This window comes from Pseudomonas syringae pv. tagetis (genome assembly GCF_022557255.1).
Taxonomy (GTDB): Bacteria; Pseudomonadota; Gammaproteobacteria; order Pseudomonadales; family Pseudomonadaceae; genus Aquipseudomonas; species Aquipseudomonas caricapapayae.
The window spans coordinates 3,270,798-3,328,468 of sequence record NZ_CP092923.1 but is presented as its reverse complement, the minus strand read 5'-3'; the positions used below and the strand labels follow the sequence as shown (position 1 = coordinate 3,328,468).

46 protein-coding genes, 1 tRNA gene and 7 pseudogenes (1 of these 54 only partly in view) are annotated in these 57,671 nt (G+C 58.5%); 37 read left to right on the top strand and 17 right to left on the bottom strand.

The window, feature by feature from the left end; genetic code table 11:
• The 8 genes and pseudogenes from MME58_RS14745 to MME58_RS14710 all read left to right on the top strand — a co-directional run.
• Positions 1-244, top strand: partial view of a sugar phosphate isomerase/epimerase family protein gene (locus MME58_RS14745; protein WP_054987474.1) — the final stretch only. Its footprint begins 605 nt before the window's first position; 244 of the gene's 849 nt are visible here — the last part of the coding sequence; its start codon lies beyond the left edge, outside the window; its stop codon occupies positions 242-244.
• Between the two features lie 469 nt (positions 245-713).
• Positions 714-1,382: a DUF3313 domain-containing protein gene (locus MME58_RS14740; RefSeq protein WP_054987473.1), complete on the top strand. Its 669-nt coding sequence runs from the start codon at positions 714-716 to the stop codon at positions 1,380-1,382.
• A gap of 566 nt (positions 1,383-1,948) precedes the next feature.
• Positions 1,949-4,398, top strand: a pseudogene (locus tag MME58_RS14735) (TonB-dependent receptor plug domain-containing protein).
• 41 nt (positions 4,399-4,439) lie between these two features.
• On the top strand, positions 4,440-5,420 hold the full coding sequence (locus MME58_RS14730; RefSeq protein WP_054987471.1) for an amino acid ABC transporter permease: 981 nt from the start codon (positions 4,440-4,442) through the stop codon (positions 5,418-5,420).
• Positions 5,417-6,202: an amino acid ABC transporter ATP-binding protein gene (locus MME58_RS14725; RefSeq protein ID WP_055004981.1), complete on the top strand. Its 786-nt coding sequence runs from the start codon at positions 5,417-5,419 to the stop codon at positions 6,200-6,202. The genes MME58_RS14730 and MME58_RS14725 overlap by 4 nt, the downstream gene beginning before the upstream one ends.
• Before the next feature lie 28 nt (positions 6,203-6,230).
• Positions 6,231-7,160 (top strand): ABC transporter substrate-binding protein, encoded by a 930-nt coding sequence (locus MME58_RS14720; RefSeq protein ID WP_055004982.1) that lies wholly within the window; start codon positions 6,231-6,233, stop codon positions 7,158-7,160.
• A 23-nt stretch (positions 7,161-7,183) separates the two neighbouring features.
• Entirely contained in the window at positions 7,184-8,764 is a 1,581-nt protein-coding gene (locus tag MME58_RS14715; protein WP_055004983.1) for a flavin monoamine oxidase family protein, read from the top strand.
• A 44-nt stretch (positions 8,765-8,808) separates the two neighbouring features.
• Entirely contained in the window at positions 8,809-9,243 is a 435-nt protein-coding gene (locus tag MME58_RS14710) for a RidA family protein (protein ID WP_054987467.1), read from the top strand.
• Positions 9,244-9,286: 43 nt separating this feature from the next.
• On the opposite strand, the gene MME58_RS14705 is transcribed toward MME58_RS14710, so the two are convergent.
• From MME58_RS14705 to xylA, 6 genes are all read right to left on the bottom strand, one after another.
• Positions 9,287-9,994, bottom strand: a complete 708-nt coding sequence (locus tag MME58_RS14705) for a type III effector (protein ID WP_233591019.1) — start codon at positions 9,992-9,994, stop codon at positions 9,287-9,289.
• Positions 9,995-10,554: 560 nt separating this feature from the next.
• Positions 10,555-10,947, bottom strand: coding sequence for a CesT family type III secretion system chaperone (locus tag MME58_RS14700; RefSeq protein ID WP_233591020.1), 393 nt, complete (start codon positions 10,945-10,947; stop codon positions 10,555-10,557).
• Between the two features lie 120 nt (positions 10,948-11,067).
• Positions 11,068-12,204 (bottom strand): sugar ABC transporter permease, encoded by a 1,137-nt coding sequence (locus MME58_RS14695; RefSeq protein WP_054987465.1) that lies wholly within the window; start codon positions 12,202-12,204, stop codon positions 11,068-11,070.
• The gene (gene xylG / locus MME58_RS14690) at positions 12,205-13,761 is read right to left on the bottom strand and encodes a D-xylose ABC transporter ATP-binding protein (RefSeq protein ID WP_055004984.1); all 1,557 of its coding nucleotides are present in this window, start codon (positions 13,759-13,761) and stop codon (positions 12,205-12,207) included.
• Positions 13,762-13,870: 109 nt separating this feature from the next.
• The gene (xylF, locus tag MME58_RS14685; protein ID WP_055004985.1) at positions 13,871-14,872 is read right to left on the bottom strand and encodes a D-xylose ABC transporter substrate-binding protein; all 1,002 of its coding nucleotides are present in this window, start codon (positions 14,870-14,872) and stop codon (positions 13,871-13,873) included.
• 135 nt (positions 14,873-15,007) lie between these two features.
• Entirely contained in the window at positions 15,008-16,324 is a 1,317-nt protein-coding gene (gene xylA, locus MME58_RS14680; RefSeq protein WP_054987463.1) for a xylose isomerase, read from the bottom strand.
• 181 nt (positions 16,325-16,505) lie between these two features.
• On the opposite strand from xylA, the gene MME58_RS14675 reads away from it, so the two are divergent.
• A complete protein-coding gene (locus MME58_RS14675; protein WP_054987462.1) occupies positions 16,506-17,708 on the top strand; it encodes a XylR family transcriptional regulator in 1,203 nt (400 codons plus the stop codon).
• Positions 17,709-17,710: 2 nt separating this feature from the next.
• On the opposite strand, the gene MME58_RS14670 is transcribed toward MME58_RS14675, so the two are convergent.
• Positions 17,711-18,478, bottom strand: coding sequence for a C1 family peptidase (locus MME58_RS14670; RefSeq protein ID WP_055004986.1), 768 nt, complete (start codon positions 18,476-18,478; stop codon positions 17,711-17,713).
• Positions 18,479-18,870: 392 nt separating this feature from the next.
• On the opposite strand from MME58_RS14670, the gene MME58_RS14665 reads away from it, so the two are divergent.
• Positions 18,871-19,335 (top strand): DUF3237 family protein, encoded by a 465-nt coding sequence (locus MME58_RS14665; protein WP_054987460.1) that lies wholly within the window; start codon positions 18,871-18,873, stop codon positions 19,333-19,335.
• 167 nt (positions 19,336-19,502) lie between these two features.
• Here the strand turns inward: MME58_RS14665 and MME58_RS14660 are convergent, their stop codons facing one another.
• Positions 19,503-19,931 (bottom strand): VirK family protein, encoded by a 429-nt coding sequence (locus MME58_RS14660; RefSeq protein ID WP_054987459.1) that lies wholly within the window; start codon positions 19,929-19,931, stop codon positions 19,503-19,505.
• Between the two features lie 163 nt (positions 19,932-20,094).
• On the opposite strand from MME58_RS14660, the pseudogene MME58_RS27825 reads away from it, so the two are divergent.
• From MME58_RS27825 to MME58_RS14635, 6 genes and pseudogenes are all read left to right on the top strand, one after another.
• Positions 20,095-20,619 (top strand): annotated as a pseudogene (locus MME58_RS27825) (MCP four helix bundle domain-containing protein); the annotation flags it as partial.
• Entirely contained in the window at positions 20,599-21,768 is a 1,170-nt protein-coding gene (locus tag MME58_RS14655; protein ID WP_371913034.1) for a methyl-accepting chemotaxis protein, read from the top strand. The pseudogene MME58_RS27825 and the gene MME58_RS14655, both read left to right, overlap by 21 nt.
• Positions 21,769-21,994: 226 nt before the next feature.
• Positions 21,995-23,005 carry a sugar ABC transporter substrate-binding protein gene (locus MME58_RS14650; protein WP_054987457.1) on the top strand — a complete coding sequence of 337 codons (1,011 nt, stop codon included), beginning with the start codon at positions 21,995-21,997 and terminating at the stop codon, positions 23,003-23,005.
• A gap of 15 nt (positions 23,006-23,020) precedes the next feature.
• A complete protein-coding gene (locus tag MME58_RS14645) occupies positions 23,021-24,589 on the top strand; it encodes a sugar ABC transporter ATP-binding protein (protein ID WP_054987456.1) in 1,569 nt (522 codons plus the stop codon).
• Positions 24,576-25,580 (top strand): ABC transporter permease, encoded by a 1,005-nt coding sequence (locus MME58_RS14640; RefSeq protein ID WP_054987455.1) that lies wholly within the window; start codon positions 24,576-24,578, stop codon positions 25,578-25,580. The genes MME58_RS14645 and MME58_RS14640 overlap by 14 nt, the downstream gene beginning before the upstream one ends.
• A complete protein-coding gene (locus MME58_RS14635; protein WP_055004988.1) occupies positions 25,577-26,563 on the top strand; it encodes an ABC transporter permease in 987 nt (328 codons plus the stop codon). Before MME58_RS14640 ends, MME58_RS14635 begins: the two co-directional genes overlap by 4 nt.
• Before the next feature lie 9 nt (positions 26,564-26,572).
• Here MME58_RS14635 and MME58_RS14630 read toward each other — a convergent pair whose 3' ends face one another.
• Positions 26,573-27,811: an acyl-CoA dehydrogenase family protein gene (locus MME58_RS14630; protein ID WP_055004989.1), complete on the bottom strand. Its 1,239-nt coding sequence runs from the start codon at positions 27,809-27,811 to the stop codon at positions 26,573-26,575.
• A 282-nt stretch (positions 27,812-28,093) separates the two neighbouring features.
• On the opposite strand from MME58_RS14630, the pseudogene MME58_RS14625 reads away from it, so the two are divergent.
• The 9 genes and pseudogenes from MME58_RS14625 (at position 28,094) to MME58_RS14585 (ending at position 37,406) form a co-directional block, all read left to right on the top strand.
• Positions 28,094-29,194: pseudogene (locus MME58_RS14625) on the top strand (AMP-binding protein).
• A 5-nt stretch (positions 29,195-29,199) separates the two neighbouring features.
• The gene (locus tag MME58_RS14620; protein WP_054987547.1) at positions 29,200-29,994 is read left to right on the top strand and encodes an ABC transporter ATP-binding protein; all 795 of its coding nucleotides are present in this window, start codon (positions 29,200-29,202) and stop codon (positions 29,992-29,994) included.
• 3 nt (positions 29,995-29,997) lie between these two features.
• Positions 29,998-30,879 carry a branched-chain amino acid ABC transporter permease gene (locus MME58_RS14615; RefSeq protein ID WP_055004990.1) on the top strand — a complete coding sequence of 294 codons (882 nt, stop codon included), beginning with the start codon at positions 29,998-30,000 and terminating at the stop codon, positions 30,877-30,879.
• Between the two features lie 21 nt (positions 30,880-30,900).
• A complete protein-coding gene (locus MME58_RS14610) occupies positions 30,901-31,968 on the top strand; it encodes a branched-chain amino acid ABC transporter permease (protein ID WP_054987450.1) in 1,068 nt (355 codons plus the stop codon).
• A 48-nt stretch (positions 31,969-32,016) separates the two neighbouring features.
• Complete coding sequence (locus MME58_RS14605) at positions 32,017-33,348, top strand: ABC transporter substrate-binding protein (protein WP_055004991.1); 1,332 nt, start codon at positions 32,017-32,019, stop codon at positions 33,346-33,348.
• 4 nt (positions 33,349-33,352) lie between these two features.
• Complete coding sequence (locus tag MME58_RS14600) at positions 33,353-34,132, top strand: ABC transporter ATP-binding protein (RefSeq protein WP_054987448.1); 780 nt, start codon at positions 33,353-33,355, stop codon at positions 34,130-34,132.
• Positions 34,133-34,330: 198 nt separating this feature from the next.
• Positions 34,331-35,545 (top strand): SfnB family sulfur acquisition oxidoreductase, encoded by a 1,215-nt coding sequence (locus MME58_RS14595; protein WP_055004992.1) that lies wholly within the window; start codon positions 34,331-34,333, stop codon positions 35,543-35,545.
• A gap of 15 nt (positions 35,546-35,560) precedes the next feature.
• A complete protein-coding gene (locus MME58_RS14590) occupies positions 35,561-36,001 on the top strand; it encodes an acyl-CoA dehydrogenase (protein WP_055004993.1) in 441 nt (146 codons plus the stop codon).
• Between the two features lie 4 nt (positions 36,002-36,005).
• A complete protein-coding gene (locus MME58_RS14585) occupies positions 36,006-37,406 on the top strand; it encodes an LLM class flavin-dependent oxidoreductase (RefSeq protein ID WP_055004994.1) in 1,401 nt (466 codons plus the stop codon).
• A 206-nt stretch (positions 37,407-37,612) separates the two neighbouring features.
• Here MME58_RS14585 and MME58_RS14580 read toward each other — a convergent pair whose 3' ends face one another.
• On the bottom strand, positions 37,613-38,296 hold the full coding sequence (locus MME58_RS14580; protein WP_055004995.1) for a response regulator: 684 nt from the start codon (positions 38,294-38,296) through the stop codon (positions 37,613-37,615).
• Positions 38,293-39,679 (bottom strand): annotated as a pseudogene (locus tag MME58_RS14575) (ATP-binding protein). The gene MME58_RS14580 and the pseudogene MME58_RS14575 overlap by 4 nt, the downstream one beginning before the upstream one ends.
• A gap of 144 nt (positions 39,680-39,823) precedes the next feature.
• Between MME58_RS14575 and MME58_RS14570 the strand changes: the two are divergent.
• From MME58_RS14570 to MME58_RS14550, 5 genes are all read left to right on the top strand, one after another.
• Positions 39,824-41,026, top strand: a complete 1,203-nt coding sequence (locus MME58_RS14570; RefSeq protein WP_055004996.1) for an efflux RND transporter periplasmic adaptor subunit — start codon at positions 39,824-39,826, stop codon at positions 41,024-41,026.
• Between the two features lie 2 nt (positions 41,027-41,028).
• Entirely contained in the window at positions 41,029-44,175 is a 3,147-nt protein-coding gene (locus MME58_RS14565; RefSeq protein ID WP_055004997.1) for an efflux RND transporter permease subunit, read from the top strand.
• A complete protein-coding gene (locus MME58_RS14560) occupies positions 44,175-45,584 on the top strand; it encodes an efflux transporter outer membrane subunit (RefSeq protein WP_055004998.1) in 1,410 nt (469 codons plus the stop codon). The genes MME58_RS14565 and MME58_RS14560 overlap by 1 nt, the downstream gene beginning before the upstream one ends.
• A gap of 114 nt (positions 45,585-45,698) precedes the next feature.
• Positions 45,699-47,438 carry a tannase/feruloyl esterase family alpha/beta hydrolase gene (locus MME58_RS14555; RefSeq protein ID WP_054987439.1) on the top strand — a complete coding sequence of 580 codons (1,740 nt, stop codon included), beginning with the start codon at positions 45,699-45,701 and terminating at the stop codon, positions 47,436-47,438.
• Between the two features lie 198 nt (positions 47,439-47,636).
• Positions 47,637-47,710, top strand: a tRNA-Cys gene (locus tag MME58_RS14550).
• Between the two features lie 82 nt (positions 47,711-47,792).
• On the opposite strand, the gene MME58_RS14545 is transcribed toward MME58_RS14550, so the two are convergent.
• Positions 47,793-48,176: a YceK/YidQ family lipoprotein gene (locus MME58_RS14545; protein WP_055004999.1), complete on the bottom strand. Its 384-nt coding sequence runs from the start codon at positions 48,174-48,176 to the stop codon at positions 47,793-47,795.
• A gap of 166 nt (positions 48,177-48,342) precedes the next feature.
• Between MME58_RS14545 and MME58_RS14540 the strand changes: the two genes are divergently transcribed.
• The 4 genes from MME58_RS14540 to MME58_RS14525 all read left to right on the top strand — a co-directional run bounded on the left by MME58_RS14540 (position 48,343) and on the right by MME58_RS14525 (position 51,421).
• Entirely contained in the window at positions 48,343-48,981 is a 639-nt protein-coding gene (locus tag MME58_RS14540; RefSeq protein ID WP_055005000.1) for a cysteine hydrolase family protein, read from the top strand.
• Between the two features lie 227 nt (positions 48,982-49,208).
• On the top strand, positions 49,209-50,222 hold the full coding sequence (locus MME58_RS14535; protein ID WP_055005001.1) for an isopenicillin N synthase family dioxygenase: 1,014 nt from the start codon (positions 49,209-49,211) through the stop codon (positions 50,220-50,222).
• 1 nt (position 50,223) lies between these two features.
• On the top strand, positions 50,224-50,610 hold the full coding sequence (locus MME58_RS14530) for a VOC family protein (RefSeq protein WP_055005002.1): 387 nt from the start codon (positions 50,224-50,226) through the stop codon (positions 50,608-50,610).
• A gap of 172 nt (positions 50,611-50,782) precedes the next feature.
• Complete coding sequence (locus MME58_RS14525) at positions 50,783-51,421, top strand: lytic polysaccharide monooxygenase auxiliary activity family 9 protein (protein ID WP_055005082.1); 639 nt, start codon at positions 50,783-50,785, stop codon at positions 51,419-51,421.
• Between the two features lie 388 nt (positions 51,422-51,809).
• Here the strand turns inward: MME58_RS14525 and MME58_RS14520 are convergent.
• The 3 genes and pseudogenes from MME58_RS14520 to MME58_RS14510 form a co-directional block, all read right to left on the bottom strand.
• A pseudogene (locus tag MME58_RS14520) lies at positions 51,810-52,843 on the bottom strand (site-specific integrase).
• Entirely contained in the window at positions 52,844-53,056 is a 213-nt protein-coding gene (locus MME58_RS14515) for a DUF4224 domain-containing protein (protein WP_054987434.1), read from the bottom strand.
• 81 nt (positions 53,057-53,137) lie between these two features.
• Positions 53,138-53,344, bottom strand: a complete 207-nt coding sequence (locus tag MME58_RS14510) for a hypothetical protein (protein WP_371904885.1) — start codon at positions 53,342-53,344, stop codon at positions 53,138-53,140.
• A 347-nt stretch (positions 53,345-53,691) separates the two neighbouring features.
• Between MME58_RS14510 and MME58_RS14505 the strand changes: the two genes are divergently transcribed.
• Positions 53,692-54,312 carry a hypothetical protein gene (locus MME58_RS14505; protein ID WP_147470828.1) on the top strand — a complete coding sequence of 207 codons (621 nt, stop codon included), beginning with the start codon at positions 53,692-53,694 and terminating at the stop codon, positions 54,310-54,312.
• A 92-nt stretch (positions 54,313-54,404) separates the two neighbouring features.
• Here MME58_RS14505 and MME58_RS14500 read toward each other — a convergent pair.
• Positions 54,405-55,187 (bottom strand): annotated as a pseudogene (locus tag MME58_RS14500) (DUF2786 domain-containing protein).
• A 34-nt stretch (positions 55,188-55,221) separates the two neighbouring features.
• Between MME58_RS14500 and MME58_RS14495 the strand changes: the two are divergent.
• The gene (locus MME58_RS14495) at positions 55,222-55,947 is read left to right on the top strand and encodes a DUF2971 domain-containing protein (protein WP_158506041.1); all 726 of its coding nucleotides are present in this window, start codon (positions 55,222-55,224) and stop codon (positions 55,945-55,947) included.
• A 245-nt stretch (positions 55,948-56,192) separates the two neighbouring features.
• Positions 56,193-56,468, top strand: coding sequence for a hypothetical protein (locus MME58_RS14490; RefSeq protein ID WP_054987432.1), 276 nt, complete (start codon positions 56,193-56,195; stop codon positions 56,466-56,468).
• Positions 56,469-56,487: 19 nt separating this feature from the next.
• Here the strand turns inward: MME58_RS14490 and MME58_RS14485 are convergent.
• Positions 56,488-57,590, bottom strand: a pseudogene (locus MME58_RS14485) (DNA-methyltransferase).
• Between the last annotated feature and the right edge of the window lie 81 nt (positions 57,591-57,671).

The window sequence follows — 57,671 nt, the reverse complement described above, 5'->3', positions numbered from 1 at the left end:
CCGGCATCGACCCTGGCTTGAGCGGTTTTTGGGCTGGTGGCGTTATGGAGTCGAGGATTGGCTGGCCCGGCCTCATAAACCGGCAAGCCTGTCTTTCACTTGCGAATTGGGCCCACCCCCGTATGCAATAACAGGACGTGACGGACGCGATATTTCAGATCGCTGGAGCGAAGCACTGTGGCTCAAAGCACTGATTCGCGAGGTCTGGAATGATTGCCTGGAGAAGCATGAACATCGTGCATGACCCGTTCCAGAGCTTGAACACGCGTCCTCACAGCCTTTTACTTCCTTTAGGCCCGTCACTTGTCTGCTGATGAAGCAATGCACACGATTCGCGTCGCTGGCAGGTACCTCACCGGCTATCACTGCCAGAGGCTGACTACCCAAACCCTTCAAAAGTATGCCGGTGTGTACATTTTAGATTGACGAGCAGCCGACATCGGTCTAAAACTATACAAGCCGGTACAGTTATGCATTGCTGAATGCACTGCAGACAAATGCACAAAGCTGTTCGGCAGCGCCTTTCAGAGCAGTCTGCTGGTGAACCATTGAATGCCGTGCAATGCGGTATGGCCGGGCGTGCATCGCCCGCACCAGGAAAAAGAGAACGCCTTAATACAAACAATGCTGCTCAAGCGCGCTGCCTATAAGCGTGCCTGATGGATGGTGAGCGTTTGAAATGTCAATGACCGGATCGAGTGGGAGAATTCTGCATGCGCGACGTTAAACAGATGAAGTGGGCCGGGCTTTTGTTACTGGGTTTTCTGGTCACGGGGTGTGCCAGTCACGACCCTTCGCCTTATTCAGGCATTGAGTCCTCGCTTGAGATGCGCCCCAACGAGCAGGACAGCACAGGACGCATACCGTTTAAATACATCGCCGCACCCAACTGGAACAAATACGATCAGATCATGCTTGAACCCGTGGTGATTTACTCGGGGGCGGATGCTCAGTTTTCAGGTCTGGAACGCACAGACAGAATAACCCTGGCCAACGATATGACGGTCAAGTTCTCAGAGGCGTTAGGCAGGCACTTTCGATTCACGGCGACGCCCGGGCGTGGGACGTTGAGGATTCGTCTCACACTGACAGGTGCCGAAACCACGGTGGCCGGGCTGTCTACGTTCTCCAGATTCGACATCGGCATGGGTTCCTACAATCTGGTTCAGGCTGCCCGCGACCGAAAGGGTACGTTTACCGGGTCTGTCAGTTACGCCGTCGAGATCTACGATGCGTCCACCTCGCAACTGCTGGAGTCCTATGTCACCCGGCAGTATCCAAAAGTCTATGACATCAGCTCGACCTTCGGACGTCTGTCGGCGGCGCAGGCAGGTATCTCAAGAGGGGCGGATGAGCTGGTTGACGTGCTGCTTTCCAGATAGATCATAGTCGGGGCTTCAGACCTGCTGACCGGGGCTTCCGGTCAGCAGGACATGCGACGATTAAAAATAATATTTATGAATGATAATAAATATAAAGATCAGAAATAATAATATTAGCTTATGACCAAATAGAATTATATTTTAAAAATTGATTCCGTTATGTTTGGTTTCAACAGCCTACCCCTTACCTCGGATGGTACCAGTCTTGATCGAGATTCTGTGTCTCGTGCCGCCAGCCCGCGCAGCATGACAGGGGCCATGTAGCACTGAGCCCCAAAGCAGAATCGTTGGAAGGGAGTTCGACGTATGTTGCCTGTTCAATCCTGCCATTGGCTTCATCTCTTTCGCTCTGTCGTTGACAGGCGTGTCGCAATACCTCCGCGCTCGACCGTTTTCCACCCCATGCCCCGTCCTCGCCGCTGAGTGCCGAACCCGGTCCGCAGATTTCTCTGCGCGTCGGTAATCACTTTTAAAACGTGCAGGCCACGCCGTCACACCGACCGCCGGGATGCACGACTTCGCGATCTGGAGGGGTGGCTGGCATGACGGCCATTTCTGGAGTGGATATGAAACAAGCCTTACAACGTGTCCGAATCTCGACTGCTGTGCTGGGCTACTGCCCTTTGACGTTGGCGATAGGGGGCGTGTTGCTGTCAGGGACGATAAAGGCCGAGGAAAAAACAGCCGGGGATGACCCGCGTACCTTGTCCACCGTGGTAGTCACCGGTAATCGTGGTGCCGAGCAACGTACCGTGACCAGCAGTCCGGTGCCGATCGATGTGGTCAGCGCCAGACAATTACAGAGCACCGGCAAGCCCGGCCTGATGGAAGCATTGAGCGCAGTGATTCCATCGCTGAGCCTGCCGGAAAAGACTGGCTGGGACGCCAGCGGTATCGCCCGTGCGCCCAACCTGCGTGGCCTCAGCGCCGCCGAAGTGCTGGTGCTGGTCAACGGCAAGCGCCGGCATACCAGTGCCACCCTGAACATCAACGGCATCAACACTGGGGCTGCTCCGGCTGACCTGGACCTGATCCCCATAAGTGCCATCGACCATGTTGAAGTGCTGCGTGACGGTGCAGCGGCCCAATACGGCTCTGATGCCATCGCCGGGGTCATCAACGTCATCCTCAAGGCCGACATCAACGGCACGTCGGTGACCAACGCCGGGCTTGGTTATGACGGCAAGAAACAGACCGTGCAGCAAAGCCTCAACAAGGGTTTCGAGATCGGCGACGGGGCATAGTGCAACTGGCGCTGGACGCCCGCAGCCAGAACGACGACAACAAGGCCAGCGCCAACGGTTACAGTTATGAGCAGGCCTACGACCTGGCAGGCAAGTCCACGTATGGCGGCTACGGCACGCCGAAGACCAATCTCCTGACCCTGGGTTACAACGCCGAACTGCCGATTCACGACAGCTTCAGTCTGTATTCCTTCACCACGTACTCACGGCGCAAGGCTGAGCAGGGGCAGAATTTTCGCCTGCCGACCATCGCCAATACCATCACCACCGGACCTAATGGTTACCCGGCGGGGTACACGCCGACCTGGTACATCGACGAAGACGATTTTCAGGCTGCATTCGGCGGCAAAGGCACGCTTGGTGAGTGGGCCTGGGATCTGTCCAGCACCTATGGACGCAACGAGGCAGAGCAGGGCACCACGCACAATCAGAACCCGTCACTTGGTGAGGCCACGCCCAACAGCTTCACTTCCGGCACATGGATATCCACTGAGCTGACCACCAACCTGGACTTCAAGCGCAGCTTCGATGTAGGCCTGCAAAAGCCTCTCGATCTGTCCTACGGCTTCGAGCACCGGCGCGACACGTATGAGGTGCAGGCCGGTGACTACGAGTCCTATGCCAACGGTGGCTACTGCATTGCACCCGGCAATTGCGCCTCGTCAGGGGCGCAGGTCACCAACGGTATCTCGCCCGAGGAACAAAGCAGCGCCTCGCGTAACAGTGTCGCCAGTTATATCGACGCATGCTTCAACCCTGTGCCTGACTGGTATGTCGGCAGCGCATTTCGCTATGAACATTACAACCAGGGCGTAGGCGCAACGCGCAGCGGCAAGCTGACTACACGCTACGACTTCACGCCACAATTTGCCGTCCGTGCGACCGTCAGTAACGGCTTCCGTGCGCCTTCCCTTGCCAACAGCCTGTTCAGTGCGCGCTCGACCACCTACGGCGTGGTGGACGGCGTTTATCAGTCGATCAACTACGGCGTATTGCCAACCGGTTCCGGGGCTGCGAAAGCGTTGGGGGCCGAAAACCTCAAGCCGGAGCGCTCCACCAACTTCAGCCTCGGCTTCACGCTGACGCCTACCGATCGCCTGAGCCTGACGGCCGATGCCTATGTGATCAATCTGCGTGACCGTATCACCCTGACCGGCACCCTGCTGGGCGACGAGGTCACTCAGGTGCTGCTCAACAATGGTATCGATTCGACCTCTGGCGGCCAGTACTTCATCAACGGTGCTGACACCCGCACCAAGGGCCTGGACCTGGTCAGCCACTACAGCCAGGACCTGGGCCAGTATGGCTCGGTGAAGTGGACGGCAGCGTTCAACTGGAACCAGACAAAAATTCTCGGCTACAAGGAGTCCACCGCAATCCTCGGTACCTCCTATGAGTTGATGGACCGCGAGGCGCGCAACCTCATCACCGGCGTGCAGCCACGCACCAAGCTGATTCTGGGCGGCGACTGGAGTCTTGAGCGCTTCAACCTGAACCTGACGCTGACCCGTTACGGCTCTTACAAGGAGGTCAATGCCTCGGCCGATCGTGATCTGGATCGAGTCTACGCAGCCAAATGGATCACTGATCTGGACCTTGGCTACACCCTCAGCAAAAACCTCGACGTTGCCGTCGGGGCCAAGAACCTGTTCGACATCTATCCGAAAAAGCAGGGGGTTCCCAGCAGCACCATGGTCAGCAGTTACGGCACCTATTCGCCCTACGGGTTCACCGGTGGCTACTACTACACCCGGCTGACTTACGCCTTCTAAGGCCAGCACCTGACAACCCATATTGCCTGCGAGGAACAAACATGACCATTGTCGCCAAACCCTATGATTTCATTGATGAGGAGCGTCGTTATCCGCCGCGCCAGAGCCGGGCATCAACACCACCAATCAAGGCGTTGCAAGTGGTACCGGCCCGGCATCCCGGTCGCTGGATGGGGACGGTATTCGCTGCACTGGTGCTGATCGCCGTTGTGTATTCGCTGGCGACCAACCCCCGTTGGGAGTGGGGCGTCTTTGGCCAGTGGTTCTTCTCTCCATCGGTGCTGCGCGGGCTTGGGCAGACGCTGCTGTTGACGCTGCTGAGCACGGTGTTCAGCAGCGTTCTCGGCACGGCGCTGGCGTTGGCACGTCTGTCGGGCTCGCCGCTGCTGGCGGCGCTGGCCTGGGGTTACATCTGGTTTTTCCGCTCGATGCCGGCGCTGCTGGTGTTGATCATCCTCTACAACTTCGCCTACCTGTACGACCGTATCGTACTGGGGGTGCCGTTCACCCATCTGGTCTTCGCCGAATGGTCGACGGTAGATGTGCTCAGCCAATTTACGGTGGCGGTACTGGGCCTGAGCCTGATGCAGGCGGCGTATACCGCAGAAATCATTCGTGGCGGCCTGATCGGTGTCGACGCTGGCCAGCATGAAGCAGCCGCGGCCCTGGGCCTGCCTGCATCGCGACGGGTGTTCCGTATCATCCTGCCCCAGGCGCTGCGCTCGATTCTGCCTTCGGGATTCAACGAAATCATCGGTCTGGTCAAGGGTACGTCGATTGTTTACGTGCTGGCCTTGCCGGAGCTGTTCTACACCGTACAGGTCATCTACAACCGGACCCAGGCGGTGATTCCGTTGCTGATTGTTGCCACCGTCTGGTACCTGATCATCACCACGCTGCTGACCAGCGCGCAATACTACGTCGAGCGGTATTTTGCGCGCGGTACGGCGCGTGTCTTGCCGCCGACACCCCTGCAGCGAGTGCGCGGCTGGCTCAAGCCGGGGCAGGGGGACGCATCATGAGTGAAGTCTCGACTCCGGTTCGCGCAGGACGCATTCAGATCCAGGGCGTGGGCAAGCGCTTTGGCAGTCAGCAGGTGCTCAAGAACATTGACCTGACCATCGAGCCAGGCAAGGTCACGGTGATTCTCGGACCTTCCGGTTCCGGAAAATCCACATTGCTGCGCACCATCAACCATCTGGAAAAGATCGACAGCGGCTACATCACCATCGACGGTGACTACGTGGGTTATCGGCGCAAGGGTGATCTGCTCTATGAGCTCAAGGAGCGCGAGATTCTCAAGCGGCGGATTGAGGTCGGCTTTGTGTTCCAGAATTTCAACCTGTTCCCGCACCTGACCGCCTGGGAAAACATTGCCGAAGCAGCTCTGGCCCACAAACGCTGGAGCAAGGCCGACGCGCAGGCAAGAGCAGGTGAGTTGCTGGCCAGGGTCGGTCTGGCGGACAAGGTGGACGCTTACCCACGCCAGCTTTCCGGTGGTCAGCAGCAGCGGGTCGCCATTGCCCGGGCGCTGGCGCTGGACCCCAAGGTTCTGCTGTTCGATGAACCCACCTCGGCCCTCGATCCCGAACTGGTCGGCGAGGTACTGGACGTCATCAAGGGGCTCACTCGTCTGGGTGTCACGCTGGTGGTGGTGACCCACGAGATTGGCTTTGCCCGGGAAGTGGCGGACCACGTGGTGTTTCTCTGTGACGGCCAATTGATTGAGCAAGGGCCGCCGGAACAGGTGTTCCACCACCCCCGACATCCTCGCACCGCTGCCTTCCTCGGCAAGGTGCTGTGAATTTTCCGTTTTCAAGGAGCAATTACTGATGTTAGTGAACACTGCCCGTATGGCCCTGCTGACGATTGCCGTCGGCGTGGCGCAAAGTGCTTTTGCTTCGACTGCGCAACCGTTCGACCTTAGCCCCGACCGACAACGCATCCATGTACCGCGCAATGAGGCTGCCATCGCGCAGATCCCGGCGGGCTTCAAATTTGCCCAGCCGGGCAAGTTTACCGTGGCGGTTTCCGGTGTGGCCGGGCCGCCTTTGGCGCTGTTGGCCAATGACGACAAGACCACCATCGGCAGTGAGGCCGATACCGCGCAGCTGGTGGCGGACAGCCTGGGCCTGCAATTGAACGTGGTGCAGACCAGCTGGGAGGACTGGCCGCTGGGCGTCAGTTCGGGAAAATACGACGCAGTGATCAGTAACGTCACCGTGACCGAAGCGCGCAAGAAGCGCTTTGATTTCGCCACCTACCGCCAGGATGTCCTGGGCTTCTACGTCAAGGCCAACAGCAACATCAGCGAGATAAAACAGGCGTCGGACATTGCCGGGCTGAAGGTCATCGTCGGCTCCGGCACCAATCAGGAAAAGGTCCTGCTGGCGTGGAACGAGGCCAACGAAAAGGCCGGTATCAAGCCTGCGCTGTTGCAGTATTTCGATGACCAGGCGGCTGCGCAGCTTGCCATTCAGTCGGGTCGCAGTGATGCGCTGTTCGGGCCCAATTCGGTGTACGCCTATTCGGCCGCCATTACCGGTGGCATCAAGCGGGTGGGTACGGTCAACGGCGGCTGGCCACTGCAAGCGGATATCGCCGTGACCACGCGCAAGGACAATGGCCTGGTCAAGCCGATTCACACTGCACTGGAAGGCGCGATTGCCGGTGGACAGTACGAGCAGGTGCTCAAGCGCTGGGGCCTGGACGTGGAGCGTGTCGACCGGTCGCTGATCAACCCGCCCGGCCTGCCGGACTGAAGCCTTCGAGGGAGTATGAGGACATGGGACTGACACGACGTGAAGCACTTTCCAGCATCGCTGCCGTGGGCGGCGAAAAGGCCGTCAAGGACGTGCTTGCGGTGCTGGGGCTGGGACCTTCGTCACACCGAAGGCCCCAACCGCTGAAACTCGGCGACGGACTGGGGCATGGCACCCGCGTACTGGTGCTGGGGGCCGGTATCGCCGGGCTGGTTACTGCGCTGGAGCTGAAACGGGCAGGGTTTACCGTGCAAATGCTGGAGGCTCGTGATCGGGTGGGCGGTCGTAACTGGACCCTGCGCAATGGCGATCGGGTGAACTACAAGGATGGCCGCACGCAGACCGTGGGCTTCGAGCCGGGGCTGTATTTCAATGCCGGGCCGGCGCGCATTCCCAGCCAGCATCGCACGCTGCTCGATTACTGCAGTGAGCTGAGCGTGCCGCTCGAAGTGCTGGTCAACAGCAGCCATGGCGCTCAGGTTCGCCCTGACCTGAAAAAGCCGGCTTTCACTGTCGGCCAGGCCATCAACGATGCTCGCGGCCACCTCTCGGGCCTGCTGGCCAAGGCCGTACAGCGCGATGCGCTGGACGATGTATTGAGCGATGAAGAACGCCGGCGTCTATTGGCGTTTTTGCAGGTGTACGGCGACCTCTCGCAGGAGCTGGCGTATGAAGGCAGCCTGCGTTCGGGACATCGGGAGTCGCTCTCGCATCCGGGAGCATTGCCGATCAGTGCGCAACCGCTGGCGCTGGAGTGCCTGCTGCATCCCGAGCTGTGGGGTGCGCTGCTGCACACTGAATTTCCCGAGTTCTCGGCCACCATGTTTCAGCCGGTCGGCGGCATGGACCGTATTACCGATGCTTTTTACCAGCGCCTCACCGAGCAGGTGCAACTGGGCGCACAGGTGCGGCAGATCCGTCAGCGGGATGAGGGTGTGGCGGTCACCTACCACGACAAGCACAGTGGCCGCGAACAGACAGTGCACGCCGATTATCTGGTGTCGACCCTGCCACTGCCTTTGCTGGCCAGGCTGGACACCGACTTCAGCGACCCGGTCAAGGCTGCCTTGCTCAGCACCCGCAACGATCAGGCGACCAAGGTGGCGTGGCAATCCCCGCGGTTCTGGGAAACCGATTACCGGACTTACGGTGGCCTGTCGTGGATCGATCATCCGGCACGTCTGTTGTGGTATCCCAGCAATGACCTGAACACCCGCGAAGGTTTGCTGGTTGCCGGTTATGTAACCGGGGAGGGGGCCGATGTGTTCGGCGCAAAACCCTTTGATGCGCAATACGCTGCCTCCAGAGAGGCAGTAGAACTGCTGCATCCGGGTTATTCGCATCACTTGCGCAGTCCGCTGGCAGTGTCCTGGGAGCAGATCCCCTATAGCGAAGGCCCATGGCTGCAACGCGAACATTTTCCGGCCGATGCCAGCGCCTTGCTGGATCAGCCTCACGGACGTGTGTACTTCGCTGGCGACGGCCTGGTGCAGAGCGGCGTCGGCATCTGGCAGGAGTCTGCCGCCAACTCGGCGCGCCATGTGGTCGGGCAACTCGGTGAGCGTGTCACCCGACAACGACAGACCGCAGTCCTCGCGGCATAGTGAACGCCCATTGCAGCAAAAACGTCCATTGAAGGAGAAATACCATGAGCGACAGCATTCAACGCACCAGCGTTGGCGACTTTCCGGTTTCGCAAACAGTGACGGTGCCAGCCTCGAGCAGCCTGATATTCGTCAGCGGAACGTTGCCGGACGTTGACGACCCGCATGCCCCTGCGGGTACGCCCGCCGCCTACGGCAACACCGAAGTGCAGACCGTTTCGGTGTTTAACAAGCTGCGTAAAATCCTCCGGCAACAGGACCTTGATCTGGGCGATATCGTCCAGTTACGAGTGTTTCTGGTAGGTGCCGAGGAAACCGGCGGCAAGCTCGATTTTGTCGGTCTGCAGGCCGGTTACACGCAGTTCTTCGGTACGCACGACCAACCCCTGAAACCCGCACGCACGGCACTGCAGGTGGTGGCGCTGCCATTGCCGGGAGCGCTGATAGAAGTCGAGGCTGTAGCGGCCAGGCGCACGTGAACACAGTGCCTTCTTTGTAGCCTTGAATGCGCGCCTTCGAGGGTCAGTCTTTATCGGGCAAAACTTTTTCCCAGTGCATCAGCAGATCTTCACGCAGCATGCCCAGTGCCTGTCGTTGGGTCTTCAGGTCAGGTGAGAAAAAGGCGGCATCAAATATGATGCCCATGCGCTCGTGGCTCTTCTCGGCTTGTAATTGTGCCTTTTTTGCCTGCTCGGGCTGCATGTCCGAGAAGCTGAAAACCGGGAGCATGTTAAGTGTCCAGCTCTTGGGCAAAGGCTGACCACTGGCGAGCAAGGCACCTGCGTAGCACTCGGCCAACTGCTGCGAGCCCCGCATCATTCCGGCTCTGTACAACTCCTGCTCGGTGCGGCTGGACGCAAGTCTGGGATAGATCCGGGCAGCGGCTTTGGCAACTTCACCGATGGCGTCATCGTCGCCGCCGAAGAACGCCTTCAGCAGCGTATCTTCGCCAACAGCGCCTTCAATGCGTTTCGCCGCGCCGGGCCAGGAGTCTCCTGTGGCCAGTTTGAAACCGTGATAAGGGTCTTTGGCCAAAGGGATCGGCAAAAGACGTTTCGGCGGTGGCAGCTTTTCCGTGAGATGAGTGGTCAGACCTTCGTTCAGGGCTTTCCAGTGCGGATGATGGATGTGGCGATCCCGGAACTCCGGGTGGGTGTAACAGTGAATGAACTCGTGCCCTGCGACGTCGGCCGGGTGACTTTCAAACGCAATGTTGGGGTTCAGTTTCACCTGTCGGGTTCTATAGTTCCACAGACCTGCTACGCCAGACGGGATGTCGTGCGTGACATCCGCCTTTGCTTTGAAACAGTCACTGTCTTTAGGAATGTGGTCGCCATAACGCTCCAAAACCGTGTGGTTACCTTGTACAAGATCTGCTGGCGAGGAACGATGCTGGAGGTTGATGGCGGCCCACAGACTGCCACCCGGATCTTTCGCAAAGTCTCCTGGAAATCTCGCCATGCGGTAGCCGGCAGTCAATGAAAGAACGCCCACCATCATTTGAGCAAAAAGCTTTATCGGATTGATATTCGATGTTTGTCGATCAGGCGCGGGGCCCGCTTCATCTGTTGCCACGCTGCCGGATGTTGAAGAACTCGCGTGCGCCGCCTCGCTCGCCGCCGCGGCTGACGCTCGCAAGCGCAAAGGCGATGGCGCGTCCATGGGCGGCAGTGGCCGCTGACCTTGCGCAGCATCCAGTCGCATCGGCGTGGGGCTTGCGGGGCCCTCAACAGCATGGGCTGTAGTGGTTTGTACGGTAGGATCAATTTTGTTCAACACGGGTTCTGCCCTCAACGATGACGCAGGCGCTGGGCGGTGTTACGCAACTCAAGCGTCGTTTCGGCAAAGTTAGCCAACAGGTTTTCGAATCGGGCCTTGTCCAGCGCGAGAAAGTCATGCTCGTAGGAGTACACCAAAGTGTTTTCATCCGGGTTGATGGTCAAGGCACCGCGCCGCAGTCGCAGACCCGGAAACGCGTGGGCGAGCAGATTGCGCAAGAGCATGTCGTCCTGCGGATCAGCGCGCAGATCGATGATCTCAGCCAGTATCGTGAGGCTATCGCCGATCACATGCAGTGAGAGGTTCATTCCTTTCTGCCACTCGACAGCCTGCGTCGCAGGCTTGTCGTTACCCGCTTGACCACGCATATTCAGCAGCTTTTGCAGGGTGAATGATGAGTTCATTGCCAATACCCGTAGACATTCATATCTTCGGTGAGTGGCTGGAACGCAAGCTACGGTTCCTTGTATCCCGATCAATAGTTGTGTCTATCGAAGCCAGCAAGTCCGGGATCAACTGCTCAGCTACCGCCGACCGGCCCGCGTACTGACATCCACCCATACCGCCAGTACCAGGATCCCGCCCTTGACGATCATCTGCCAGTAACTGTCGACGTCGAGCATGGACATGCCGTTATCGAGACTGGTGATGACCAGTGCGCCGAGCAGGGCACCATAGACAGTGCCCGAGCCACCGCGCATTGATGTACCGCCGATGAAGCAGGCTGCTATGGCGTCCAGTTCGCCCATGTTGCCGGCCGAGGGCGAGCCTGCTGCCAGACGTGCGGTGTTGACCAGCCCGGCGAAGGCGCACATGACGCCCATGATGCCGAAGATCCACAGCTTCACAGCCTGCACGTTGATGCCGGATAACCGCGTCGCTTCCATGTTGCTGCCGACCGCGTAGACACGCCGTCCGAAGACCGTCTGGCTGGTGACGTAGCTGAACACACCGAGCAGAACCAGCAACAGCAACACCGGCACGGGGATCCCGTCGTAGCTGTTGAGTACGTAGACGAACCCACCCAGTACAGCACCGATCAGCACTACGCGTAATCCATCACGAATCATCGAATGGGCTGCCAGCCCATGCAGAGCCCTGTTGCGCCGTTGTCTCCAGGTCAGGAAGAGCGTCAGTGCCAACAACAGGATACCTAGCCCGGTTCCCACTGCGTGCGGTAGATAGCCCTGACCGATGTAAACCAGCGACGGCGAAACCGGGGCGATGGTCGTACCGCCGGTAATCCCCAGCAGAATGCCACGAAACGCCAGCATGCCACCCAGACCGACAATGAACGACGGAATCCGCAGGTAAGCAGTCATGTAGCCATTCGCCAAACCGATCATCAGGCCGCACAGCGCTACCAGACTGAGGTTCGCCAGCAGCGGGACGTGGTACACCACATCCAGAATTGCCGCCAGGCCGCCGAGCAGGCCAAGCAATGAACCCACTGACAGATCAATCTCGCCGCTGATGATCACCAGCACCATGCCGCACGCCAATATGCCGGTAATCGACATCTGCCGCAGCAGGTTGGAGAGGTTGCGCGGAGTCAGAAACCCGCCGTCGGTCTGCCAACTGAAGAACAGCCAGATAACGGCAATGGCGATCACCAGTGCAAGCATTTTGTAGCGGGTGAAGAACTGTTTGACCTGATTCATCTACGCGGTCTTCCGGGCATTATGGTGAGGGTCCTCTGGATGGCTGAGGGCCGCGGCGAGCACCTGCTCCTGAGTGAGTTCGTGGTTGATGAAGTCGCCGCGTAACTGGCCTTCGCCAATCACCAGCACACGGTCGGACACCCCCAGCACTTCGGCCAGCTCCGAAGACACCATGATGATCGAAACGCCCTCGGCTGCCAGCGCGCCCATCAGCTTGTAGATCTCGTACTTGGCACCGACATCGACACCGCGCGTGGGCTCGTCGAGAATCAGCACGCGCGGCCGGGTCAGCAGCATCTTCGCCAGCACGGCTTTTTGCTGGTTGCCACCGGACAGACTGGTGATCGGCAGAAACGGGCTTGCCGTCTTGAGGTGCATGCGCGAGATTTCCCGGTCGATGCTGCCCAGCTCGGCCTCGGTGTCGATGCGGGTCATTCTCGAGTAGTTGCCAAGTACCGCGAGGGTGATGTTCTGCCCCACGCCCAGGTCCGGAATAATGCCTTGGCGTTTGCGGTCTTCAGGGACCATGCACAGGCCGGCGCGGATTGATTTGAGCGGCGTACGTGTGTCGATTGCCTGGCCATCGAGCCACACTTCACCGCTGTATCGACCGGGATAAGCGCCGAACAGGGCCGACACCAGTTCGGTACGGCCCGCGCCCACCAGCCCGGCGATACCGAGGATTTCCCCGCGCCTGAGGACGAACGATACATCGTCGACCCGCTTGCGCCCGGGGTTATCGACGTCGTAGCAGGTAATGTGCCGCGCTTCGAAAATCACCTCACCGACGTCATGGCGTTCGGTGGGGTAGAGGTTGCTCATCTCGCGTCCGACCATCTGAGTGATGATCTGCGGGATGTCCATATCTGCCATGGCTGTGGTGGCGATGTGTTTGCCGTCGCGAATGACTGAAATGGTGTCGCACACGGCCGCCACCTCATCGAGCTTGTGCGAGATGTACACGCACGCCACGCCTTTGGCTTTCAGGTCCCGAATAATGTCCAGCAGCACCTCGATCTCCGAGCGGGTCAGGGCCGAAGAGGGCTCATCGAGAATCAGCAGACGCGCCTTCTTGTTCAATGCCTTGGCGATTTCCACCAGCTGCTGGTAACCGCCGCCGTACCGGGAAACCGGCAGCGCCACATTCATGTCCGGCACTTTGAGCTCGTGCATCAAGACTTCGGCACGGTGGATCATGGCCGGATAGTTCATACGCCCGCCGGAAAGCGTCAGCTCATGACCCATAAAGATGTTTTCGGCCACCGACAGGTCTGGAACCAGCGTCAGTTCCTGATGAATGATGACGATCCCCGCCGCTTCCGTTTCGCTGATCGATTGAGCCTTGAGCGGTTGGCCGTCCCAGAGAATCTCGCCATTCCAGGTGCCGTAGGGGTAGACCGCCGACAGGACCTTCATCAACGTGGATTTGCCCGCGCCGTTCTCGCCGCACAGGCCGACGCATTCACCGGGCCTGACCTTGATGTCGATGCCGTTCAGGGCCTTGACGCCGTCAAAGCTTTTGACGATGCCGTTCATTTGCAGCAGGTAGTCGGACATGGCACAGGGCTCATACGAAGGTGTGATGGCTTGGCCTGAGCGGCGACCCTGCCTGATCGCGTTGCAGGGTCGCGCTCTGGCTTCTAGCGACGTATCAACGATCGAGGGTTCATTGCCCGTCAATCTGCGCCTTGGTGTAGAACCCGTCTTTCTCCAGCAGGTCGATGTTGTCCTTGGTCAGCGGCGTCGGGGTCAGCAGGATGGTGTCGACTTTCTTGCTGCCATTGTCGTATTGCGAGCTGAAGTCGGGTTTCTCGTTGCGCACCAGTTGCACCGACAGTTTGGCGGCTTCGCTGGCGATCAGCTTCAGCGGCTTGTAGACGGTCATGGTCTGAGTGCCATCAATGACCCGCTTGACCGCCGCCAGGTCTGCATCCTGCCCAGAGATCGGCACCCTGCCCGCGAGTTTCTGCGCGGCCAGTGCCTGAATTGCGCCCCCGGCGGTGGCATCGTTGGAAGCAACAATGCCATCAATCTTGTTGTTATTTCGGGTCAAGGCATTTTCAACAATGCTCAGGGCTTCGGTGGGGTTCCATTCCTTTACCCACTGTTGGCCGACTATTTTGATATCGCCCTTGTCAATGGCTGGCTGCAGCACCTTCATCTGGCCTTCGCGCAGAATTTTGGCGTTATTGTCGGTGGGCGCGCCGCCCAGCAAGAAATAATTGCCTTTGGGGGCTGCTTTCAGCACGCCACTGGCCTGCATCTCGCCGACTTTTTCGTTATCAAAGGAAATGTAAGCGTCGATGTCGGCGTTAAGGATCAGACGGTCATAGGACACTACCTTGATCCCGGCCTTTTTGGCTTCGGCAACGGCGTTGGTCAACACGGTGGCATTGAACGGCACGATGACGATCACGTCGACGCCACGGGAAATGAGGTTTTCGATCTGCGAAATCTGTTTTTGCTCGTTGGCATCGGCTGATTGCACGAAGACCTTGGCGTCGAGCTTTTCCGCCGCTGCCACGAAGTAATCGCGGTCGCGTGACCAGCGCTCCAGACGCAGGTCATCAATGGAAAAACCTATTTTTGGGTGGGCGGGGTCGGCCATGACCGGCAGGGAAAGCAGGGCCAGGGCGCTGGCGAGCAGTGTGCATTTCAAGGTGTTCATAGGTGCGTCCTTTTATTGTTGTTTGAGACACTTCATGACTGAGCGTAATACCGGTAGAACTGTAGAGCGTTGCCGAGCGCCGCGGGTAAAGATTTGTCGCAAGAATGTCACGGCGGCGTTGGTATCGGTCTGGCTTCAGGAGTAGATGAAACGGTTGACCACGCCTTCGAGCCATTCCTGGCGACCGCTGACAGCCTGCGGGTTCAGCTCGTTGGCGAAGGCATGTTCCGCAAGCGACGCAAGGCTGAATTCGCCCGCCAGCAGTGACTGCCCGAATGGCTGCCGCCAGCCGGCGTAGCGCTGATCCTTGAACTGCTGGATTCTATCGTTGTGCACCATGGCCGCTGCACGCTCCAGCGCCAGGGCGAGCACATCCATTGCCGCGACATGGCCGTGGAACAGGTCGACCTCGTCGAGGCTCTGACGGCGGACCTTGGAATCGAAATTGAAACCGCCGTGGGTGAAGCCGCCAGCCTTGAGGATTTCGTAGGTGGCGAGGGTCATCTCCTCGACGCTGTTGGGGAACTGGTCAGTGTCCCAGCCGTTCTGAGGATCGCCGCGATTGGCGTCGATGCTGCCGAAGATACCCAGCGAAACCGCCGTGGCGATTTCGTGATGGAAACTGTGCCCGGCCAGGGTCGCGTGGTTGGCTTCGATGTTGACCTTGATCTCGTCCTGCAGGCCGTATTGATGGAGAAAACCGAACACCGTGGCACTGTCATAATCGTATTGATGCTTGGTTGGCTCCTGCGGCTTGGGCTCTATCAGCAGGTCGCCTTTGAAACCGATCTTGTGTTTGTGCTCGACCACCATGCGCATGAAGCGGCCCAGTTGTTCGCGCTCATGCTTCAGGTCCGTATTGAGCAGGGTTTCGTAACCCTCACGGCCCCCCCACAGGACGTAGTTGGCCCCTTTGAGACGCTGGGTGGCGTTCATGGCGCTGAACACCTGAGTCGCTGCGTAGGCAAATACTTCAGGGTCGGGGTTGCTGGCAGCGCCTGCAGCAAATCGCGGGTTACTGAAGCAATTGGCGGTGCCCCACAGCAGCTTGATACCGGTCTGCTCCTGATGGCGTTCCAGATGATCGACCATGTGCGCGAAGTTGTTGCGATACTCCTTCAGCGAGCTGCCTTCCGGTGCTACATCGGTGTCATGGAAACTGTAATAGTCGATGCCGAGCTTGGAGAAAAATTCGAAAGCCGCTTCGGCCTTGCCGACCGCCAGTTCCAGAGGTTCTCCAGAACCTTGCCATGGACGCTTGAAGGTCCCGACACCGAACATGTCGGCACCCGGCCACACGAACGTGTGCCAGTAGCAGGCTGCCATGCGCAAGTGCTCGCGCATGGGTTTGCCGAGGATCAGCTTGTCGGCATCATAGTGGCGAAAAGCAAGTGGCGAGTCGCTGTCAGGGCCCTCGTAGCGGACCCTGTCGACGTCGGGGAAGTACGGCATGTGCGTTTTCCTTATTGTTCTTGGTGATGCCTCGATACTAGCAATGGCCCCAACGCTTCTGATTATGAAAATCGTCAACGCGCAGTGCGATTTTGAGTATTGAGATTGCTCCTGCACGCGCCTAGTCTGTGGACAGCGGCGTCGTGCTGAGCGAACCGACATGAGATCCGGCATAAAAATAATGAAAACCGTCCCCCCTGTTCACCGCATTGCGTTGTTGTTCAACGGCAGCAAGATCTATGACCGCGGCATCATCAGCGGTATAGGCAACTACCTCAGCAGTACCCGTGTGTCCTGGGATCTTTTTCTGGAAGAGGATTTTCTCTGTCGTCTGAAAGGCATCGAACGCTGGCAGGGCGACGGGATCATTGCCGATTTCGATGACCCGCTGATCGGTGAGGCCTTGGCCGGGATCAGGCTGCCGGTGGTGGCGGTCGGTGGGTCCTATCAGGACGACCGCGCCTACCCGAAGGGCATTCCTTATGTTGCGACCGACAATAACGCCTTGATCAAGGCGGCCTACGAACACCTTATCGAGGCGGGCCTGACGCGCTTTGCCTGCTTCAGCCTGCCTGAAGCACAAGCCAACCGTTGGGCGCAGGAGCGTGAGCAGGCCTTTCGCCGACTGCTGCAGCGCGATGGTCTTCACGCCGAGGTCTATCGCGGCCTGGGGACCAGCGCACCTCTCTGGGACAGCGCCGTAGAGCAGCAGATTGCCTGGCTGCAAAGCCTGCCCAAGCCCATCGGCATCATCGCCGTGACCGACGCCCGCGCTCGCCAGTTGCTGCAGGCCTGTCTGACAGCCGGCATTGCCGTGCCGGAGCAAGTGGCACTGATCGGCATCGATAACGATCCTCTGACCAGAACCCTTACCCGCGTACCGTTGAGTTCCGTGGTCCAAGGCACTGACACGATGGGCCGAACTGCGGCGCGCCTTCTGCACCAGATGCTGCATGGCATGCCTTCGTCGGGCACACACATCCTGATACCGCCGGAAGCTGTCAACGTGCAGGCTTCCAGCCTGCATCAACCGCTCGGCGACCCCTACGTGATGCAGGCGCTGCTGTTTATCCGGCAATACGCCTGCCAGGGCATCAAAACCGCGCAGGTGGCTGCTTACGTGGGGGTTTCGCGCTCGTCGCTGGAATCGCACTTTCGCCGGGTACGGGGCTGCAGCGTGCATGACGAGATTCTGCGTTTCAAACTGGCCGCCGCCGCACGCGGGCTGGAAAACACGGACTCTGCGATTGCCGACATCGCCCGCGACTGCGGTTTCCGGTCGGCGCAATACCTGCACACGGTATTTCGCCGGGAGTTTGGTTGCACGCCGCGCGAATACCTGCAAGGGGCCAGTGCGGCGGCGCAACGAATGAGCGCGTTATAACGTCAGCCCGCCACCACCCTTATCGTCCAGAAGTCGGTGGACAGATTCTCATCCAGCAGATAGCTGTAGGGCAGGGTGAAGTAGCCATCCATCCCCCAGCCAGCGCCCCATGAGTTGCGCAATATGAAATGCTGATGGGCATCGTTGTAGCCTACTGCCAACACGCAGTGACCTCCCAGCATCTTTTCGTGGGGGCCCGGCATTGTGGCATGCCCGGTCTGGGCAACTTTCTTGCTTTCAAAGCTTTTGTAGACAGAGAAGCCGATGACGAACGGGTAGCCGGCAGCCAGACAGCCTTTCATCTGGTTGAGGTTCTGAGCAACTTTCTGATAGGAAACCGCCTTGTACTTTTGTGCGTCTTTGTAACAGGCGGGCGAAGGCTTCACGGCAAACTTTTCAATATCATAAGGCCATTCTTTTTCAGGGCAATCACCTTGTTTCGCTACACTTTTAATTCCGTGGCGGATCATCGCTCCGCTGTCCGAATCGACGGTATGCTCAATGACACGTTCGTTGTAATAGATAAACAACCGAGAGGGCGCGAACGCCGGAGTCAGCTTTTGCTTCATGCGATCAAACTGAATCGCTGCTGCAATACCGTTTGCCGTACAACTGCCCAACTGGCCCTGATCGTAGACAGGCGGGCACTGAGGTCGCAGATCAACTGCATGCGGAAGTGCCACTAACGCCTCGGCAGGGGCGGCGTACAAATGATCGCAATGATCAGGCAGATCGCGAATCCATCCATACTGTTTCACGGTATAGGTCATTGCGCATCTCCTTGAAAGTCACTGTCAGGAAAATTGACAACGCCCATGTAAACAGTTTTTGGTCGAGCCAGAATTAAAGTTTGTTTAGTGCGTAGTGTGCTACGCGTTAGCTGGAGAGGCCCATCCGCCACCTGGCCTGTTGTGAGGGCTGCCAGTTAGATCAATGCGTTGAATGGCCGTGCGGGAGAGAGATCCGCTTCTTCTGGTGCGTATCGCTGGCGAAAACCATCACTAGAAGTGGCAAAACGATGTTGCCAGAGTGCACTATTTACTGTCGCCTCATAACCGTACCAATTAGTACATTTAAATTGACAGCTCACGATGCTCGGGCTAAAACGTACGACTTGGTACAGTTATGGGCGAGGCGCACGTCGCCCCGTGCAAGATGAGAGGTGGAGACGATGCAGCTGCATGAAATATTGACTGTTCACCTGCGTGTCGATAAGCCGCAAGTGCTTTGCAGGCCTCAACGTGGGCAACGCAGCAGCGGTGAAATACTGGGCGGAGCATTTCGCGGCGATCGACTTCAGGGGCAGGTCCTTGCCGGAGGCAGTCTTTTTCTCGTGCCTCAGGATGACGATCTTGCACGGTTCAGTCTTTACTACACCTTGCTGACTGATGACGGAGTAAAGATAGACGTCGTAGGGGAAGGCTTGGTAGCCGCCGATGAAACGGAGCGGGCACCTTTGGCCCAGGCGCACTGCCGGTGCACGTGCAGCAAGCAGTTCAGCGTTCCTTCCGGTGCCCATGATTACCTGCAGAGAAACCTGTATGTCGGCAGATTGAGGGTTACGGCGGGGGACGACAGCCTGCTGGTCAGTATTTTTCAGGTGAACGAAATGCGCGAAGGTTCTTGAAAGAAGCGACCTGATACGAGGGCACTCAGAGCGGCGACGTCTGCCGGATTTCAAACGCTCGACATATTGCCTCACGGCAGGCCATTGCGTTTTTGCGTCAAAGGGCGTGAGGGGGTTGTCCCTCACGCCACGCTTCTATCTGTTCGTCCGGTCATGCCATGAGCGGATTACCCGGCAAAGAAGCTCAAACCCTTGCCGATTGCACACTCATAGCTCACCGGCTTGCCGACCGCTTGATAGCCGGGAACGCTCAGTGTCGTCATGCTGAATGCGGCTGTGCCGTCCGAGCGTATCTGGTAGCGAATGAATTGCTCGATGGGCTTGTTATCGCGGTCGAGGGTGAAGTGGGTGTCCGAGAACGCAAGAGTGCCGTCGGGGGTGATGCGGTAGGCATCGATGCGTTTGCCGCCTTTGGTCTTGGACGGCTCGGCCCCTGCGACCGAGGATTTGCATTGCCCCAGGTCTATCACCACGGCGACCGACTCTCCGGTGTTAAGCGCCTGGATGATAGCGGTCTGGCTGTCCAGCGCGTCGCCTGCGTGAACAACACCAGGCAGTGAAAGGGCAAATAACGCAGCGGCGTAGTAATGTTTCATGGCAGCTCCAGTAAGTCAGGCTGAAGATTGAAAAGACCCGTTGTCTCGCGATTATCGAGCGTCGCGAAACCTACCATAAGGTTTGCCTCAGGTGGGCCTTGAATAGCAGTGGCACAGCTCTGATTCGTGGTTCTTCATCCTTTTGCCCGATCAGCCGATAGAGATGACGGTATTCATTTATTCGTCTGCTCCGGGAAGGGGATTGAACATGCTGAGACAGCTCAAAATAGCCGCGCGGACCTCCGCCTGCTTTGCGTTTATGGTCGTGCTTGTCATAGGGCTTGGTGTCTTCAGCCTTCAGCAATTACGCAGCATTCGCGAGCAGTCGCTCGAAATCGAAAATGACTCCCTTCCCGGGATCGCGTTGGGTGACGACATCGCCCTTGCGTTCGAGAAAACCCGCACCAACGTGGCAAAAATGCTGTCCACGCATGACAATGCGCAGGTCGCCCTGGCCCATACCGAATTCCTCGACAAGAAAGCCGGCTTTCAAAAATCCATTCAGGCCTATAGCCCGGTTATCACAGAGGATGACGAGCGCGCACTGATCAATGGGCTGACAAGTGCTTATCAGAGCTACAGCGAACGCGCCGAGCAGGTCTACACGCTCATCAATGAGGGTCAGGCAGAGGCCGCAAGGCAGATCGTCTGGGGCGAGATGAGGGCGATGGCCGAAGGTATCGAAACATCTCTGGGCAAGCTGGAAAAGATCAACGACGACTCCGAAGCCGAGTCCAGCGCCGCGGCCTCATCGGTCTACGACAATGCCCTGCTCGTCACTCAGGCGGTCATGCTTCTGACCGTGTTGCTTACTGTTCTGCTCGCCTGGCGTCTGACCAAGAGTCTGGCAGTGCCGATCAGTCAGGCACTGTTGACCTCGGAAACCATTGCTGCGGGCGATCTGCGTCCGACCCGGATCGACCGTGAGGGCGTTGATGAAGCCGCCTTGTTGCTGCAATCGATGGAGCGCATGCGTGGCAATCTGAGCCAGACCCTGACTCAGGTAGGCGATGCCGCCCACCAGTTGGCCTCGGCCACAGAGGAAATGAGCGCACTGATGGTCAACAGCAACGCCGATCTGGTGGTACAGAACAGCGAGATAGAAATGGCCGCCACCGCCGTCACTGAAATGAGTCAGGCAGTAGACGAAGTGGCGCGTAACGCTGTGACCACTTCGGAAGAGTCCAGAGCCTCTTCGGTTTCTGCGCGTCAAGGCCAGGAAGAGCTCAATCAGACCGTCAAGTCCATCCTTGAATTGACCCGCAACGTCGGTACTGCATCCGTCGAGGCGCAGGCACTGGCAACCCGGACGCTGGACATCACCAAGGTGCTGGATGTCATCCGCGCAGTGTCCGAGCAAACCAACCTGCTGGCCCTCAATGCCGCTATCGAAGCGGCACGGGCCGGCGATGCGGGACGGGGTTTTGCCGTGGTAGCCGACGAAGTACGCGCGCTGGCACATCGCACCAGCGAATCCACTCGCGAAATCGAAACCATGATCGGGCACATCCAGCAGGGCACCAAAAGTACCCTGGTGGCGCTTGAAGTCAGCACCGAGCAGGCACAGCGCACCAAACAGCAGGCCGAATCGGCAAACGCCGTGCTGGCCAGTATCGCCAGTTCGGTCATGGTCATCGATGAGCGAAATACCGTGATTGCCAGCGCATCGGAAGAGCAGGCGCTGGTTGCGCGGGAAGTGGACCGCAATCTGGTGCGGATTCGTGACTTGTCGGCGCAATCGGCTGTACGCACCGGCCAGACCGGCAGTGCCAGCCAGTCGCTGGCAGAGCTGGCGAGTGATCTGACTGTCACGCTAGAGCAGTTCAAGCTCGGCTAAACGGGCAGGTCCGCTCTCGCTGTTGTCCGGGCAACAGCGAATCGACAATGTGTTCGGCACCTCCGTTCGCGAGCCTGGCTTTCCGGCGCAGGCGCAAGCCGGCGCAATGGCCCGAAAGGCCTGTAATAAAAGCCTGCCACTGAAGCAGGACGGAACCACAGGGCTTTGGGCATGACCTGTGCACTGCTTATCAGGATTGTTTTCCTGAGCCAGCGGAGCCACCCGAATGCCTGATGCCGTCCCGACCTACACGCCAACCCACCTGCGCCTGCATGCAATAGGGCGCGCTCTGTCGCTGACCCTGTTGGCCACTAGCCTTGTCGCCACGGCACATGCCGATGACAGCGACGTACCGTCGCTGGCGGGCAAGCGCATCGCAATCAGTATGACCGGCACGAGCCACTACTTCGATATCAAGGCGTTCCAGGCACAGGTGGACGAGGTCAAGCGTCTGGGGGGTACGCCCATAACGCTTGATGCGGGTCGCAACGACAAGAACCTGGTCAATCAATTGCAGACGCTGGTCACGCAAAAGCCTGATGCAGTGATTCAGACTCTGGGCACGCTCAGCGTCATCGATCCCTGGTTAAAGCGCATCAGCAAAGCGGGAATTCCGCTGTTCACCATCGACGCGCCTTCGCAATACAGCCTTAACAACACCACGTCCGACAATGTCGCCACCGGCAAGGCGCTGGCCGGGCAGTTGATCAAGGACGCAGGCGGCAAGGGGAACGTGCTGGTATTCAATGGTTTTTATGGCGTGCCGGTCTGCGCCATTCGTTATGACCAGCTCAAATTGGCCCTCAAGGATCAGCCAGAATTGAAAATCATCGAGCCGGAGTTGCGCGACGTCATTCCCAACACGGTTCAGGACGCCTACTCGCAGGTCTCGGCGCTGCTCAACAAGTACCCCAAAGGCAGCGTTTCGGCGATCTGGGCGGCCTGGGACATCCCGCAACTGGGGGCCAGCAAGGCGCTGATCGACGCCGGAAGAACCGAAATCAAGACCTATGGCGTCGACGGCACCCCGGAGGTGCTTGAGCTGATGCGCCGCGAGGACTCGCCGGTCGGTGCCGTGGTTGCTCAGCAGCCGGCGCTGATCGGCAAGACGGCGGTGCAGAACGTTGCCCGCTATCTGGCTGGACAGCGCGATCTGCCCAAGGAGACCCAGGTGCCGACATTACTGACCACCGCTGCCAATCTGCCGCAGGTGCAGCAACTCAGAGGCGATGATTGACGCAGGAGATCGACCATGGGATCAGCCATTGCAGAGAGTGCGGTACCGCCGGCCTTGCACTTGACGAGCATCAGTAAGCGCTTCGGTGCCACCCAGGCGCTGGACAGGGTAAACCTGCGCGTGGAAGCCGGAACGATTCATGGACTGGTGGGTGAAAACGGCGCAGGCAAGTCGACCTTGATCAAGGTCCTCGCCGGTATTCACCACGCCGATGCGGGCTGCCTGAGTATTCATGGCCAGCAGTTCGACAGCTTTTCGCCGCGCCAGATCGAAGCCGCAGGCGTGCATTTCATTCATCAGGAGCGACTGCTGCCAGGCAGCTTCACCGTGGGTGAGGCGCTGTTTTTCGGGCAGGAAATCAAGCGGGGGCTGTTCGTCGACCGGCGCGCTCAGGAGCGCGAAGCGGCCCGCTTGCTGGACGATTACTTTGCCATGCGACTGCCGATCGGAGCGCTGGTGCGCGATCTGGACAGCGCTCAGCGACAGATATTGCAGATTACCCGCGCGTTGTTGGCCAAACCGCGGGTGCTGGTGTTTGACGAACCAAGCGTGTCATTGGTCAAGCAAGAGGTGGACCGCTTGCTGGCCATTGTCCGGCGCTTGCGCGATGAAGGGCTGACCATTGTGTACATTTCCCATTACTTGCAGGAAATCCAGGCGCTGTGTGATCAGGTCACTGTGCTGCGCAATGGCCGCGATGTGGCGGTGGTTGATCCAGCGCTTGCCAGCCCTGCGCAGATCGCTCGGCTGATGGTCAATCGTGACGTGGGCGAGCAGTACGTCCGAGCGCAGACGCTGCCTGGCCAACCGGTGCTTCAACTGAGCGGGCTGGGAGCAGGGCGCTTTTACGAGGGTGTTGACCTGAGCGTACGGCGTGGCGAAGTGGTGGGGCTGACCGGGCTGGTCGGTTCGGGTGCCAAAGAACTGCTCAAGAGCCTGTTCGGGCTGCTCAGGCCGGATCGCGGCGACTGTCTGTTGAATGGCCAGCCGTTGCACCTGAATTCACCACGTGACGCGGTACGCAACGGCATTGCGCTGGTCCCCGAAGAGCGTCGCACTCATGGCGTGGCGCCTGCGCTTTCGGTGCTGGAGAACATGACCCTGGCCAGTCTCGGGCGATTCAGCCGTTGGGGCTGGCTCGACGCTGCTGCGCAGGCCAGGGAAAGCGGACGCCTGATCGATGAACTGGCAATCAAGGCCTTAGGCCATGATGCCGCGGTTCAATTGCTCAGTGGGGGCAACCAGCAAAAGGTTGCCCTGGCCAAGTGGCTGAGCCGGCACTCGACGCTCTACCTGCTGGACGAGCCCAGCGTCGGGGTCGACATCGGTGCCAAGGTGGAGATCTATCGGTTGATTGCCCGGCTTGCCGAAGGCGGGGCGGCGGTGCTGGTGCTGTCGTCGGACTTACCGGAACTGATTGGTATCACTCAGCGCATTGTGGTGCTGCACAGAGGGCGTATCGCGGGCGAGTTCGATTCGCGGAGCACTGACAGCGATCAGTTGCTGGCCTGCGCCACCGGGGCCGGTGAAAACCCTCACAACAGCACGAAAAACCTTCAGGAGCCCCAGCATGTCAGCGCTTGAAACATCATTCATTCAGGCGGGCGATCCACCGCACCGTTGGCGTGTGAAGCTGGCACAGCGCGGTTCGTTGCTGGTGTTTCTGGCTATTCTGCTCGGCTTCGCCGCCAGCGCGCCCAACTTTCTCAGCATTGACAACATCAGCAACGTATTCGCCCAGTCGGCCGTGCTCGGCATACTGGCCCTGGGGCTGACGTGCGTGGTTATCGGTGGCGGCTCCAACGTGGTCAGCGGTGGGCTTGACCTCTCGCTGGCGGCCAATCTGGGTTTGTGCGCAGCTGTCTACAGCAGCCTGAACAACGCAGGTATCGACGCCTGGCAGGCGATTGCCCTGACGCTCGGTTGCGGCTTGCTGGTCGGCGCACTCAACGGTATTGCGGTGGTGTTTTTACGCCTGCCACCCTTATTGGCGACGCTTGCCAGCATGAACCTGATTGCAGGGCTGGAGCTGGTGCTGACCCAGAACACTGTACTGGCGACCGATTCCGCGCTGCTGGACAGCCTGGTGTCCGGTGTCTGGCTGGGCGTTCCGGCGCTGGCCTGGGTGCTGCTCGGTGTTGCAGCGCTGCTGTGGCTGTTGATTCAGCACAGCGCGTTTGGACTGCGGCTGTACGCCATCGGTGAGTACCCGCAAGCAGCAATCGCCGCCGGGCTGAATCTGCAGGGCTATGTGTTCGCCAGCTACCTGATCGCCGGTGGTTGCGCCGCCATAGCGGCGTTCTGCTCCGCAGCGTTTTTCAGCGGCAGCACCACCGGTTCCGGCGACATGCTGCTGTCAGTGGTGGCCATCGCCTTTCTCGGCGTGGTGTTCTCGCGACGTCTGACCGCCAACATTCCCGGCACCCTGCTGGCGACGTTGTTGCTGGGCTTTCTGATCAATGGCTTTCAATTACTGAACATTTCCAGTTTCTGGGTCAATGGCGTGCAAGGCGTGTTGATTCTGTTGGTCGTGGCATTTTCCGGGGCGCTGGGCCGCCGGGAGGGTGAACAATGAACGCGCTGACCCTGAACGCTTCTTCAAACGCGGTGAAAGTCCTGTCGCGCCTGTTGCCGGCGGTCCTGCCGTCGCTGGTACTGGTCATCCTGCTGTTCTTCGCGATCAATGCACCGGGTTTTCTGAGCTGGGGCAATCTGTCGAGCCTGGTACTGAACAATTTTGTGTTACTGGCCATCGTGGCGCTCGGTATGACCTGGGCAGTGGCTGCTGGCGGTATTGATCTGTCAGTGGGTACGGCGCTGGACTTTGCCAGCCTCGGCTTTGTGGTGACGCTCAATGACGGCCACGGCCTGGCTGTTGCCATCGCGGTGGCCTTGCTGGCTGGCGGCAGTGCAGGCGCGTTCAATGCAATTTTGATCGCCGGTCTGCGTATTTCACCGTTTCTGGCGACGCTGGGTACGCTGTTTATCGGCACCAGCGTGCAACAACTGTTGTCCGACGGTGGTCAGCCGATCTACATCGCTCAGGGCGCGCTGCCGGGTATCAGTGCTGTGCTTGTCCTGGGCGTGCCTTTACCGCTCTTGGTGGCCGCGGCGCTGGCAGGGGTTTATGGGCTGGTACTGGCGCGCGGGCGTCTGGGGCGGGAAATACTGGCGCTGGGAACGCAGCCGCAACTGGCGTACTACTCGGGCCTGTCGACCCGGCGCATTGCCATGCAGGTGTTTTTCGCCAGCGCCCTGGCCTGCGCAGTGGCAGGTATTCTGCTCAGTTCCACGGTCAACGCCTACGTACCGATGTCAGGCAATGCCTATCTGATCAATGCCCTCGGCGCGGTGTTCATCGGTACGACGCTGAGTCGTCAGGGACGTCCCAACATCGTGGGGACCTTATTGGGCGTTCTGTTCATCAACGTCATTGCCAATGGTTTGTTGTTGATCGGCTGGAATTTCTATTGGCAGCAGGTTGCGACCGGGGCGTTGATTTTTCTGGTGCTGGCGTTCAGCTTTGCCAGCCGCCACCTGCTGCGTAACGCGGTGTGAAGGGGCGGCTCAGGCTTTGCCCGTGCCGCTGCCGATCTGCCATACAAAGGGCGGCTCGGTGCCGTTGATACGCCAGTCGCCGACAATGCGCGCCTTGTAGATAAGCGGATTGTGTGATGCCGCTGTCCGCGCATTACGCCAGTGTCGATCCAGCGCCTTGTTGACGCTGACACCTGACGCGCCCAGAGCGTTGAACAGCTCGGTGGCGGCGCGCAGCACCAGTTCCGAAACAACCACCTGAGCCTTGGCCGTCTCGATTTCTGCTGCAATGTTGGCGTCTTTTTCCTGCTGTGCATCATTGCCGAAGCGTGCCACATAAGCGCGTTGCAACGGCTCTGCGCAACGCAGTGTTGCGGCCTCGGCGGCATAGACTTGCGCGGCAATTTGACCCACCACTTGCTGCACTTGAGCGTCCTGGCTGACGCTGCCAGCGTTGCCATGGCTGAAGATGCGTTTGCGGTCGCGCACTTCCTGAGCGATGTCGCGTTCGACGGCTCGGCCAATACCTGCCAGAACGGCCAGCAGCACCAGTTGATAAAACGCCGTCTGGTACTTGAAACGCTGCTCGAACGGGATGACATGGGGGGCGGGCAACGGCACATTGTCGTACACCGACGTTCCGCTGCCGGTGGTGCGCTGGCCAAACCCGTCCCAGTCATCACTGTGGCGCACGCCCGCATGCCTGGCGTCGACCACTGCAATCACATCGGCCCCGGTGTCGGCGCGCTGGGCGTAGACGTCGATCCAGTCGGCGAAAATGCTGCCGGTACTGTAAAACTTGGTCCCATTGAGTACGAAGCCATCGCCTTGGGGGGTGACCTTGGTGATCACGTCGCCGATCTTCACCGCGCCGACCTCGGTCCAGCCATTGCCAACAAGATCTCCTGCTACAAAGCGCGCAAACCATTTGTCACGGTCTGCGCCGGGTGGTGCATTCAGTCGGTCTTCGACGAACGCGAAATGCGCTCGCAAGGCCTGTGGAATATTCGAGTCGGCCTCGGCGAGTTCGATCAGCAACTGAAACAGCTGGCTGACCGAAGCACCTGCGCCGCCATACTCGGTGGGCACACGCACCGCGCCAAAACCGGCTTGCTTGAGCCAGGTAATCGGCTCGTAGGGCAGGGCGCGGGCCTTTTCGCGCTCGACGTTGCCAGCGCCGATCTCACGGAAGATCGGCCTGAATCGGCTGGCCAGAGTTTCGTAATCAGTCCCCAGCGAAAGTGGGTTTGAGCCGGTTGATTGAGTCATGCAGTGCTCCTGGACGCGAAGAAATCGGCACATGGGCCGGGTGACGGTTCGCCTGGGTCTTTGCATGCTTTGTGCCTGAATGCAACGCCATGATTTTCATAGGATTTATTTTTGTTTGCGGATTTGCCTGTTGTCCCGGCAACAGCGGCGCAACAGCTTGCCTGCAAACCGCACAGCGAGAGGACTCATTCAGAAATTGCAACTCATTGATATCGATCAGATTGTTCGACTGGCACGCTCGCTGCTATGGCTTCATCGATCCTTTATCGACGGAAGCGCAACATGTCCGATTCATTGCCCTTGGCGTTGCTACAGCAGGTTCACATCCGCGCTGAACAGACGGCCTTGCGTTACAAGCAATTCGGTATCTGGTAGCAGCGTAGCTGGGGCGAGCTGGCCACGGACGTCCGGCGTCTGGCCGCTGCCTTGAAGGGCATCGGGTTCGGCGCGCAAGACAACCTTTTCGTTCTCAGCGAGGCAAGGGCCGAAGCGCTGCTGTTGACGCTGGCGGCGCACTGGCTCGGAGGTCGCGTCAGCCTGCTTGATCCGCGTGTAGATAACCGCGCATGGCTGGCAGTCCGGTCTCCGGAGTTTGCAGTGGTGGACGGGCTGGAATCGCTCATACAGCTGCGCTCGACCTCCTCGGGCATCGTCGTATTGTTGGATAAGCGTGGCCTGAATGAGGCCGACGCCAGCGGGGTGATCGACTACGCCCGATGGCTGAACGGCGCTGCCGGCGACGCAGGCGACGCAGGCGATCCAGTGCAGAGCCCGGCTGTCGCCTTCGTGTTTCCCGCGTCGCCGAGCCTGCAATTGGGTCATGTAGAGTTGCTGTCGGATGCAAGGAAGATAGTGCGCCTGCATGGATTTTCCGATTGCGATCAGGCATTGGCGGCCAGGGTATTTGCCGCCAGCGGGCAGGCGCGCTACCTGCTGGCACCTTGGTTGGTTGCCGGTTTTTGCCTGAATTTCCCCGAGGCACCGGGCACCCGCGACAACGACCGTCGCGAGCTGGGACCCACGCTGGTGCTGGGTACCCGTGAATCCTATGCACGTCTTGAACTGTGGGCCAGAGAACGCTTGCCGTTGCCGGGCAGTATCAGCCACCGGCTCTATCTATGGTCAATGGCACCTGCTACGGGGCCCGTGCGACGCTGGCTGGGGCACTGGTTGATTCGCCGTCCGTTGCTGGATGTATTGGGCATGAGCCGGTTGACCAAACCATTGCTGGCAGGCGATGTGCTGACGCCGCAGAGTGACGCGTTTTTTACTGCGCTGGGCATCAGGCCCGTCAGGTTGGGGGAGGCGAGCGCGGTCAGCCAGCCGGGCGAGCCGGCAGAGCACATGCTGCAGACGCCTGCTCTTCTGAGCATGCCGTCTTGAATGGCCTGGCCCTTGCGGCGCTGCTGGAACTGGACGATATTTCTTTATCTTTCAAAGGTGTCAAAGCCGTTACCTCGATCAGTTTTGCGGTAGCCACTGGTGAGATCTGCGCGCTGATAGGCCCCAACGGCGCGGGCAAGAGTTCATTGCTCAACGTCATCAATGGCGTATATCAGGCGCAAAGCGGCTCGATCAGTTATGCCGGTCAGACCCGTCGCCGGATGCGTCCGCATCAGGCCGCCGAAGCCGGTATAGCCCGGACTTTCCAGAGCATCGCTTTGTTCAAGGGCATGAGTGTGCTGGACAACGTATTGACCGGGCGCAATCTCAAGCGGCGCAGTACCTGGTTCGAGCAGATGTTGCGGATCGGTCGGGCACCTGCCGAAGACGACGAGCAGCGCTGGCATGCCGAGCGGGTCATCGAGTTCTTGCGTATCCATCCGTGGCGCCATGCACTGGTGGGCAAGCTTTCCTATGGCCTGCAGAAACGTGTCGAACTGGCCCGCGCGCTTGCAGCGGAACCGCGTTTGCTACTGCTGGACGAGCCGATGGCCGGGATGAATGCCGAAGAGAAGCACGAGATGAGCCAGTTCATCCGCGACATCAACCGCGAGCTGGGCACCACCGTAGTGCTCATCGAACATGACATCAGCGTGGTAATGGGCCTCAGCGATCATGTGGTGGTACTCGATTACGGTCGCAAGATCGGTGACGGCTCACCGGCGCAGGTCCGCGCCGACCCTCAAGTGATCGCCGCGTATCTCGGCACGCGTCGCTCGTCTGCTGTGAGGAAGTCATAAGCCATGGAATTCTTTTTCGAAGTGCTGATTGGCGGCCTGCTGGCAGGCGTCATGTATTCGCTGGTGGCGATTGGCTTTGTACTGATCTACAAGGCGTCGGGGGTGTTCAATTTCGCTCAGGGTGCCATGGTGCTGTTCGCGGCACTGACGTTTGTCAGCCTGTTGGAGCGTGGCCTGGCATTTTTCTGGGCGTTTCTGGTGGCGCTGGCGAGCATGGTGGTGCTGGCGTTGTTGATCGAAAAAACAGTCCTGCGCCCACTGGTCAATCGTCCACCGATCATCCTGTTCATGGCCACCCTCGGCCTGTCTTACATGATCGAAGGCCTGGCCCAGGCGCTGTGGGGGGCGCAGGTTCACGGCCTGGAGCTGGGCATCCCTGACGAGCCACTGGAAATTCGCGGCATGCTGCTCTCGCAGTTCGACCTGTTCGCGGCGGGCACGGCTGCGGCGCTGGTGATTGCCCTGTCGTTGCTATTCAACCGCACCCGTATCGGTCTGTCGTTGCGTGCCGTGGCGGACGCCCCGCTGGCCTCTCTGGCCGTGGGCATCCGTTTGCCACGCATCTGGGCGGTGGTCTGGGCCGTGGCCGGGTTTGTCGGGCTGGTGGCCGGGCTGCTTTGGGGCGTGCGGCTGGGGGTGCAGTTTTCCCTGTCACTGGTGGTGCTTAAAGCGCTGCCGGTATTGATCATCGGCGGGTTTTCCTCGATTGGCGGCGCCATTGTCTGCGGTCTGATCATCGGTGCGGCCGAGAAACTGGCCGAGATTTACCTCGGGCCGATCATCGGCAGCGGTATCGAAAACTGGGTGCCGTATGTGCTGGCGCTGTTGTTTCTGCTGGTTCGTCCCGCTGGCCTGTTCGGCGAGCGGGCGATAGAGCGCGTCTGACTTTTATCAAGGATCAATGCCATGCTTTATCGAGAAACCGGACAACTGGCGAGTAGCTACGCGGATGAACGCCGGGTGTTTCGTCTGCGCCAGGACCGCATCGGGCTCTGGGGCCTGTTGGCATTCGCTTTTATCGCAGTGCCTTTGCTGGGCAACGATTACTGGTTCAGCGCGATCCTGATTCCGTTTCTGGTGCTGTCGCTGGCGGGGCTGGGGTTGAACCTGTTGACCGGTTACGCCGGGCAATTATCGCTGGGCTCGGCTGCGTTCATGGCGGTGGGTGCTTTTGCTGCCTATAACCTGCAACTGCGGGTGCCGGGCATGCCGTTGCTGCTCGGTTTTGCGCTGGGTGGGCTGGTGTCTGCGCTGGTGGCGTTGCTGTTCGGGCTGCCCAGCCTGCGGATCAAGGGTTTCTACCTGCTGGTCTCGACACTCGCCGCGCAGTTTGTGGTCGAGTGGGTGTTGACCCGTTTCAGTTGGTTCACCAATGACAATGCGTCCGGCGTGATCACCTCGCCGCCACTGATGATCGCCGGGGCGAGCTTCAGCTCGCCGCAAGGCCGTTATCTGTTGACGCTGGGGCTGGTGGTGGTGCTGTTCTGGCTGGCCAGAAATCTGCTGCGTGGCGAGCTGGGCCGCAACTGGATGGCCGTGCGTGATATGGACACTGCTGCTGCGGTGATCGGCATCCGCCTCTTCAAGGCCAAACTTCTGGCATTCGCCATCAGTGGTTTCTATCTGGGCGTCGCTGGCTCGCTGTGGGCGTTCGCTTATCTGGGCACGGTCGAGCCGCATGGTTTTGACCTGAACCGGTCATTTCAGATTCTGTTCATCATCATTATCGGCGGGCTGGGCAGCGTGCAAGGCAACTTCCTTGGGGCGGCGTTCATGGTGCTGTTCCCGATTCTGCTCGGCAACCTCAGCGCGTTGCTGCCGGTCGGCCTGATCGACTCCGGGCAACTGGAAAACATTCAGAAGATGCTTTTCGGCGCCTTGATCATCGCTTTTCTGATCAAGGAGCCCGAAGGGCTGGCGCGTCTCTGGCAGCGCTTTCGTCAGCGCGCGCGCATCTGGCCGCTGCGTTATTGATCGGTAATCGACCCCCAAACACCCTCGTGTACTTCAAGGAATCTGTCTATGAAACACCGAAAATCCCTGTTGCGTCTGGCGCTCGGTCTGGCCCTGCTGGGGGGCGGCCTGGTCACTACGGCACAGGCTGCCAATGAGCAGTATTTCCCGCTGCAGAGCTACCGGGTTGGCCCTTATGCCGCGGGCGGCACCGGTTTTTTCGGTGGGTTCATCGACTACCTGCAATACGTCAATGCCAACGGCGGGGTCAATGGCGTCAAGTTGACCTGGTCGGAGTGCGAAACCGAGTACGTGGTCGAAAAGGGCGTCGAGTGCTACGAGCGTCTGAAAGGCGGGCTCAACGGTGCTCCGGCGGCGGCGACCAACCCGCTTTCTGTAGGCATTGCCTACGCCACGCTGGAGCGCTCAACCGCCGATAAACTTCCGCTGATCACCATCAACCACGGGCGCACGGATTCCACAGACGGCAGCGTCTTCCCGTATGTGTTTCCGCTGCAGTTGAACCCGTATTCGGAAGTGTCGGCCATCGTCAATTACATCGGTCAGCGTGAAGGCGGCCTGGCGTCGCTCAAGGGCAAGAAAATCGCTGTGTTGTATCACGGCTCGCCGTATGGCAAGGAAACCAACGGAGTACTGGAAACCCTGGCAAAAAATTATGGCTTCGAGCTGACTACCCTCGAAGTGCCGCATCCCGGCAACGAACAGCAATCGCAATGGCTGAACATTCGCCGCCTCAAACCCGACTGGGTGATCCTGCGTGGCTGGGGTGTAATGAATCCGGTAGCGCTGAAATCAGCGCAGAAGGTCGGTTTTCCGGTCGATCACATCATTGGCAACATCTGGAGCAATTCCGAGGAAGACGTGATTCCTGCCGGTGCAGCCGCCAAGGGCTTCATTTCGATCACCACGCACCCCTCCGGCACTGACTTCCCGGTGCTCCAGGGCATCAAGACGGCGGTGCTCGACAAGGGCCAGGGTAATCTGGCGGACCCCAAACGCTTCGGCACTGTGTATTACAACCTCGGGGTGGTAAACGGCATTCTCAACGTCGAAGCGCTGCGCATTGCGCAGGCTCGATTCGGCAACAAGCCACTGACCGGTGAGCAGGTGCGCTGGGGGTTCGAGCACTTGAACCTCGACGACGCACGCTTGCAGGCGCTGGGCGCCAAAGGCCTGGTGCAGCCATTGAAGCTCTCCTGTTCCGATCATGAAGGAGGTGGTGCGGTGCGCTTCCAGCAATGGGACGGCCAGCGCTGGAACCTGATCAGCGACTGGATACAGGCCGATCGTGCCTTGCTAAGGCCCATCATCGAGGCATCGGCTTCTCAATACGCCAAGGAAAAAGGCATCACCCCGCGCGATTGCACCCAGGAGCAGTGACCTGATGACACTGATCCCGACTGCCTCTTCCTCTGCCGAGACGCTTTTGTCGGTGGAGCAGGTCGAGGTGTTTTACGAGCAATCCATCCTCGCGTTGCGCGGGATCAGTCTGCAGGTTCGGCAGGGCCAGATCGTGGCCTTGCTGGGCGCCAATGGCGCGGGTAAAAGCACCACGCTCAAGGCCATTTCCAGCCTGGTGCAGGCCGAGCGGGGGGAGGTAGTCAGTGGCTGTATTCACTATCTTGGCCAGCCAGTCACCCGTTCCGATCCGTCGGCACTGGTCAGAAAAGGGCTGGCACAGGTGCTGGAAGGTCGCCATTGCTTCACCCACTTGAGCGTCGAGCAGAACCTGGTGATCGGTGCATTCGTGTCGCGGCCGTCACGGGCAGAGCTCAAGGCAAGGCTGGAAAAGGTCTATGACTACTTCCCCAGGTTGCGTCTGCTGCGCAAGCGCCTGACCGGCTACACGTCAGGCGGCGAGCAGCAAATGGTCGCCATTGGCCGGGCATTGATGTCTCAGCCTCGATTGCTGCTGCTTGATGAGCCTTCCATGGGGCTGGCACCGCAGGTCGTTGAAGAGATTTTCGACACCCTGGCCCGGCTCAATCGTGAAGAGGGCCTGAGCCTGCTGGTGGCCGAGCAGAACATCAATCTGACGCTGGAATACGCGCATTTTGGCTATGTGCTGGAGAACGGTCGGGTGGCGGACTCAGGAACAGCAGAGCAACTGGCCGGTCGCGAGGATATCCAGAACTTCTACCTGGGCGCGGCGGCTGAAGCGTGAATGGGGCGTCTCGAGGTAACGCTGTTCGTCCAGCAACAGTGTTCGGACATTTTGCTCTACGTGGCACCGACGCTAATCAGGATTTAAATGCAACCCTCTGTTTTAAATAGAAAATAATTTACGGCACGGGCTATGCACTGTTCAAGGTCAAGCGTGTTGAGTGTTTTCAACCTGTCGCCAACGAGCAGGAGCCAGTCCATGAGTAACCCACCCTCAATCCCCCTTGCAGCACCGCCCAGGGCGCACGTCATCAGTTCCGATGCCGAAGCCATTGAAGTCGCCAGAGCACTGGCCAGCCAGTTTGCCGAGGAGGCGTCGCTACGTGACCGCGAACGCCGTCTGCCGGTCGCCGAGCTGGATGCGTTTTCTGCCAGCGGCCTGTGGGCTATTACGGTGCCCAAGGCTTACGGCGGCGCAGGCGTTTCCTATGTCACTGTCGCGGAGGTGATCAAGATCATTTCTGCCGCCGACTCTTCGCTCGGGCAGATCCCGCAGAACCATCTGGGCGTGCTCGATATCCTGTTGCAGACCGGCACCGAAGAGCAAAAGCGCAACTACTTCGGCAAAGCGCTGGCCGGCTACCGTTTCGGCAATGCGTTCTCCGAGTCGAAAAGCAAAAACGCCGGAGCCTTCCAGACCCGTATCCGCTTCGATGGCGAGCACGCGGTGCTGGACGGTGAGAAGTTTTACTGCACCGGCGCGCTGTTCGCGCACATTGTGCCCGTAGCGGGCGTCAACGAGCAGAATCAGGCCTTTATTGCCTTCGTCGAGCGCGACAATCCGGGGCTGACGATCATCGACAACTGGGACGGCTTCGGTCAGCGCACCACCGCCAGCGGCGGAGCAGTACTGAACGCCGTCCGCGTGCCGTCGAGCGCGGTGATACCTGCGCACCGGGCATTCGATGAGCCGACCGCCGACGGGCCTATTTCGCAGATCATTCAGGCGGCGGTGGACACCGGCATCGCGCATGGCGCTTTCGAGGAAACCCTCAAGCACGCGCGGCTGGCGCGGCCCTGGATCGACAGCAAGCAGGATTTCGGCTGGCAGGACCCGTTCAGCATCGCCACCATCGGTGACTTGCAGTGGCGGCTGCACGGCACCGATGCGATCCTCGCCAAAGCAGGGCAGGCCATCGACCATGCGCTTGCCGAGCCGAGTGAATCCAGCGTCGCGCGCGCCTCGCTGATCGTCGCCCAGGCCAAGGTGCTGTCGGCACAGATCGCTTTGCTCGCCAGTAGCCAGCTGTTCGAACTGGCCGGTACACGCTCGGTGCTGGGCAAACTCAATCTTGACCGTTACTGGCGCAATGCGCGCACCCACACCCTGCATGACCCGGCACGCTGGAAATATCACCTGATCGGCAATCAGGTGCTCAACGGTATTGCACCGCCACGCCATGCCTGGAACTGATCAAGGAGTATGCCCATGACGCATCCCGCTATTACCGCACAACTGGCGGTCGCCGCCGAAGACCTTGGGCTGGCGCGCCAGGGCCTGCAAGACACCCTCGATTACCTGCTTGAGCAAGGGCGGCCATGGGCGCTCAGTGACCTGCAGCGCATTGTTGATGACCCCTATGTGATCAGCAAAGTCGGGGATCTGCAGATTCGCCTGGATGTTGCTGCGGCGCTGCTGGAACGCGCGCAGAGGCTGAAGGCCTCGCCCGAGCAGCGCTTGATTGCCAGCAGCGAGGCGGTTATCGCCAGTGCCGATGCCCTGCAGGCGGTTGGCAATATTCATTATGAATTGACCGGTCAGCGTCCGCCATCGCCAGCCCGTAGCGAGCGTGAGCCGCTGCGCTGGCACTATCAGGTCATCGGCAATCAACGCCTCAACGGCGTGGTTCCGCCGCAGCTTCAGGAGTAAGTGTATGCCTCGTCAAATTCGCCTCAACGCCTTCGATATGAATTGCGTCGGCCATCAATCGCCTGGCCTTTGGGCTCATCCTCGTGATCGCTCCTGGCAGTACAAGGACCTGGAATACTGGACCGATCTGGCCAGAATCCTTGAGCGCGGCAAGTTCGACGGTTTGTTCATTGCCGACGTGCTGGGCATTTACGACGTGTATCGCGGTAACGGTGAGGCGGCGATTCGCCAGGCCACGCAGGTGCCGGTCAACGACCCGTTGCAGCTTATTCCGCCCATGGCACTGGTGACCGAGCACCTGGGTTTCGGTCTGACCGCGTCGCTGTCGTTCGAACACCCTTATCCGTTTGCCCGTCGTCTGTCGACGCTGGATCACCTGACCAAGGGCCGTGCCGGCTGGAACATCGTCACTTCGTACCTGGAAAGCGGCGCGAAGAACCTGGGGCAGAAAACCCTTACCGAGCACGATGCACGCTATGACTATGCCGAGGAGTACCTGGAGGTTTGTTACAAACTCTGGGAAGGCAGTTGGGAGGAGGGCGCGATCCTGCGTGACCGGGAGCGTCGGGTATTCAGTGACCCAAGCAAGATTCACGAGATTCGCCACGTCGGCAAACACTTCCAGGTGCCGGGTATCCACCTGTGCGAACCCTCCCCGCAACGTACGCCGGTTCTCTATCAGGCTGGGGCCTCAAGCCGCGGCAAGCAGTTCGCCGCCGAGCACGCCGAATGCGTTTTTGTGGCCGCACCCTCCAAAGCCCTGCTGAAAAAGACCGTGGCCGATATTCGCCGTCGCACCGCCGAGGCCGGTCGCGATCCGTCCAAAGTGCTGATTTTTAACTTGCAGACGGTGATCCTTGGCGAAACGGACGCCAAGGCCAAGGCCAAATTCGAGGAATACAAAAGCTGGGTCAGTTATGAAGGCGCGATGGCATTGATATCCGGCTGGACCGGTATCGATTTCAGCCAGTTCAAGCCTGATGAGCCGCTCCGGCATGTGCACACCAACGCTATTCAGTCGGCAGTCGAGACCTTTTCCACTGCCGACCCGAACACGGTATGGACGCCGCAGGCGCTGGCCGATTGGGTCGGTATCGGCGGCTTCGGCCCGTTGTTTGTCGGCAGCCCGGAAACCGTGGCCGACCTGCTGCAGGAGTGGGTTGAAGAAACCGACGTGGACGGCTTCAACCTGGCCTACGCGCTGACCCATGAAACGTTCATTGATGCGGTGGACCTGCTGGTGCCGGAGCTCCAGAAACGCGGCGTCTACAAGACCGAGTACGCCAAAGGCACCCTGCGCGAGAAACTGTTCGGCGAAGGGCCTCGCCTTGAAGCAGGGCATCCGGGCGCTGCCTTTCGCGACTTGGCTGCACTGCATCGCGCTCGCCAGACGGAGAGTGCCTGAAGTGTGATGACTGTCCTTGCGCAGGCGGCGCAGCGCAGATTTGTGACGCGGAGCGTCACGACAGGCATTCCCACGCTGGAGCGTGAGGAACGCTCATCGCAACTATCGTGCGTCGCTCTGCGTCGCATGCCGCTCTGGACGCTCCGCGTCCGATGTTGGGTGCTCGGAACGGCCTGGATGATGACGTGGGCTCAGCGCTATGACGGTCACAGCTCCAGCTTGTAGCCCACGCCATAAAGCGACTGGATCGGATCATGGCCAGGGCAGGCCTGTTCCAGTTTGCGGCGCAGGTTACGGATGTGGCTGTCCACGGTGCGGTCGGTCACTACACGATGATCCGAGTAGAGCCTGTCCAGCAGATGGTCGCGGGAAAACACCCGACCCGGTGCGCGGGCGAAGGTGGCCAGCAGACGCAGTTCGACCGGCGTCAGGTCCAGGCTGACACCATTGAACGAGGCCTGATAGTGTGCCTCGTCCACCTGTAACCCCTTGGTCGCATGCGGGCCGGCTGAAGAGGTACGACGCAGTATTGCCTTGACGCGAGCGACCATTTCACGCGGGCTGAACGGTTTGCAGATGTAGTCGTCCGCGCCGAGATCCAGGCCCAGCAAACGGTCGATTTCCTCGACTCGTGCGGTGATCATGACAATGGGGACGGCGCTGAAACTGCGCAGTTCTCTGCAGATGTCCATGCCGTCACGACCGGGCAGCATGATGTCGAGCAGGATCAGTTGTGGCGCGTTCGCTTTGACGGCGGGCACAACGTCCAGCCCATTACTCAGGCAGTGGGTCGAATACCCGGCCGCGATCAGGTAGTCGCGCATCAGCGATGCCAGCTTGGGCTCGTCTTCGACAATGAGAATAGGTGTTTCAAGGCTTGTAGCGGTCATGGTCGCAGATGTCCGGGCAGGCACAGGGTCAGCCAGAGGCCACCGGTGGGCGAGTGGTCGGCGCTGAGGCTGCCGCCGTGAGCGAGGGCGATGCTGTGACAGATCGCCAGCCCCAGACCCGCACCGCCGCTGGTGCGGTTGCGCGATGTTTCACCGCGATAGAAGCGTTCGAACAATCGGGGCAGTTGCTCGGGATCGACGCCGGGGCCGGAATCCATGATGTCCACACGCACTTGATCACCTCGCAGGCTGGCACGCACCTGCACCGAGCCACCGGCATCGGTGTAGCGCACCGAGTTCTCCAGCAGGTTGCTGATCAACTGTTGCAGGCGGCCTGGGTCTGCGTGTACCGACAAGTGTTGAGTCGCAAGTTTCAGTTGCAAACCCAATTGACGCGCGGCGCAACGCTCCTCGAACATCTCAGTGATGTTTGTCAGCAACTCTGCCAGGTCACAGTCGACCTTGCGGTAGGTCAGGGCGCCCACATCCGCCAGCGACAATTCGTAGAGATCATCCACCAGCTTGCTGAGCATGCCGACTTCACCCTGTAGCGACTTCATCGATGCCTGAGGTGCGCACGCCATCCTCGATGGCTTCCAGTTCGCCACGCAGTACTGACAGCGGGGTGCGCAGCTCATGGGAGACATCGGCCATGAATTCCCGGCGCATCTTTTCATTGCGCTCCAGGGTATAGGCCAATTGATTGAAGTCGCGAGCCAACTGGCCTACCTCGTCGTTGGAGGAAACCGCCACGCGGCTGCTGTATTCCCCTGCGGCGAGCCGATGGGTCGCAGCGGCAACACGTTTGACCGGGTCGAGCAGCGTGCGGGCAATCCACCAGGCAATCAGTACGGCCAGCAGCAGCGACAGCACACCCATCGCCAGGCTGGCGCGCAACTGGTACTGCTGAAAGCGCTCGCCACCCGCTTCACTGACGCTCTGAAAGGGTGTGACGGCCAGCCAGCCCACGATTTTGCCGGCGACTTCCACCGGGCGCATGAACTCATCGTCATGCACGCCCGGAAACCCCATTACGAGGTTCTTCTGCGCATCCAGCAGGGCGATGCGAAACACTGCGCCAGTCAGATCGGAAGTGGGTGGCGTGGCCAGTCCGGGAATGGCGAAGTCCTGCGCAGGCTCCGGGCGCATCACCTCAAACCAGCGATCCTTGTTGTCACGCATGAACTCCCAACTGCCTTCGCGAGCATAGGCCACGGCCAGCCGCGGCAGGACCGGCGACATGCGCTGCATGGCCTGCTCGTTGAGATAACCCAGAAAGCCACGGGCAAAACTCCAGTTCGCAGTCAGACCCATGATCAGGATCACTGACAGCACGCTGGCCAGTACCGCGACAAACAGTTTGGTGGAGATGCTCGATTTCATGAAGGCTCGGGTTTTCCCTGAAGACGGCGTCCATTTAGGCCTTCGTGACCGCAAGTTTCAAGTCAACACAGCAATCTTCAATTTTCCTGCACATTTGCCTCGCACTCTGACATCAGGCTTTCGCCACAACGTCCTGAGGCAAACATGTCGAGCAAGATTTTCGCCAAATACCTGATGACGGAGACCTTTGTCATCTACGCAGCCCTTATCAGTCTTCTGAGCGGTTGTTCAGGGGATGATTCGCCTTCCGCTGCGCCAAAACCGACTGTGTCAGTCATTACTGTCCAGCCGCGCAACCAGGCGCTGGCCACCGAGCTGGCGGGGCGCACTCAAGCGTTCATGGTCGCCGAGATACGGCCTCAGGTCAGTGGCATCGTTCAGCAGCGGCTGTTCGTCGAGGGTGCTGACGTCAAGGCCGGTCAGCCTTTGTATCAACTCGACAGCGCGACTTACCAGGCTGCGCTGGCAGAGTCACTGGCCACGCTCGCCAAGTCCCGTGCCACGCTCAAATCGGCGCAGGCGACCGCCAAGCGAGATATAGGGCTGGCAAAGATAGACGCCATCAGCCAGCAGGATAAAGAAGACGCCGAAGCCAGTCTGCTGACCGCCGCCGCCGAGGTAAAAGTGGCGCAGGCCGATGTGCAGACTGCGCGTATCAACCTGGCTTACACACGTATTACTGCGCCCATCAGTGGCCGTATCGAGACCTCGACCGTCACCCCCGGCGCATTAGTGGTGGCCCAGCAGGACACGGCGCTGACCACGGTTCAGCAACTGGACCCGATTTACGTCGATGTCACGCAGTCCACCACCGAGTTGCTGCGTCTCAAGTGCGACCTGGCCAGCGGCAAGCTGCAAACCAACGGCGATGGGGAAGCCCGGATCACCCTCAAGCTGGATGACGGCAGCACTTATAACCATGACGGCCGCCTGCAATTCAGTGGCGTCAGCGTCAATGAAGGTACCGGTACCGTGACGCTGCGTGCCAGCTTTGCCAATCCGGAGCGGCTGTTGCTGCCCGGCATGTACGTGGTGGCGGTGCTGGAGCAGGCGCAGGATCACAACGCGATCCTGATTCCGCAAAAGGCCGTCAGCCGCAGTGCCAGCGGCCAGACCACGGTGTTACTGGTGGTCGACGGCAAGATCGAGCAGCGGGTGATCAGTGTCGACCGCACGGTGGGCAACCAGTGGTGGGTGAGCAGCGGGCTCAAGGCCAGTGAGCAAGTGGTGGTCGAGGGCGGCCAGAAAACGCCGGTGGGCACCGAAGTGACTGTTCAAAACGCCGACAGCCCGGATTCGCCATCGCCGAGCGGCACTGTCGCTGCCACTGATGTGAAGGAGCGCTGAACATGGCCCGTTTCTTCATTGATCGGCCCATCTTCGCCTGGGTCATTGCCATCTGCATCATGTTCGCCGGTGCTTTGTCCATCAGTCAGTTGTCACTCGAGCAATACCCCAATATCGCGCCGCCGACGGTAAAAATCTCCGCCACCTACACTGGCGCATCGGCCAAGACCGTCGAAGACTCCGTCACCCAGGTCATCGAGCAGCAAATGAAAGGGCTCGACAGGCTGACTTATATGTCTGCCTCCAGCAGCTCTGCGGGCAGCGCGAGCATCAGCCTGACCTTCGCCGCAGGCACCGACCCTGATGTGGCGCAGATGCAGGTGCAGAACAAACTGCAGCAGGCCGAATCGCGCCTGCCGCAAAGTGTGCAGAGCGAAGGCTTGACGGTGACCAAGGGCAGTTCCGACTTTCTGATGCTGGTCGCCCTGGCCTCCGACAACGAAAGGGTGACCGGTACGCAGATCGGCGATTACATTTCCAGCACGCTGCTCGATCAGCTCAGCCGGGTAGATGGTGTCGGCGACGTGCAGACGCTGGGTTCGGGATACGCGATGCGTATCTGGCTGGACCCGGCCAGGCTGGAGAAGTACGCACTGATGCCTTCCGACATCAGCTCGGCCCTGGAGGCGCAGAACACCGAAGTCTCGGCAGGCCAGTTGGGGGCTTTGCCTGCGGTTGAAGGCCAGCAACTGAATGCGACTATCAGCGCTCGCAGCAAGCTGCAGACGCCCGAGCAGTTCGAGAAGGTGGTCGTCAAGTCTTCCAGCGACGGTGCTGTCGTGCTGCTGAGCGATGTGGCGCGGGTAGAACTGGGAAGCGAGAGTTATGACATCAACTCTGCACTCAACGGCAGGCCAGCGGCGGCGATGGGCATTCAACTGGCGTCCGGCGCGAATGCGCTGAGCGTCGGTGAAGCGGTCAAGGCCAAACTGAAGGAGCTGGAACCGTTTTACCCTGCGCAGATGCAACTGAAAACGGTCATTGCCTATGACACGACGCCCTTCGTCAGCCTGTCGATCAGGGAAGTGGTGAAGTCGCTGGGCGAGGCAATCGTGCTGGTTGTGCTGATCATGTTCCTGTTCATGCAGAACCTGCGCGCTACCCTGATTCCCGCGATCACCGTACCGGTGGTGCTGCTGGGCACGTTCGGTGTGCTGGCACTGTTTGGTTATTCGATCAATACCCTGACCATGTTTGCGATGGTTCTGGCTATCGGGCTGCTGGTCGACGATGCCATTGTGGTGGTGGAAAACGTCGAGCGGGTCATGGGCGAAGAACACCTGAGCCCGCTGGAGGCAACCCGCAAATCGATGGATGAGATTACCAGCGCGCTGATCGGCATCGCCCTCGTGCTGAGTGCGGTATTCATTCCGATGGCTTTTTTCAGTGGTTCCACCGGTATCATCTATCGGCAGTTTTCAGTGACCATCGTTTCGGCCATGCTGCTTTCGGTACTGGTTGCGATGACCCTGACACCGGCGTTGTGCGCAACGATGCTCAAAGCCTCTGATGCTCAATTGCATGCACAACGGGGTGGCTTTTTCGGCTGGTTCAACCGCACTTTCGACCGCAGCGCCGACCGTTACCAGCGAGGTGTGAGCGGTGTGATCAAGCATCGCGGGCGGGCTTTGCTGGTGTACGTGCTGGTGCTGGTGGCTATGGCGGTGGGTTATGTCAGCCTGCCCACGTCGTTTTTGCCTGATGAGGACCAGGGCGCGCTGATGGCGCAGGTCCAGCTGCCGGTCGGCGCTACCGACAGCCGTACGCAGGCGGTGATGAGGCAGTTCGAGACCTACATGCTCAAACAGCCTGAAGTCGAAGCGTTGATCAGCATCTCCGGGCTCGGGATGGGTGGCAACAGCCAGAACACCGCCAGGGCCTTCATCAAACTCAAAGACTGGAGCGAGCGTTCCGGCAAGGGGCAGGGCGCAGCGCAGGTGGCGCAGCGGGCGACTCTGGCGCTGGCAAGCATTGGCGACGCAAGCGTGTTTGTCATGCAGCCGCCTGCGGTGCGCGGGCTGGGGCAGAGCTCGGGTTTCGATGTGCAGCTCAAGGATCTTGGCGGTGTGGGACATGAGGCGCTGGTCGCGGCACGCGAGCAGTTTATCGACCTGGCGAGGAGGGACCCGAGCATGCTGGGCGTGCGCAGCAACGGCCTGGACGATACGCCGCAGTTGAAAGTGACCATCGACGACCGCAAGGCCGGTGCGCTGAGCCTGTCCACCAGTGATATCAACTCGACCCTGTCCACTGCGCTGGGCGGCAGCTATATCAATGACTTCCTCAATCAGGGGCGAGTGAAGAAAGTCTACGTGCAGGGCGAGGCTGCTTCGCGCATGCAATCAGCTGATCTGAACCATTGGTTCGTCCGCAACAGCAATGACGAAATGGTCCCGTTCTCGTCGTTCGCCAGCAGCAGCTGGAGCTATGGTTCGCCCCTGCTGGAGCGCTACAACGGCAGTTCGTCACTTGAAGTGGTAGGCGATCCTGCACCGGGCATCAGCTCGGGCATGGCAATGGATGCTGTCGAGGCCATCATCAAGCAGCTTCCCGAAGGCATCGGTTACGAGTGGACCGGACAGTCCTACCAACTGCGTTTGTCCGGCGCTCAGGCGCCCATGCTCTACGCGGTTTCAGTGCTGTTCGTGTTCCTCTGCCTGGCGGCCTTGTATGAAAGCTGGTCAGTACCGTTTTCGGTCATGCTCGTGGTGCCTCTGGGCGTGGTCGGCGCGGTTCTGGCGACGCGGCTCAGCGGTTTGAGCAATGACGTTTACTTTCAGGTCGGGCTGTTGACCACCGTGGGCCTGGCGGCCAAGAACGCGATTCTGATCGTCGAGTTTGCCAAGCACCTTCAGGAACAGGGGAAAAGCCTGCATGAAGCCACCCTGATTGCTGCCCGGCAACGCCTGCGCCCGATTCTTATGACCTCGCTGGCATTCATGTTCGGTGTACTGCCGTTGGCCCTCAGCACCGGCGCAGGCTCGGCTGGGCGCAATGCAATCGGCACTGGCGTGCTGGGTGGCATGTTCAGCGCTACCGTGCTGGGGATTTTTCTGGTGCCGCTGTTCTTCGTCGAAGTCCGTCGCCGCTTCAGTCGTTCTTCAGGCAATGCTGCGGTTGCCCGACCCACATCTACAGGTGAAGCATGATGCGTCTTTTTTGGCCTTCGCTGGCTTTTACGGCGCTGCTTGCCGGCTGCGTCAATCTGGCGCCTGACTACCAGCGCCCTGAAGCACCGGTCCCGAGCCAGTGGCTGCCGGCGACTGCCGTCAAACCGGCTGCGTCAGCCAGTGTTACCACGGATATCGAGTGGCAAAACTTTTTCACCGACAAGCGCCTGGTGCGCCTGCAAACCCTGGCGTTGGAGAACAACCGCGACCTGCGCCTGGCCAGCCTCAATGTCGAAAAAGCGCAGGCTCAATACCGCATCGAACGTACCGCGAGCCTGCCGACCCTTGATGCCAGTGGCAGCGGCACCCACACGCGCACACCGTCGTCGACTTCCATGAGCGGAGGGTCTTCGATCAGCCACGAGTACAGCGCCCAGCTTGGTTTGAGCAGCTATGAGCTGGATGTCTTCGGGCGCATCCAGAACCTTCAGGACGAAGCGCTCGAGGATTACCTGGCCTTGACCGAAACACGGCGCAGCACACAGATCAGCCTGATCGCCGAAGTGGCGACCGGCTGGTTGACCCTGGCCGCCGACAACCAGCTTTTGAAGTTGGCTGAGGATACGCTCGCCAGTCAGCAGCAGAGCTACGACCTGACCAGAAGCAGCCATGCGCTGGGCGGTTCTTCAGGGCTGGAAGTGGCTCAGGCGCAGACAACGGTCGAATCGGCGAGGGGCGACGTGGCGCAATATAAAAGTCAGATTCTCCAGGACTGTAACGCCCTGCGTCTGCTGGTGGGCAGCGATCTACCCGAAGAGCTTTTGCCCGATGCCGACCTGCAATCGGTGACGCATTTGGTGCAGGTGCCGGATGGCCTGCCTTCCAGCCTCCTGCAACGTCGTCCGGATGTGCTGAGTGCCGAGCACACGCTCAAAGCAGCGAACATCGACATTGGCGCAGCGCGTGCAGCGTTCTTCCCCAGCATCACCCTGACCGCCAGTGCAGGCTCTTCCAGCTCCAGCCTGTCGGGTCTGTTCAGGTCCGGAACCGGTGCGTGGAGCTTTGCGCCAGGCATCAGCGTGCCAATTTTCGACGGGGGAGCCAATAAGGCCACGCTTGACTCGGCCAGGATCGAGAACCGGATACAGATTCAGACCTATCAGCAGACGATCCAGACCGCATTCAAGGAAGTGGCCGATGCGCTGGCGGTGCGCAGCACGCTGGATGAGCGGGTTGCTGCGCAGCAGGCCTATACCGATGCCAGCCGCAAGAGCTATGAATTGGCCGATGCACTGCATCGTGGCGGTTCGCAAAGTTACCTGGAAGCACTTGAGTCACAGCGTTCACTGTACAGCGCCGAACAGGAGCTGATTTCCCTGCGCCTGACTGAGCAGAGCAACAGGGTAACGCTCTACAAGGTCATGGGCGGCGGATGGAATCCAGGGTGATTTTTTCTACTAGCCTTTGAATAATCGCCAGGCTTAAACGTTTTACCCTTACCTGCAGTGCGGTCATTTTTGTGCTCGCACGGTGGTTTTGATCCTTCATGAACAGGAGTTCTCATGAAACCCTTCCAGCCGAAGTACGCGCGCGCTCTGTTGTTGCTGGTCGCTTCCCTCACGATTCAGGCGCCGGCTCAGGCTCGCACGCCGTCTTCTGCAACGACCGACAATATTGCCCGGCTTGCAGTGGTCAAGCCGGTAGGCGCGTGCTCTGCACTGGCCGACGTGGACCTCAACGATATCGGCGGGCAGGGCAGTCGGGTGCTGACAGCCAGCGAATCGTCCCGGGACGGCATGGCAGTGTGTGCCGTGGAGGGGCGTTTGGCACCGGAGATCGGTTTCAGGCTTGAGCTGCCAACCGCAGCCTGGCAACAGCGCTATTTGCAAGTCGGCTGCGGTGGGCTGTGTGGCAACATCAACTCGACTGTGCGCGCCGCTGACGGCTGCACGCCTTTGAATACCGGTGCGTTCGCAGTGGCGTCCACCGACATGGGGCATCGTGCGGCAGACAACCATTTTGGCGACGACCCGCAGAAACGCGCCGATTTTGCCCATCGCGGCGTTCATCTAACTGCGCTGGCGTCGAAGAAACTGATCATGGCGTTCTATGGCCGCAAAGCCGAATACACCTACTTCAGTGGCTGCTCGGATGGCGGCCGTGAGGCATTGATCGAAGCCCAGCGTTATCCGGAAGATTTCGACGGCATCATTGCCGGGGCTCCGGCACTCAACTTTCAGGTACAAAAAACGTTCTATCACGGCTGGATGGCCCGCTCCAACAGAGGGTCGGATGGCAAGCCGATCCTTTTCGCCTCCCGATTGCCGTTGTTGCACAAGGCCGTACTCGATCAGTGCGATGTGCTGGACGGGCAGATCGACGGCCTTATTGCGGACCCGCGCATCTGCCACTTCGACCCCGCGGTGTTGCAATGCAAAGCTTCTGCCGACAATGCCAACTGCCTGAGCGCAGAGGAAGTGGCCACCGTCAGACGTTTCTACGAAGGGCCTAAAGACGCCGTCAGCGGCGCACGGTTGACCATGGGCGGCCCTCAGCCGGGCTCGGAACTGGCCTGGGCGGGCGTGTTCGTGCCAGTGAGCGCCGATCAGACCGTTTACAGCGAGACGGCTGCACGGGAAGCCATTGGCAATGTGGTGTTCGAGAAAAACCCTGGTGCAGATTTCGATCTGAATGCGCTGAACTTCGACAAGAAAACCTTTGATCAACTACGCCCGCTGCATACGCTGTACGACGCTACCAACCCTGATCTGTCGCGATTTGCCAGTCGCGGCGGCAAGCTGATTCTCTGGCACGGCTGGTCCGACCCGAACATCTCGCCGCTCAATACCCTCGCGTACCACGAGGCGGTCGAAGCGCAGATGGGCAAGAGCCGCACCGAGGCATTCTCGCGGCTATACATGTTGCCCGGCGTCTATCACTGCGGCGGCGGGGAAGGGCCAAGCCTGATTGATCTGCTGACGCCGATCATGACCTGGGTAGAGAAAAGCCAGGCACCGGATGCCATCGTCACCCGACAGGCAGGGCCCGAGAAGGCTGGCAACAGGCAGAGACCACTCCGTGAGGCATTGCCTGCGTCCATGGTGAAGGAAAACGTAGGTAACCGAGGGCGTACCCGCAGGGTTTTCCCTTACCCGTTCATGGCCGAGTATGACCACAAGGGCTACTCGAAAAACGCAAACAGCTACCAGCGTGCCCAACCATTGACCACGGATAAAACGCCCCAATGGATGGGGTCGGACTTTTTTCGTCCCTATGTTCCTCTTGAGCGACAGACGGAATAACGAGTGCGTCTACGCGCAGGGCGAATTATTTTCTCCTCGTTCTTGACATGGCATGCGAAGCAGTACAGAATTGCGTCCATTCCTGAGCGAGGAATTGAAAAAAACCCTTTAGATTCAATGGGTTGGAAGCCCAAGAATTATCGGTTTCCCGCTAAATAAAAATGCGTTTGATGTTTAAGTGAAGCATCTTTCGTTTGAGGCCGAGTAGCAAAATGGTTATGCAGCGGATTGCAAATCCGCCTACGCCGGTTCGATTCCGACCTCGGCCTCCACTATTCAAAGCCCCGCAGATTAACGTCTGCGGGGTTTTTTATTGGATGCGGGAAAGTGAGGAGTTCCGAAACCAGAACTCGGCTATTTAAAGCGGCTTGCGTTGATGTAGCCGTATTGGTTTTGCTGATAAATCGTATAAGGCAGGAGCAATGTATCGGCGATGCCTGATATGCCCATGTCCAGTAGAACCCACGCAGGTTCACCGCTGTTCTGATAAGGGCTACTCGGTTTTGGCTCGGCGTTCAGTTCACAGAAATCGAGCATAACCCCACCGTAGACTCGCGGAATGGATGAGCAATTTGATTTCCAGTCAGTGAGTTTTTCACCTGCTACGGAATCGGGTCTGAACGTCGTGTTGATCGTTCCACATCCCGTCAAGGCAAGCACTAGCGCCATCACCAACATGCTATGGGGTTTCAACTGAAACCTGCCTGACTCTTTTTGCTCTGCGAAGCCTGGGCTCATAACAACGCTCCTTGTATTTGATTGCGTTTAGGACGGCAGTTCAGGCGCGCGAGACACACGCTCTTTACTGGCGTCTGACCGATGCGCAGTTCTTCCTTGATACATACAGCACGATTATTGCTTGGCAAGGCTATCCAGCCCGTCAGGCTAAATCGAGGTATGTAGCATGAGCAAACCCCTTGTCCGGTGGCCGATCAACCCGCGTAGAACGGCTGTCATCGTCGTAGACATGCAAAAAGTCTTTTGTGAGCCCACCGGGGCGTTGTACGTGGAAAGTACAGCGGATATCGTCCAGCCTGTCCGGAATCTGCTGCTGGCCGCACGGGCTGCCGGGATGATGGTGGTTTACCTTCGCCATATCGTACGCGGTGATGGTTCGGACACCGGGCGCATGCGTGACCTTTATCCGAATGTGGACCAGATCCTCGCACGGCATGATCCGGACGTTGAGATCATCGAGGCGCTCGCGCCTCAGTCGGGTGATGTGATTGTCGACAAGCTGTTTTACAGCGGCTTTCACAATACGGACCTGGACACCGTGCTGCGTGCGCGGGATGTCGACACGATCATCGTCTGCGGTACGGTTACCAATGTGTGTTGTGAAACCACGATCAGGGACGGCGTGCACCGTGAGTACAAGGTCATCGCCCTGAGCGACGCCAATGCTGCGATGGACTACCCCGATGTGGGGTTCGGTGCTGTTTCAGCCGAAGAGGTTCAGAGAATATCGCTAACGACGATTGCCTATGAATTCGGCGAGGTTACCACGACCGCAGACGTCATCCGGCGCATTGAAAGTGCATAGGAAAACCCGTTCGAGTGTGCGCAGTTCTGGCTCGTTTTTCAGTACCTGCGCATTCAAACCATGCGTTCTGTTTCAGACCGTTTGATCTGGCTTGAACGCTCGTAACAGCTAACTGTTTGTATGATTTATGAATTCTTCCAGTGGCATGGTTTCTGCTCCTGTCTCGCTGACCTTCACCTTTGCCGGTGAGACTTTCCCGCACTGTGTCAGCAAGAGGAAGCAGCCGTATGACTCTGCAATATGTGCCCATTATCGACCTGGCCCCGTATTTTTCAGGAGAACCGGACGGCAAGGCAGCCGTGGCTCAGGCAGTCAATCAGGCGTGCAAGGAAATTGGTTTTCTGGTCATCACCGAACATCAGATTTCCGGAGAGCTTGTAGATCGGGTCTCGCAGTTAACTCGTCAGTTTTTTGATTTACCGCTCGCGGAAAAACGCAAAGTGGATCGTCCCAGCCCCGAGATGGTGCGCGGTTACAGCGCTGTTGCCGAGGAGAGCCTGTCGTATTCTCTGGAAGAAAGTGCGCCTGGGGATCTCAAGGAGTCTTTCTCCATCGGGCCGAGCAATGTGCCGGATGAAGATTATTATCACAATGCCCAAGCAGGGTCGCACTTCGCCCCGAATGTCTGGCCTGCCGACGCGTTGCTACCCGGATTCAAAGCGGCCTACCAGGCTTATTTCGATGCCATGAGCGAACTGGCCCAGTCGTTGATGCGCCTGTTTGCGTTGGCATTGGAGCTGGACGAGTATTTTTTCGATGACAAGATCGACCGGCATATCAGCATGTTCCGCAGTCTGAGTTACCCGGACATCAAGACCGAAGTCGAGGCCGGCCAGTTACGCGCCAGTGCGCATACCGACTACGGCAGCTTGACCATCGTGCGCCCCGATAACGCGCTGGGCGGCTTGCAAGTGCGCAATCGGCAGGGTGAATGGGTCGATGTGCCGTATGTCGAGAACGGTTTTGTGGTGAACATTGGCGATCTGATGATGCAGTGGACCAACGACCAGTGGATTTCCACCTTGCATCGAGTAGTCAACCCGCCGATGACCAGCGAGCAGGACAACCGTCGGCAGTCGCTGGTGTTTTTCCATCAACCCAACTACGACACCTTGATCGAGTGTCTGCCAGGTTGCCAACTGCCTGGCACAACACCTCGGCATGCGCCGGTTACATCAGGCGATCATTTGCTGTCCAAGTTCGTCAAGCAGACCACTTTTGGCGGCAGCAAGGTGGCCTGACATGAGCACACTTTCCTACGTCAATGTGTTCGCGCAGGACATCGTCCGCCTGAGCACCTTTTACTCGAACCTGTTCGGCTTTCGCGAAATCGAGGCCATCAGGTCACCGATCTTTCGCGGACTGGACACAGGCAAGTCCTGCATTGGTTTCAACGCACTGGATGCGTACGAGCTGCTTGGCCTGGAAGCGTTTGCAGGCAGCACGGGGTGCAGGTTCTTGCTCAACATCGACGTGTCCGAACAAGCCGAGGTAGACCGACTGGTGCCGCTGGCAGTGGCGCAGGGCGCGAAACTGATCAAGGAACCGTACTTGACCTATTACAACTGGTATCAGGCGGTGTTGCTGGACCCTGAGGGAAACATTTTTCGGATTAACTATATGCTTTGAACGCCGCCTTTTTGGAGTACGGTTGAGGCGTGCGTCGTGACGTGAAACACGGCCCTATCAGAGTCTGGAGAATAACGTCTACTGTCTGAACTGTTAGGTCGTCTACTGGAGAAAATGCGCTTCAATTAATGAACAGGCCTGGTGTGCCTGCTGAATAATTGAGGATATGGATATGAGCGATCTTGATAGCAATCAACCCCGGCATGGACGCGTTATCCGTCCCGCAACTCGTGGCTCGCAATTAATGGACCTGGGGCTCCTCGGCGAGTGGCAAGACAATGAACTGGAGGGAGGAAAAAACTTTCCGTCGACTGAGGCAGGAGATTTCCCCGGCTATCCGACCGACACGAAGAGCAACACGCCGCCGGCGGACGGCGTTATTCTGAGTGGAGGCAAGGCTGATGATGCACGCAATTATATAAACTACACGGACGAGGAGTTCAAAAAGCTCAATCCCGGCAAAGAGGTGGCCGGGTGGAAACGTCATGACGTCGCAGCCGGTGCAGACTTCGACGTTGAATGGAACTATGCCGCAGCTCATGTTACACGCGGCTACCTGTGGTTCATCACCAAGAAAGATTGGGATGAAACTACCCGTATCACACGTGATCACCTTGAGTCAGAACCTTTTTACAAGGATTTGTACACTCAGGTGCCGTTCGACCAGCACAAAGAAGAGCTAAAGGCCAAGACAGCTCTCACCGTTAAATTACCGTATGGCAAACAAGGGCATCACATCGTCCTTCTTTTGTGGATCGTCGCCGATACGGGAGCGGCTTTCTACCAGACGTTTGATGTTGATTTCAAATGACGTATTGATTTTCAATAGTTGGCTATATTTTTGCGCTCGGTAAAGTTGCGACTTTTCGTATTGTCAGTATTCGCATTCGAGGTAAATTTTACGTGCAGGTGAAGGGGATTAGACCTGCAATAGCTCATCGCAATGAGTGGTGTAAAACTATTTCCAGATACCGGGCGTAACAAGGGCCTACGCACATAAAGCACGTAAGCCCTTGATTTGTATGTGGTGCCCCGAGCCGGGGTCGAACCGGCACGTCCAAAGGACGAGGGATTTTAAGTCCGTAAATTTATCCTTAATAAACATACAGTTAGCAATAATCCTGCACTGCATGACACGTTAATTACCTGCCTTGCAGCCCTTTAAATTCGAGGGGGTAAAAACTATTGCGGTGCAGAATTCACTTGGTTGGAGTGACCTTTTTCCCGATCCTTTTGCGGATGTAGTTCTCGGTCATCACCACGGTGGTGTGCCCGAGCTGATCGCGAGCTTGAAGGATATCGCCGCTCGACTCAGCCTTATCCGTGCCGGCTTTCGCTCGCAGGTCTCGCATCTGAAATTCTCCCTTCTCCACACCGGCCGCCTCGCGTGCCGCATCAAATCTCCCCCGCAACATGCTGCTCGTCATAGGCTGGCCGTTATCCATAACGATCAGCCTGGAAGTGCGGATCCTGTGTCCTTCGTTTCTGGTCATAATGCGGTCAATGACCACCTTCAGCTCACCTGTAATTTCAATCCTCCTTTTTGCATTCGTCTTGCCTTGCTGAACCCATAGCCGGCCGTCGCGTATATCGCGCTCATCCATTTTCAGCGTGTCCGCGATCCGTTGCCCGGTCAGATAGAATAGGTCCAGAGCATCGCGCATCGGCTGTTCTGCGTGGCTGTAAACCAGAGCAAACATTTCGTCCTCGATGTAATGGTCTCGCCCAACTTCCTTGTGACCCTTGACGCCCGCGCACGGGTTGGCCAGCGCCGTGTAGCCAGCGCTCCTCGCAAAATTCCAGATAGCACTCAGGAGCGCCTTTTCCCTGTTTGCTCGGACAGGGGCTGTCTTGCCGCGCTGGCGCAGATACTGCACGACGTGTTGAGGCTCGATCGCTTCTAGCGGTGCTGGTGGATCGTCGAAGAACTTCAGAAGTTGCTTCAGCTACCTGGCATTGTCTTTCTGTGTTGCCGGGCTTTTGGTGGGCACGACCTCAGCCATGTACTTTTCCGCGACATAAGCGAAGGTCAGCACCTGCTGGACGAAAGCCGAAGATGTTCGGCTCTTCTCCAGCTTGGCGTACTCGACGATCGCCATGCCATAGTCCGAGCCCAGCGGGATTTCCTTTCGCGGTGACCTCCGATGTCATAGTAGTAATAGACGACCCCGTTGCGCGGTTTACGCTTTCTGAGGCGTGTGACGCTGTCGGGATTAATCGGCTTCCTTCCCATTTATCCCACCCGCCGTGGCTGCCATTTAGGTTTATCTGTTGTCTTGGTCACGGCTTCGCCTGTCAGAGCTGACGCAATGACGCAAGGCCAGCCACTCCTTTTGATCGTGTGCCGAATCCCGTTTCGCTTTAACACTGTTATTTGCCCGGCTTTCGTTTTGGCACCGGTTAGGGTGCATACCTCTTCGTGCGACAGAAAGTGAATTTCGTCCATAAGTATCTCCTGCAGCCCGCTCAGGACTGCCATTTTTCGATGTTGAAATGAATGCGGGCCGCGCTGGGCGGCGGAAGGGGGTTATAGATAGGCGATCTGGCTGTTGGGGTCGAATGGCTTTCCTTCTGGGTCAGGGACCATTTCAGGTACATGCTGGCGAATGAATTCGTCGTAACAGACCGGGCAGTACGTTCGATATCTAGTGGTCAGTTGGCCATGCCCCTTGTAATCGCACTGCGGGCACTTTATCGCGGCAGGGATGATGTGTGCCATTTGCATGGTAGGCATTTGGAGTCCTCGCCCGCCGATCACCGGCAGGCTCTGTAGGGAAGGGTGTTACTTGTCAGGCCAGCCAATCGGCATGCCGTCAGCGCGCATCAAGTGAGGCGGGAGGTCTTCGCGCAAGCACATCGGCATCGTGCCTGGCACGCCGCAGGCGTGGCATCCGCTTGGCATGCCACGACATATGGAATGCAGCACGGGGAAGCCGCTTTTGCAGCGATCGCTCGCTGGGTCGTACTCCGAGCAAGGAATTACTCCGGGCATGACTTCGTCCTTGCCGCACACGCGGCTGGCTTTGGGGGAATAGAGGATCTACGCTGACGTATCGTCGAGTCGATTAACGGTTGAGTATTATGGAAGCGCGAATTCTTAGAATTTACTTGGATGAACTAGAGGCTCAAGCCCTTATGGCTGTAAGCGCTGCTATGGCACTGGATAAAATCGACGCTATTTATCCTCATGGCATAAGAGAAATGGACGCTGCCCAGAGAGCGCAAACAAATAAAGAATGTTTTCGTTCAGTGCACAGCTTTTTAACTCATCTTAGTAATATCTCCAGATTGATTTGGCCTCCAGCGCTTTCACCGAAACAGAATTGCTTTTGCGATAAGCCACGTGCAGAGGGACTTCCATGCAGTACATGCGTGGCAAGAGCTCGATCATCACGGATATTGTCTGCGCTTGGAATTGATGGAGAGGATCATGTAATCAAGAATCGCGTGCTTAGAGATCACTTGGAGCATTTCGATGAGCGGCTTGATTATTGGGCGAAGACTAGCGTTCGTAAGAATTATATTCAAGACTTAATCGGGCCTAAAGATTGGATGAAGGGTGTAGATGCTTCGGATATGATGAGGCAGTACGATCCTACTACTGCTGATTTTACATTTAGAGGAGAGAGCCATAGTCTTATTACTTTACATGATGGTTTGCAAAACTTGCTTGGTCGAACTAGAAGTGCTCTTTATGGATAATTAGTCAAGCTAAGCCGTTTTTCAACACCTAGTCTTTGCCACTCTCGCAGCTGACATTTAATTGATTGATCCGGGCTGGCGGGTGAGGAGTCTTAGGTGCGCGGGGGCAGAGCTGGTGCATGTTCGGCACCATTGGCCAGGCCTGCATGCAAGTCGACCTTGGTGCCGGCCAGCATCCCGGCGATCTGGGCGTTGAGGTCGAGCTCTGCGTCTCTCACCTTTCTGGCTTTGCCGATCTGCATGTCTGCGAGGTAGCTCTCGATCAGCGCTTGGTGCTGGGCTTCGACTGCTACCAGCCCCTGTCCTGCGCCTTCGTGTTCTGGCATTGTCGGGTCTTCACCACGCGGCACAAGCTCTTGCAACTTGCTCTCAACCGCGAACACCCAGGCTATGGCGAAGTGATCACCGGCAGTAGGGGCGGAATAGCTGCTCCTGAACTTCCCTGTGCGCACTCCAGCAACGTAAGCGTTTCGAGCTTGGGTCAGTTTCGCCAGAAGAGTTTCGTAGGCGTAGAGGGCGATGTGCTGGGCAGGGCTCACTCCCACAAACTTCGCACGCTCGACGCGATTCTTTTTGGTCTCGCACCAATGGGTGTAGCGCAGGGCCTTCACGTTGAAGACCTTGGCCACAACGGCGCTCAGTTGTTGATCCTATAACGGGCGGCGTGCAGCGCGCGACATCGAGGATTCAGCCTCGCCAACGTCGCTGACCTTTACGTCCGTTTCGCTGAGGTGGTACTCACGCATCAGCGCTTGCGCCTGACGCATCGCGGTGGCCGCTTCGTTCTCGTTCGAGCTGTGCGAAAGCGCCAGGCAGTGCTTGATCTTGCGGATAGCCCGTTCGAGCTTTTTCGGGTCAATGTTTTTTTCGGACATGGGGTATCCTCGCCGGGGTGGCGTGAGTGTTGAAATGGAATATCAAGCTTTCGTCTATAGTCGACGAAATTCAAATCTCGAAGGTGTGATGATGGTTATGAGGCGGCTATACCACTTTTGCAGCGCTGAGCACGGTCTTCGTAATCTTGAAAACAACCGCCTGAAGATTGCGACCATCCAGGACTTGAACGATCCGTTTGAGATGCTCTCCCATGAGTTGGCTGATCCAAAAGTACGCAAAGCTGTTTTAGCCATAAAGCAAGATGCCTCTGAACAGATCGGGCTTTTCTGCTTTAGCTCTGCTTACTCTAATCCTGTTCAGTGGGCCCACTACGCGGACAAACACAAAGGTATTTGTCTAGGATTCGACATCGAAGAAGCTGACCTAATAAAGGTCAATTACTCATCGTCCAGATTGAATATGAATCCTGCCGACCTACTGTCCGATGAAGGTTATAATCAGTGGATGATCGATTTTGTTTCAACTAAGTATTCACATTGGCGATACGAAAAGGAGTACCGAGTTTTTGTTGATATCTCTCAGAGAGACCGCTCCCAAGCCATAATGTTGCAGCCGCTAGGTGATAGAATTATTTTGAGGCAGGTCATCGTGGGTTGCAACAGCAAACTTTCTAGAAAGGATATTGAGGCGGTTTTGTATAGGTACGAACAGCCAGTTGAGGTTTTCAAAGTGCGGACTGCTTTTAGGCGATTCACGATGGTGAGAAATAAAAAGCAGACTTGTGGATATAGATTATAAGACATGCCACCGGCTGACGGTGGCATGTCTGTTCAGATCGAAAACTTCCTAGCGGCAGTTTAGCCGAATCGCCCAATTTCGCTTCAAGCACCGACTTGATCTCTTGCGCGATCTTCTCGCGCTACCCGTCCTAATCAGTACAGCGAGTCGTTAACGCTGTCGGGCTGTCGGGCTGTCGGGCTGTCGTGAGTCGTTGAAGTGGGGTATTGGTTGCGGCTGAATAAATTGAGCGTGGGAGGTAGAACTTGAGCTTTAAGACAGTAATTATCGGAGCGTCTATTTTCGCAGGCATTGTCTCTGCCGCACTCTGGGTGAGGTCCGCGACAGTGACCGTTAAGATTGGCAATGAGAATGGTGATGATGTGCCTTGGATGAATATTCCTTCCGGCACAACCGGCAAAGCAAAGGACATAAATGTCATGGCCACTGCCAAAGCTCAGGGAAAGTGGAACAGCTTGGCTGCGCTGACCGCAGCAATAACAGCAACGCTACAGGCAATAGCAACATATCTCCCCGAGTGATGGACCTTTGTCTGCGCTATTAACCAGCGCCATATATCGCAGCGGGCATGTCGTGAAATACGTCCATCTGCGCCGCGCCATCAAGCCATGCCGCGTCGATTCTCGTTCGAGCTAAATGTGCATATTCCCGGTTCAGCTCGCAGAGGATTGAGCGGCGACCTTCCTGCATCGAAACCAGCGACGTGGTACCGGCACCGCCGAATGGGTCCAGCACCACGCCGCCGCGCGGCGCGCCGGCCAAGATGCAGGGCCTGATCAGGTCAGGCGGGAAGGTGGCGAAGTGCGCGCCCTTGAATCCCTGCGTTGGTACTGTCCACACGCTGCGCTTGTTCCGCATATCCAGCGGGTAGTCGCTGTCACTTCGATCGGGTCGATGAGTGCCGACTGTCTGGCCTGGAATCACCTGCTCCCGCTTTGAGTCTTCCCGTTTGAAACTGTCCCGCCTGCTGCGCACTGCCTTCATCGGCCCGTTCGACTTGCCCGGTACCCGATCACTGCCATGTTGTTGCTCGAGATCCTGAGCCATTCGCACGATCGAGCTGAGTGCTACAGGTTCCTTGATCGCATTCTGGTCGTAGTAATAGCGAGGCGACTTGCTCAGCAGGAACAGGTATTCGTGTGACTTTGTGCACCGGTCCCGGGTACTTTCATGCATCGGGTTTGGCTTGTGCCAGATGATGTCCTGACGCAAATACCAGCCATCGTCTTGCAGAGCGAAGGCGAGACGCCAAGGGATACCCATCAGGTCTTTCTGTTGAGCCCCATAGGTGGCGATCGCCGCTTGCCACGCAGCACAGCTCCACGCGTAGCCTGAGAAACCATGTCGTGCTTGCCTGCTGACCCACCAGGTGCATAGCCCCCAGCGATGGAGGCGTATGTGTCGCCCATGTTCACCCAGATCGTGCCGTCAGCGCGTAGCACCCGGCGCACTTCGCGGAACACATCGACCAAGCGCGCAATGAACTCGGCTGGGGTTTCCTCCAAGCCGATCTGGCCTTCTACGCCGTAGTCACGCAGACCGTAGTAGGGCGGGCTGGTCACGCACGTATGCACGCTTTCATCTGGCAGCGTGCGCATCATGTCGATGCAGTCGCCTACCAGTATCTGGTGGAGCTGGCTCATAATCGATTCCGAAGGGTAGCGTGAGTCGTTGAAGTGGGGTATTTGTGCTAGATGTGAACGGTTGAAAATTCCATTGCGTCA

Coding starts and splice junctions, on each gene's coding strand:
- MME58_RS14740 (WP_054987473.1), top strand. CDS start 714: ATGCGCGACGTTAAACAGATGAAGTGGGCCGGGCTTTTGTTACTGGGT.
- MME58_RS14730 (WP_054987471.1), top strand. CDS start 4,440: ATGACCATTGTCGCCAAACCCTATGATTTCATTGATGAGGAGCGTCGT.
- MME58_RS14725 (WP_055004981.1), top strand. CDS start 5,417: ATGAGTGAAGTCTCGACTCCGGTTCGCGCAGGACGCATTCAGATCCAG.
- MME58_RS14720 (WP_055004982.1), top strand. CDS start 6,231: ATGTTAGTGAACACTGCCCGTATGGCCCTGCTGACGATTGCCGTCGGC.
- MME58_RS14715 (WP_055004983.1), top strand. CDS start 7,184: ATGGGACTGACACGACGTGAAGCACTTTCCAGCATCGCTGCCGTGGGC.
- MME58_RS14710 (WP_054987467.1), top strand. CDS start 8,809: ATGAGCGACAGCATTCAACGCACCAGCGTTGGCGACTTTCCGGTTTCG.
- MME58_RS14700 (WP_233591020.1), bottom strand. CDS start 10,947: ATGAACTCATCATTCACCCTGCAAAAGCTGCTGAATATGCGTGGTCAA.
- MME58_RS14695 (WP_054987465.1), bottom strand. CDS start 12,204: ATGAATCAGGTCAAACAGTTCTTCACCCGCTACAAAATGCTTGCACTG.
- xylG (WP_055004984.1), bottom strand. CDS start 13,761: ATGTCCGACTACCTGCTGCAAATGAACGGCATCGTCAAAAGCTTTGAC.
- xylF (WP_055004985.1), bottom strand. CDS start 14,872: ATGAACACCTTGAAATGCACACTGCTCGCCAGCGCCCTGGCCCTGCTT.
- xylA (WP_054987463.1), bottom strand. CDS start 16,324: ATGCCGTACTTCCCCGACGTCGACAGGGTCCGCTACGAGGGCCCTGAC.
- MME58_RS14675 (WP_054987462.1), top strand. CDS start 16,506: ATGAAAACCGTCCCCCCTGTTCACCGCATTGCGTTGTTGTTCAACGGC.
- MME58_RS14670 (WP_055004986.1), bottom strand. CDS start 18,478: ATGACCTATACCGTGAAACAGTATGGATGGATTCGCGATCTGCCTGAT.
- MME58_RS14660 (WP_054987459.1), bottom strand. CDS start 19,931: ATGAAACATTACTACGCCGCTGCGTTATTTGCCCTTTCACTGCCTGGT.
- MME58_RS14655 (WP_371913034.1), top strand. CDS start 20,599: ATGGCCGAAGGTATCGAAACATCTCTGGGCAAGCTGGAAAAGATCAAC.
- MME58_RS14650 (WP_054987457.1), top strand. CDS start 21,995: ATGCCTGATGCCGTCCCGACCTACACGCCAACCCACCTGCGCCTGCAT.
- MME58_RS14645 (WP_054987456.1), top strand. CDS start 23,021: ATGGGATCAGCCATTGCAGAGAGTGCGGTACCGCCGGCCTTGCACTTG.
- MME58_RS14640 (WP_054987455.1), top strand. CDS start 24,576: ATGTCAGCGCTTGAAACATCATTCATTCAGGCGGGCGATCCACCGCAC.
- MME58_RS14635 (WP_055004988.1), top strand. CDS start 25,577: ATGAACGCGCTGACCCTGAACGCTTCTTCAAACGCGGTGAAAGTCCTG.
- MME58_RS14630 (WP_055004989.1), bottom strand. CDS start 27,811: ATGACTCAATCAACCGGCTCAAACCCACTTTCGCTGGGGACTGATTAC.
- MME58_RS14615 (WP_055004990.1), top strand. CDS start 29,998: ATGGAATTCTTTTTCGAAGTGCTGATTGGCGGCCTGCTGGCAGGCGTC.
- MME58_RS14610 (WP_054987450.1), top strand. CDS start 30,901: ATGCTTTATCGAGAAACCGGACAACTGGCGAGTAGCTACGCGGATGAA.
- MME58_RS14605 (WP_055004991.1), top strand. CDS start 32,017: ATGAAACACCGAAAATCCCTGTTGCGTCTGGCGCTCGGTCTGGCCCTG.
- MME58_RS14600 (WP_054987448.1), top strand. CDS start 33,353: ATGACACTGATCCCGACTGCCTCTTCCTCTGCCGAGACGCTTTTGTCG.
- MME58_RS14595 (WP_055004992.1), top strand. CDS start 34,331: ATGAGTAACCCACCCTCAATCCCCCTTGCAGCACCGCCCAGGGCGCAC.
- MME58_RS14590 (WP_055004993.1), top strand. CDS start 35,561: ATGACGCATCCCGCTATTACCGCACAACTGGCGGTCGCCGCCGAAGAC.
- MME58_RS14585 (WP_055004994.1), top strand. CDS start 36,006: ATGCCTCGTCAAATTCGCCTCAACGCCTTCGATATGAATTGCGTCGGC.
- MME58_RS14580 (WP_055004995.1), bottom strand. CDS start 38,296: ATGACCGCTACAAGCCTTGAAACACCTATTCTCATTGTCGAAGACGAG.
- MME58_RS14570 (WP_055004996.1), top strand. CDS start 39,824: ATGTCGAGCAAGATTTTCGCCAAATACCTGATGACGGAGACCTTTGTC.
- MME58_RS14565 (WP_055004997.1), top strand. CDS start 41,029: ATGGCCCGTTTCTTCATTGATCGGCCCATCTTCGCCTGGGTCATTGCC.
- MME58_RS14560 (WP_055004998.1), top strand. CDS start 44,175: ATGCGTCTTTTTTGGCCTTCGCTGGCTTTTACGGCGCTGCTTGCCGGC.
- MME58_RS14555 (WP_054987439.1), top strand. CDS start 45,699: ATGAAACCCTTCCAGCCGAAGTACGCGCGCGCTCTGTTGTTGCTGGTC.
- MME58_RS14545 (WP_055004999.1), bottom strand. CDS start 48,176: ATGAGCCCAGGCTTCGCAGAGCAAAAAGAGTCAGGCAGGTTTCAGTTG.
- MME58_RS14540 (WP_055005000.1), top strand. CDS start 48,343: ATGAGCAAACCCCTTGTCCGGTGGCCGATCAACCCGCGTAGAACGGCT.
- MME58_RS14535 (WP_055005001.1), top strand. CDS start 49,209: ATGACTCTGCAATATGTGCCCATTATCGACCTGGCCCCGTATTTTTCA.
- MME58_RS14530 (WP_055005002.1), top strand. CDS start 50,224: ATGAGCACACTTTCCTACGTCAATGTGTTCGCGCAGGACATCGTCCGC.
- MME58_RS14525 (WP_055005082.1), top strand. CDS start 50,783: ATGAGCGATCTTGATAGCAATCAACCCCGGCATGGACGCGTTATCCGT.
- MME58_RS14515 (WP_054987434.1), bottom strand. CDS start 53,056: ATGGACGAAATTCACTTTCTGTCGCACGAAGAGGTATGCACCCTAACC.
- MME58_RS14510 (WP_371904885.1), bottom strand. CDS start 53,344: ATGCCTACCATGCAAATGGCACACATCATCCCTGCCGCGATAAAGTGC.
- MME58_RS14505 (WP_147470828.1), top strand. CDS start 53,692: ATGGAAGCGCGAATTCTTAGAATTTACTTGGATGAACTAGAGGCTCAA.
- MME58_RS14495 (WP_158506041.1), top strand. CDS start 55,222: ATGGAATATCAAGCTTTCGTCTATAGTCGACGAAATTCAAATCTCGAA.